Below are 57,671 nucleotides of genomic sequence, written 5' to 3'. Positions count from 1 at the left end.
TCTCAACTTCGTATCGTAAAAGGACGTGCCAGGCTGAATCGCGCCTTGCTGATAGCCGGTTAATACAGTTGCACCTTTCACGGCTGACCCCATCGTATAGGAAGTCGTGATATTTCCTAAAGCAAAGTCCTCAATGGAGGATTTCCCTGTTTTCGGATCCTTTTCATATTTCTTTCCTGCCATCGTCAAAACTTCCCCCGTATCAGGGTCCATCATGACGACAAAGGCTCTATCCAAAAACTTGGTGTTACCCATTTTTTTCTTGGCGATCAACTGCTTTTCAATGATTTTTTCTGTTGCCAGCTGTAAGTCCATATCAACCGTCAAGATAAGGTCTTTTCCACGCTGCCCTTCAGAGATCACTTCGGAGTCGACGACATTTCCTGATTTATCAGTCACATTCCTTACTTTCGCTTTCTGCCCTTGGAGGATATCTTCGTATTGCAGCTCTATATAACTCTTCCCTACACGATCATTCCGACTGTAGTCACGGGCTAAGTAATAGTTGAGACTTTCACTAGGCAAGCCTTCTTCAGAAGAAGAAACTTTGCCCAATACAGATTTAAGTGTTTTATTATACGTATAAAAACGATCCCAATCTGTTGATATATCCACCCCTGGGAGGGAATCAAGGTTTTCACTGACCCTGGCGAATTCTTCTTTCGTTACTTTCTTGTTTTTTACAATCTGTGGCGTAAGGGCATATCCGCTGGCAAACTCCCTGTATATCGCGAGGGTTTCCATATCCTTGTCGGATAGTTTTATTTCATCCTCTGTTATCCGGTCGAGCTGAATCTTATACAGGTCACTCTCTTCCAGCTCACCCTCTTCGACTTTCTTTCTTTCTTTAGTGGTAACCTTTTTTTCAGCCAACTCCGGATTATTCAATATCCAAAAATCCTTCATATCGCGTTCAGTCACTTTGTCCGTATCTTTTTCGATCAACTTTGCGAGTTTCTCGGCGGTTTCCACCATATCTGCTGTCTTCGTACCTTGCTGTCGTGTATATGTAATTGCATCCAGTGGTTGGTTGTCGACCATCAGCTTCAAGTTCCGGTCATACATTTTCCCGCGGGGCACCGAATTATTCACGGTCACTTCCTCTGTTCTTTCAATTTCACGCCGGTAATCATCACCATACACAATCTGTACAACACCTAAGCGTAAAATGAGAGCGGAAAACAAAACAAACACTAAAAAGAAAAGAATATTCAATCTGAAAGGTACATGCGTCTTTTTCTTTTTCTTTTTATTCACACTAAGCCACACATCCTTTATACATAGTCATAATGGTCCTATACCATTCTATAGAACATTTATATTTTTTTCTACCTTAGTGTGCTAGAAATATTAAACAACTGGCGAACTTCCGAAAAAACGTGACTTGCGCCTCATATTTGTGATGTCACGTCATTGAAAAGGGGCCCTTTTAGGCCCCTTTCTCAATCTTGGTCGTTGATATCGATCTTCCGTACAAACCAATAAATCATGGTATGTCCTGCACCGACGATTAACAGATAAATCGGCAGCACCTGCTTTAGGTCGAAAAACAGGACGGACAAAATGAACCCTAATATGGATACAATCCTTCCAAGATGGACGAATAACTCCCTGACGACGATATATTCAATCCTCATTTCCGCAGCTTTCCATGCGCGGCCTATGATGTCATAGGTTAACGAAATATACGGGACCAGCAGGATCGGATAAGCGGTTGCAACAATTGCCCCATATATGAGAAGCTTTCCGAAAGTGACATCAAAAGCGATCAGCAAGACCCCTGCATACAAGAGGATCCCCCCTACAAGTATCGCTTTTTTTCGCATCGGTTGTTTTATATACCGCGAAGCGAGATAATACGCAACGAAGGCTATCGCGGAATTTAACAAACCATAGCTCCCTAAGGCAAGTTCACTATCCGTCTGAATGAAAACGATAATGGAAATGATGAACATGAAGGTACCCTCGCGTAGCCCTTGAAAAAAATGGGCGCGAGTGATCAACTGCCAATTCCGATTATGTTTACGTTCTTTCAATATCCGGAGGAAATAGTACTTCCCATGCGCAGGACGCCTTTTTAACGAAAAACTGAGCAGCACGGCAACGGAAAACAAGAGCAATGATAATCCGAATACAATGGAATATCCCGTGAATTTTTCAAGCCTCGAAATGATGAACCCTGACAGAATCGGACCAATCATTCCTCCTAGGGATGACAAAATCCCTAAAAAACCATTGAAGAAGTCCCTCGTTTCCGGCTCCGTAATCTCGAAAGTCAATACATTAAACGCCAGCCAATAAAACCCATACCCTATCCCGATCATTGCACCAAGAAGCCAAATGAAATCCGTGGCACGAGTCCCGACCAAAAGGACAGATAAATAAAACAAGGCCAAAAAGATAACACCAAGACGCAAAACAATGATTCGATCCACTTTTTTCGCCAACCTGCCAGCAAAGACAAAGGTTAGCGGCTGAAAAAGCACCACGGTTAGATTATATACGGCAATATCAACAATTTGACCGGATTGTTTCCACAAGTACACATTAACGAATGTATTGGATAAAGCAATACTCAGGCTGTACAGGCCGCCGATAAACAAAAGGAGATGTAAATCCTTCTTCCCTCCCGCTTCACCCAACACTCTCTCTAAAATACCCATTGTTTTAACTCTCCTTTAAATTCCACTCTAGTGTTTGAAAGATCAAGGGGATTTATGTAAAAAAAAGCAAGAAAACTTCGATTGGCTAGACTGGGGGCGGTGACAGAGAAGTGTGTGTGAGTTTCTGCCGTTTACTGGTGGAGTTTGGTGCTCATACTCGCGCACTTCAATTTTTGGGGCACCTCATGATTGCGCAGTTTGCACTCGTGAGTTTTGCACTTTCACTCGCGATTTCAGCTCCTTTACTCGCGAATGCCGCGATTCAGTTAGGAGAAACAGCAAAAAGACAGGATCCCATAAAAGGGAGTCCTGTCTTTTTTACTTGTTATTGATTATTTTGCAGCGCTATAACGTTTTGATACTTCATCCCAGTTTACAACATTCCAGAAAGAATTGATGTATTCAGGACGACGGTTTTGGTAGTTCAGGTAGTAAGCATGCTCCCAAACGTCCAATCCAAGAAGTGGCGTTTTGCCTTCTGATAATGGATTGTCTTGGTTCGGAGTGCTTGTTACTTCCAACTCACCATTGTTGACGGCAAGCCAAGCCCAGCCAGATCCAAACCGAGTAGTAGCCGCTTTTGCGAATTCTTCTTTAAAGCTGTCGAAGCTGCCGAATTTAGATGTGATTGCGTCTGCTAGTTCACCAGTCGGTTGTCCGCCACCGTTTGGTGAAAGGATTTCCCAGAATAATGTGTGGTTAGCATGTCCGCCGCCGTTGTTGCGTACAGCTGTACGAGCAGCTTCTGGTACTGCATCCAGGTTAGCGACAATTTCTTCAACGCTTTTGCTTAGAAGCTCTTGGTTGCCTTCTAGAGCATTGTTCAAGTTTGTCACATATGTGTTGTGATGCTTCGTGTGGTGAATGTTCATTGTTTCTTTGTCGATGTGTGGTTCCAATGCATCATATGCGTACGGTAATTGTGGAAGTTCAAAAGCCATAATAAAATTCCTCCCTATGTAAGCTGTTTTTTTTTGAGGGCTTCAGTTCTCGAAGGATACATGAAGCTCGCTAGCATTAGAGTATCAAATTTTTGTAAACCTTTCAAACCTTATGCCTCGTTTTGCGATTTAATTTCCTATGAGTATACCACGAATAAAAAATAACCAATCATCAATAGTTGAATGATGCCTTTCGTAATTACACTGCTAATAAAACCAACGACAGAGCCGAGGCCGATTTTGGATGCAGTAACCGGATCTTGTTTATGGACAATGATTTCTGCCAGAAAGGCACCGATGAAGGGGCCGATCAAGATGCCGAGGAATGGGATGACGAACGGTCCGACCAAAAGTCCGATGGTACTGCCCCATACGCCCGCTTTCGTGCCGCCGTATTTTTTGACACCAACCATGTTTGCAATGTAATCCGCTGCGAACAATAAGATGACGAATAAAATTTGGACCGTCCAGAAAAACCAGCCAAACGGTGCAAAGGAATAAAACAGACCATAAAGCACGATTCCGCCGAATATGAATAAAACGCTTGGAATGATCGGAAATATCAGACCGACGAAGCCCATTATGAACATGAGGACAATAATTATCCAAAAAAGTGTATCCACCATCAAAACGCCCTTTCTCTTTTCATTTATGATTGCCTCTACCTCTCCATAATTGCCTCTTTATGGGTAGTTGAAACCAATGACTCATCATACAGGTTGTTTTATTTTCCCCATATAGTTAAAATTGGTTAGGAATCTTATAAAGTTAGGTGCTGAAAACATTGAACATATTCAAACAACTTTGGGTGAGCCTATATTCCCCTAAAGATATCGCTTCCTTTCAAAACCAAGGTATCGGCAAGACGATTTTATACGTATTTTTTGTAAGTCTCATTGCCTTTCTTCCCTCAGCCTTTTACTTCGGTACAATGATGGTTGATGGGATAGATGCCATGCACGAAACAATATCGGAAGACTTACCGGCATTCAAGATCCAAAATGGCACATTGACGACAGATAATGATGAACCATTTAGCTTGAATAAGAATGGTTATCAAATTTTCGTGGATGGAACCGGTACGATGACCCCGGAAGATGTGGCTGAAAAAGCTGATGAGGCTGTGGCCCTTTTAAAATCCGATTTGGTGTTCGTATCTGGAGGCAATGTGCAATCGTCTCCATATTCTCTTCTCGAAGGAGATAACGAGGAAATATCGTCTTGGCTCGATTCCGTCGAATCTGTACTGCCAATTATCCTTCCGTTGCTGCTCCTTATATTATACCTGTTTACAGCTAGTGGAGTCTTCATTAAAGTAACGATCCTTGCTGCTTTCGGTCTTCTTTTCAAGAATGCCCTTGGCCGGACGCTTTCATATAGGCATCTTTGGAGAATTGGTGCATACAGTATTACGCTTTCGACCATTTTCTTCACCGTCATGGATTCATTTCAAGCAACGGTTCCATTTGCCTCATTCATCAGCTGGTTCGTCACATTGATGATGCTTTATTTATCGATTAAAGAAACATCTGCCAAATCCTCCTTGGAATGACCAAAAAAACACAAAGACCAAGTCGCTAAGGGCTATCGGATCTTTGTGTTTTTTTTCCATGTGACTGCAGTCATCATTTTTCATATCTCCTTAATTCGACAAAAAACTCAGCAAGTTTTTCCTATACTGATGGTTGAATTAGATTTTAAGAGGTGATAAATGTGAAAACAAGTTATCTTGATTTGCAGTGGTTGTCACTCATCATGGAGGCAAGAGAGATAGGCCTGTCTCCAAAGGAAATCAGCGTCTTTCTTGGCACCTGCTCAAAAAATCGAGAAGGTACCCAAACGAAAAAAAATAATTGACGATTTCGAAAATGCCCATTTTTAGGCATATTCCTAGTCCCTTTCAAGTATATATAGTGTAAAGACAAGCTTGGGAGGGTGGAAAATTGAAAAGGCTACTGATTTTTGTATCATTTTGCTTCACATTATTCATTATTTATTTCGACCTGACAACTGGCACCCTGCCGACTTCACCCCCACCGGCTGCTAAAGTCCAGCCTGCCGTCCCGGCAAGTCAGCAGCAATCTGCCCCGAGTGCAGCTTTTAAAGAAATTACGATGAAGCCTGGTGATACTTTACTCTCCATTGTCGAAACGGAAAATAGCGGAGACAATCAGCCGATTGAAACGATCATATCTGACTTCCAAAGCTTGAATGAAGGCATGAAGCCTGAAAATATGCAGATTGGCAAAACATATAAGATTCCTGTTTATAAATAGCCGGAAACTGGGTGGGTCTTCGTGTTTTCAAGCGCTCTCGATAACTACGTAAAAACCCAGGAATAGCATAATCTTCTTATTGAAAAAAGATATTGCAGCCTATTTCCTTGTCAAGCGGTAAGTAGATTGATACAATATTTTAGAGAAACAAATGAAAAATCAAAACTGATTTTTTCCTAAAGGAGAGAATTCCACTTGAGTGAAATTATACATCGTACCAAGACGCGGCCAATTAAAGTCGGAAACTTAACAATTGGCGGCAATAATGAAGTTATCGTACAAAGCATGACAACTACTAAAACACATGATGTTGAAGCAACTGTTGCAGAAATCCTTCGTCTTGAGGAAGCGGGATGCCAAGTCGTGCGAGTCGCCTGTCCTGACGAAAGAGCTGCAGATGCAATTCCTGAAATAAAAAAACGGATAAACATCCCACTTGTAGTCGATATTCATTTTGATTATAAGCTGGCATTAAAGGCAATTGAAGGCGGAGCGGATAAAATCAGGATCAATCCTGGTAACATCGGTCGCCGCGAAAAGGTTGAAGCAGTCGTTAAAGCTGCCAAAGCGAAAGGCATCCCAATCCGCATCGGTGTAAATGCCGGTTCGCTTGAGAAGAAGATACTCGATAAGTATGGATATCCAACGGCAGACGGTATGGTCGAAAGCGCCTTGCACCATATCAAGATCCTTGAAGATCTCGATTTCCATGACATCATTGTGTCCATGAAGGCCTCTGATGTGAATTTGGCCATCGAAGCATATGAAAAAGCTTCGAAAGCATTCGATTACCCGTTACATTTGGGAATTACCGAATCGGGTACATTGTTCTCCGGAACGGTAAAAAGTGCTGCCGGACTAGGTGCCATCTTAAGCCAAGGCATCGGAAGCACGATGCGTGTCTCCTTAAGCGCCGATCCGGTCGAAGAGGTGAAAGTCGCTCGGGAGCTTCTGAAAGTATTCGGACTTGCTTCCAACATGGCCACTTTAATTTCCTGCCCGACTTGCGGTCGCATCGAAATCGACTTAATCTCCATCGCGAATGAGGTCGAGGAGTACATCCAGACGATCAAAGCTCCAATCAAGGTATCTGTGCTTGGTTGTGCGGTAAACGGTCCTGGAGAGGCACGTGAGGCTGATATCGGCATAGCCGGTGCACGTGGTGAAGGCTTGCTGTTCAGGAAAGGGCAAATTGTAAGGAAAGTGCCTGAAGAAACGATGGTCGAGGAACTGAAAAAGGAAATTGACAAAATCGCTGAAGAGTATTATGAAAAACAAAGAGCGGAAGCTGCCGCGGCAGCTTTATTGAATAAATAAGACAAAAACCCCGATTCTTAGCATCGGGGTTTTTTGCGTCTTATTTAAAAGAACGGCAGGATGAATATGCCTACGATGATGGACAGAGCCCCAATGCCTATCGCCCATGTTCCCAAGTTCGATCCTCGGCTTCTGGCCACTATCCCTACGATGATGCCGGCAATTCCTAACAGAAAAGGCATCATGAATAGCGATAATATGGAAATGATCAAGGCTATGACACCAATGGTTTTCCCCCTTGATGCCACTTCCCCAGAATCAACAGCCCCGACTACAGACCCATCTTTATATGATCTGCTTCTTTGAGGCAATGTTGAGATCTCGGCTGACGTTTCTTCATGATACCGATTATCGGCATTGAACACGGGCCCCCGATTTTCATACCTTCGATCATCTGCAGGCTCAGCTTCATTATAATACCGCTCATGATGCGGATCATCGACATTCGTTGTCTCACTGCCCTCTTTGCCCAATCGTATTTCATCGTCAATACTGGAGTATTGATCTTTCTCCATCCTTGCATCCCTCACTTTCGTTTATAGGAGCAGTTATAGTATGTGTTAAAGCTTCGGAATCCATCGTGATAATGGTTTCTTGTCTTGGAAATAAATAAGCGAATTTACCAATGCTTTGATTGTATATGTTACACTATTACAAGTACTTTTAAGATGAGGAGAGATTTCCCATGAAAAAACGATTTGGCATCGACATAGACGGGACTGTCACAAGACCCGATTCCATGGTCCCCTTTTTAAATAAAGCTTTCCAATTGAATTTAGCTTATGAAGATATTACCGAGTATGACTTATTCCCATTCGTTAACGTTCCAAAGGAAGATTTCACCAAATGGTTCATCGAGACGGAGCCTCTCATTTATGCCGAGTCTTTATTGGCTGAAGGAGCAAAGGATGTATTGGAAAAATGGACAACACAAGCCGACCTCTATTTCATCAGTGCCAGGAGCAACCGTTTATTCGATGTAACTAAGGATTGGTTCACAACGAACGAGGTCCTCTATAACCATATTGAGCTTGTAGGTTCACATGATAAAGTCGCTGCAGCGAAGAAATTCGCAGTCGATCTGTTTTTAGAAGATAAGCACGATAATGCGGTAGCCATATCGGAAGAATGCAAAATTCCGGTGATTTTATTCAATACCCCTTACAACCAAGACCCTGTACCTGAAAGCGTCATTCGGGTCAACAATTGGCAAGAGGCCTCTTATTGGGTGGCCCAATGGTTGGCAGAAAAGCCCGTTTCCATTAAATAAACGAAAAAAACCCATTGACTAAAAGTCAATGGGTTTTTTCAGGCCTCTACAGATATACGGCATGCGGGGCAGCGTCCGTATATTTCAAATTTATGACCCGAGACATCGTAGTCCTTGAGGCTATCCTCCAGCTCCTGCATCGGGCACACTTCGATTTCTTTCGTTTTACCGCAATTCAGGCAGATGAAATGATGGTGGTGGGAAGCATGGCCGCATGTAAAGCGGAAGTGCTTTTCCCCTTCCAGCTCAGTCGTTTCAAATATCCCCAATTCAACGAATAATGAAAGGTTCCGGTAAATCGTATCGAAGCTTAATCCAGGATAGTCTTGTTTCATATTCTCCAACACATCTTTTGCCGTTAAATATTTATCGCTGGTCGAGAAAAGCTGAAGCATCTCTTCCCTCTTTCCAGTATGTTTAAATCCTTTATCTTTTAGTAATTGCATAGCAGTCGTTACGTTCACGAAACATCACCCCATCTATCGATTTTTCCACTTATCAAACAAAATTGACAAGATGAGAATAAGCACAGCGATTATTACAATGGTGCCGCCAGGAGCGAGGTCAAGGCTGTATGATAAAAATAAACCAACTACGACGGAAACTTCGCCGAATAAGATCGAGAACCCAATCATTTGCTTAAAGCCCTTGGCAAAGCGGAGACTAGCTGCTACCGGCAGCGTCATGAGCGAAGAAACGAGCAATATGCCAATGATTTTCATGGAAGCGGCGATGACCAAGGCTACCATCACAATAAAAATGAAATGAATGGATTTGTAAGGGATTCCGGAAGCTTTGGCATGTTCTTCATCAAATGATAACTGAAATAACTCCTTATACAATAGGGTAAGGGTCAAGACGACGACTATCCCCACTGCCAAGATGACATACAAGTCCGCCCGACTGACTGCGCTGACGCTTCCGAATAAATACCCGAACAAATCCGTATTGAAGCCATCTGCAATGGATATGAAAATGACACTAAGACCCATGCCGCCAGACATGATGATCGGGATTGCAAGCTCTTGGTAATGCTTGTATACCCCTCTTAATTTTTCAATGAATAATGATCCGCCAACAGAAAAGGCCATCCCCATATAGAGGGGATTCAATCCCGCCATCGACAGAAAACTCTTTTGAAGCAATAAACTGAACGCTATGCCAGCAAGCGCTACATGACTGAGCGCATCAGAAATCATCGACATTCGTCTTACCACAACAAAAACGCCCACTAATGGCGCAATTGCTCCGATGATGATTCCCGTCAAGAATGCGTTTTGCAAAAATTCGAATTGCAATATCCCCGATATCATTGGCCTATCCTCCAAAACTTTTTAATGATCATGATGTAAAAACTGGACGCCATGTCCATAAATCGATGAAAGCTCACCTTCATCCAACTCATTATATTCACAAGCATCCCCATGAAAATGAAGCTTTTTATTCAAACAGGCTACATGTGTGACTTTATCGGTGACGGTACCGACGTCATGAGTTACCAAAATCAAGGTAATTCCTAACTTTTTGTTCAGCATCTCAAGCATTTCATAAAATTGGTGGACATTTTTTGAATCAACTCCGACTGTGGGCTCATCCAAAATCATCAATTCCGGCTCACTGACTAGCGAGCGGGCAATGAAGACCCTCTGTTGCTGCCCTCCGGACAATTCACCGATATTGCGGTTCTGATATTCAAGCATGTCAACGGATTCGAGGGCATTCTTTACCAGGCGCTTGTCTTCTTTGCTTGCAAACTTGAATAGTCCAATTTTTTTGGTCAGCCCGCTCTGAACCACTTCGAATACAGTTGCAGGGAATCCAGAGTTAAAGGAATTCGCCTTTTGTGAAACGAACCCGACCCGTTGCCAAGCTTTAAAGCGTCGTATGTCTTCCCCGAATATTTCTATATTACCTTTTTGGAGTTTGAACAGTCCGAGCAGCAGCTTCAAAAGCGTTGACTTACCTGATCCATTTGGTCCGACGATTGCCAAGAAAGCCCCTTTCGGAATTTCAAGCGAAACATGTTCGAGCACCAGATCTTTCGTATATTTGTATGATATATCTTCTATTTTAACTATTGGGTTTCCTACATTATCCAAGATATCACCTATTTTTTAAGAATCATTACGATTAACAATCGTTAGTATAAAACAAAGAAGTGCGAATGTAAAGAATCCTGACCTCCTAAGGGGCACATAAGCCCTGAACTGCCAAAAATCGTTAGCTGAATTCAGTACCTGCCATTCAAATCGAAGTTTCATGTTCACATACGCCTTCCTCCTTCATATGTTTTAAAAAAGGAGGAGATCGTTTGAAATTATTCGAAATGATGGTCAATCATAAAATCAACAATATTCGCCCCGATGAACTGCTTTCCCTTGCCAGGCAGCATAAGGTTGCTCTTACGCAAAAACAAGCACAGGATATCACTGCGCTTCTAGCAGGTAAAAATATTAACATTTTCGATATCCGGCAAAGGCAAACCGTATTGGGACAAATCACAAAAGTCGCCGGAGCAAGCACGGCCAGGGAAATAGAATCCCTATTCAACAACCTTACTTCCACTTTTTAAAAGGTCTTGGCCAATTTTCCGGCAGTCTTTGAAAAGTCATACTTAAACAAATGCAAAATGAAAGGACGATTCATCCTTTATTGGATGAATCGTCCCTTTATACGTTAGAATATTATTGGAGTCTGATCTTTTCCAGTAATTCTTCGTCAAATTGTTTGTTCTTAAACATATCGATTTCATATTTATAAGGTGGCTTTTTATCTTTCTTGTCTTCCCCTACATAAGGCGTTTCCAGTATTTTAGGAACAGCGCCTAACTGTGGATGATGGACAATCTCATTTAACGCCTTAAATCCGATATGACCGAATCCAATGTTTTCATGGCGGTCCTTGCGCATGCCGCGTTCATTTTTACTATCGTTGATATGAAGGACTTTAATGCGGTCAATACCAACCAATTTATCAAATTCATTTAGGACACCATCGAAATCTTCAATGATATTATACCCGGCATCATGAGTATGGCAAGTATCGAAACATACCGATAATTTTTCGTTATGGGTTACACCATCGATGATCATCGCCAGCTCCTCGAATGACCTGCCACATTCAGTCCCTTTACCAGCCATCGTTTCAAGCGCGATTTGAACTTTATCGTCGGCAGTTAGCACTTCATTCAAGCCTTCAATGATCCGTTTAATTCCCATTTCACTACCAGCACCAACGTGCGCACCTGGGTGAAGGACGATTTGCCTTGAACCAATCGCTTCGGTCCGGTCGATTTCGCTGCGTAGGAAGTTGACTCCAAGCTCGTATGTGGCTGGATTGGTCGTATTTGCTATGTTGATGATATATGGGGCATGGACGACGATGTCAGTCATGCCATTCGCCTCCATATGCAATCTTCCAGCCTCGATATTTAAATCCTCGATTTTTTTACGTCTTGTATTTTGAGGGGCTCCCGTATAGATCATGAATGTGTTGGAGCCATACGAAACCGCTTCTTGACTCGCAGCAAGAAGCATATTTTTCCCGCTCATTGAAACATGCGATCCAATCTTCAGCATCTGATTTCTCCCCTATTTCTTTCTCTGTATACGACGTTCGCGTTTTTTGAAGTTTTCCACATCACGTTGGATTTTCTTCTTGTAACCCGGCTTGACTTTAGTAGGCTTCTTGACGTGCCTGCTCGCTTTAACATCGATATCAGATTTTTGTTTTTTACGGTTTTTCCGTTTATTACGTTCGTCTATATCAACCCAATCCCCGTTCTGGATATCTGCATCACGAAATTCAATGCCCATTTTTTCCAGACGATTCAGCGAATCTTCATCTGAAGTATCATAAAGGGTTGCGGCAATGCCTGAATATCCTGCACGAGCTGTCCTTCCTGTCCTATGGATGTAAAAATCAAGATCTGTAGGCAATTCATAGTTAATGATATGACTGACACCTTCGATATCGATTCCACGGGAAGCCAAATCTGTCGCAACGATGAATTGATACTCAAGATCATTGATTTGCTTCATCATTTTTTTCCGCTCACGAGGCGTTAAATCCCCATGAATACGACCGACATTCAGCCCTTTTTCGATCAAGGAATTAGCCACATGATCGGCCATTTTCTTTGTGTTCGTGAATACGATCGCCAAATAAGGATTATAACGAACGATGATATCATGAAGCAGCTGCTCTCTGTTACGGTGGCGAAGCGGTACCAAAACGTGCTCGATCTTCGCGGCGGTCGCCTGCTTCGGATTAACTTGAACATACTTCGGATTTTCCATATATTTATTCAAAAACGGCTTCAATTTTTCCGGGATGGTTGCCGAGAAGACAAGCATTTGGATTTTTTCAGCCATACGCGACGCGAATAGATCGACATCTTCCAGGAATCCCATGTCCAGCATAAGGTCCGCTTCATCGACTACAAGCATTTTTGCCGTATAAACCTGAAGCGCCTGAGCCTCGACCAAATCCTTGATTCGGCCTGGCGTTCCTATTACAAGCTGTGGCTGTGTTTTCAATTTATCAATCATCCGCTGCTTATCCGTACCACCTATAAAACAACGAACAGAAATCTGCTCATCCTCAGGGAAATGGTCGGCAATTTTCAAAGCTTCTTTGTAGATTTGGTTCGCTAACTCACGGGTTGGTGCGGAAATAATCGCTTGAACTTCATTTTTACTAGCATCAAGCCTGTTCATAATCGGCAGCAAATAGGAATGTGTCTTTCCTGTACCTGTCTGCGACTGTCCAATTAAGCTACTTCCCTTTAAAAGCGACGGAAGCACGCGTTCTTGAATTTCCGTCGGCTTATCGAACCCTAAAGTACGAACCGCATCTAGAATGTAGCTTTTCAAATTAAATCGTTCAAATTGGTTTTGTTTCATCAGAAAACTCCTTTATTCTTGTCAGTCATTAGACATGTCCTGTTATTATAATAAATTTCACACGAAAAGCGCAAGCACCTTGGTCAGTGCTGGACCTGGATTACACAAAAAGCGCAAGCACCTTGGTCAGCTCACGTATGAAAATAGGGATTGACCCAAAAGGCGGTTTTTGCCTTATGAGGGCGATCATCTTTTTCACAGTGAGCTAGGTGCTGGAGCTGGATTACAATATATTGCGCAAGCGCTGAGGCTAGTTCTCTTAAAATGGACTCTTGCAAACGAAAAGCCCCTGTCCTGGTCATAGCGTATCCCCCGCAGACATGGAGCTAAAAGACTACCGTTACCATCTTACCTTCTTTCCGGTCACTTCACAACAGCACAGTCACTCTTTCCTCAAACCTTTTTTGCCGAGTTGCATAATTTATAGAGAGAAATACATCAGCTCATAAAATCAGAGGAGGTGAAACCTATGTTCCAAGATAGAAATCGTCAACCCGGACCCGGTTTTGGGCCACCCCGTGGTCGGAGGATGCAGCAGCCTCCCACACCATATAGACAGCAGATGCAGATGCCTCAAGCTTTCCAGCCGATGCGGCAGCCAATTGGACCAAACGGACCACAGGCACAGCCAGGGCCAAATGGTTTCAGGGCACCATTCGGCCAGCAGCAGCGGCAGGATATGCCACCGGCAAAAAAGGAAGGATTGCTGTCGAAGATACTTGGCAAGTCCAAACAAAAGGCAGCTCCTCCTAACTTATTCGCACCCGCCGCTTCCAGTAACCAAAGTTCATCGAGAAGCAGCGGTGGGGGGATTTTGGAAACATTAAAAAACCCGGATTCCTTGAACAATATGTTAGCTAACACGCAAAAGGTGCTTCAGGCAGCCGAACAATTCACCCCCATGGTGCAACAATACGGACCCGTGATTAAAAACTTGCCGTCCATGTGGAAATTATTCCGGAGCATATCGTCATCTGGAGATACCGAGAACGGGGCAACATCCGTTGTTGGCGAAACTGAGTCAGTGACACAAACAAACGTTGCGGAAACGCCAAAGCCGAATCAAAAGGAGACACCGCCTGAGGCTGCGCCCACCTCACGGATTCGTCCTGCGGGCAGAAGGGAAAGATCATCCGGACCCAAGCTTTATATATGAATTCCAAAAAAAATAACCAGTAACTGATTTTAAAGAAATAGGATGTTTTGTAATATCATCTATGGTCTTATATAATAGAAAGGTATAAAGAGTAAGAGTTTCTTGCCTTTGAAGGAGGACACATAGATGAAAGTGATTAAAATATCCCCGCGCGGCTATTGTTATGGCGTCGTTGATGCCATGGTCATCGCCCGAAATGCGGCTTTAGATAAAACATTGCCACGTCCCATCTACATTTTGGGGATGATTGTCCATAACAAACATGTTACCGATGCATTTGAAGAAGAAGGAATCATCACATTGGACGGCAGCAACCGCAACGATATCATCGAGCAAGTGGATGGCGGAACCGTCATTTTTACGGCTCACGGCGTTTCCCCTGAAATCAGGAGGATCGCTAAAGAAAAAGGACTGGTGACCCTTGATGCAACATGTCCCGATGTTACGGCCACCCATGACTTGATTCGTGAAAAAGAAGCGGAAGGCTATCAAATCATCTATATTGGCAAGAAAGGCCATCCGGAGCCAGAGGGCGCAGTCGGAGTCGCTCCCGATGTCGTCCACCTCGTTCAAAAAGATGAAGATGTCGACGCGTTGACTTTGAATAGTGATAAGATCATCGTGACCAACCAAACGACGATGAGCCAATGGGATGTTCTGGATATCATGGATAAGGTGAAGGGAAAATTCCCCCATGCCGAAGTTCATAAGGAAATTTGTTTAGCGACACAGGTACGTCAAGAAGCCGTCGCCCAGCAAGCTGGCGAAGCTGATGTTTTAATTGTCGTTGGTGATCCGAAGAGTAATAACTCAAACCGCTTGGCACAGGTTTCAGAGGAAATCGCAACCACGACCGCCTATCGAATCGCTGATATTTCAGAGCTGAACCTTGAATGGCTGAAAGATGCCAAAACGGTTGCTGTCACTTCCGGGGCATCCACACCTACCCCGATTACAAAAGAGGTCATAACATTCCTGGAAAAGTATGAACCGAACGATGAATCGACCTGGGATACCGAAAAGAAAACGCCATTGCATAAAATCTTACCTAAAATTAAAGTGAAGAAATAAACAAAAAAAAGACAGCCGCAATGGCTGCCTTTTTTTGTTTCAGATGAAACGGAAAGGATCGGTATTCAACTTGGATGGAATGAATTCGACATCGAAGTTCCGCTCGCGACACATTTTTTCAAGTATCAGGGCAACGCCTTTTTTCATCACTTTTTCAACATTATGGCCAGGGTCGACAATATTCAAGCCGAGCATCATCGCGTCATGAGCCGTATGATAATACATATCGCCTGTAACATACACATCCGCACCCTTGAATTTAGCAGTCGTAACGTATTTATTGCCGTCTCCGCCAAGTACAGCGACTTTTTTAATAGGGCTTTGCAAATCACCAACGACCCTTACCCTATCAACATCGAGCGTCACTTTCACATGTTCGGAAAACTGTTCAAGTGTCATTTCTTCAGCTAGGACACCGATCTTCCCTAATCCAAGCGTTTCACCCTGATTCTCAAGTTGATATATGTCGTAAGCGACCTCCTCATATGGGTGGGCCTTCATCATCGCAGCCAGCACTTTCTTTTCGATACTCTCCGGGAATACCGTTTCGATCCGCATTTCGGCTACATCTTCAAGTTTACCTTTAGAGCCGATGACCGGTTCACTGCCTTCGCCGGGCAAAAAGCGGCCTGTGCCTTCCGACGAAAACGAACAATGGCTGTAATTTCCGATCGCTCCTGCACCCGCCCTACCTAGTGCGTCCCTCACGTTTTGTTCATCGGCCTTTGGAACATACACGACCATTTTCTTTAAGGTCGTCTCATAAGTCGGCACAAGCACTTGTGTGTCCTGTAATTGAAGCGCCTCGGCAAGTAAATCGTTCACACCCCCGTTTGCGACATCCAAATTGGTATGTGCAGCATAAACGGCGATGTCATGTTTGATCAGTTTTTCGATGATACGCCCACCGGCAGTCATCGTATCGATTCGTTTTAATGGCCGGTATATAAGCGGATGATGGGCGATGATTAATTCAACCCCCTGTTCGATCGCTTCGTCCACGACCTCTTCCAACACATCAAGGGCAATCATGACTTTCTTAACAGGCTTGTTGAGCTGGCCGACATGAATCCCGATCGGATCTCCCTCCATGGCAAATTGCTTTGGGGAGAATTGTTCGAACAGTTCAATGATTTGGGTACCGTTTACCGTCTTCACCTTTTTAGCACCTCCTCAATTATCGATATTTGCGCTTGTAGGTCATTGCGCTTCTTTTCCAGTCCGCTGCGTCCGCTTTCATCCAACTGCTCGATGATTCTATGCAAATGTTTTTTCTCCAGCTGCCATTTCTTGACGAAAGTGCTACTGAATTCATTTGTTAAATATGGTCCGAACATGAGGCCCTTTTGCTTGTTTACGCGATATGGGCGAAGCGGGTCCCCTTTTTCGGCCATTAAAATTTCGTAGATTTTTCCATCTTCTTCTAGAATTTCTTCGCCACTTAGCTCCCAGCCGTTATCGATCAGCCAGTTACGCACATGTGATGCCCCGACATTCGGCTGAAGAATAAGCCTTTTTACCGTGCCTAGTTTTTCTTTGCCGCTTTCCAATATGCTTGAAATCAACGTCCCTCCCATGCCGCAAATCGTAATGCATGTCGCTTCATCGGGATTCAAAACTTCCAGTCCGTCTCCTTTACGCACCTCTATCTTAGCCTCAAGCCCCGTCATTGCCACTTGCTTTCGTGCGGACTGATAGGGACCTTCCACGACCTCTCCGGCAATGGCACGGTCACACAGGCCGTTACTTACTGCATAGCAAGGCAAATAAGCATGGTCAGAACCGATATCGGCCAAGATGCTTCCTTTAGGAATATGTATGGCAACTCGTTCCAATCTCATTGATAGTCTTTCATGATTCATATTCATCAACTCTCTTAATTCAAATAATGTCTTACAAATAATTCGTTTCCCATTCAATTATAACAAGTTCCATGAAAAAATTACAGAAAGAGAAAAACCGCTTTCTGGCACTGGACAAAAGGAAGCCTTCCATTACGATGCTTCTATTTTAAAAACAAAAAAACCGACCCAAAACCTCGCCTTCCAACGATTTCCTGAGTCAGCTTTCGTACATTATTTCAATCCATGAATATATTTGGCCATGGCGTCAATGTTCTGTTCTTCTACCAAGCCTGCTGGCATCGCACCACGTCCATTCGTGATCACTTCTTTCACCTCGTCTACCGACAGATGGTCACCAACGCCTTTAAGAGCTGGTCCGACACCGCCCTGATAGGCATTGCCGTGACATGAGATGCAGTTCTGTTTATAGATGTCCTCAGGTGAAGCAGAGGCACTATCTGATTCTTCAGTCTTTGCGCCGCCGTCTTTTTCCTTGGCAAGATCTTTGGCATCACCCAAACCTTTAAACGAAAGTAAAAACATAAGTCCAATACCAAAAACCATGATAATAATAAAAGGTATTACTGGATTGCGATTCATAGTCGTTCCTCCCCTATGTAGAACCTAAACTTACCATATTTAATATTATATACAAACAGCTATATATTATTTTACTTGAAAAGAGTTTCAAGTAAAACCCCAAAAATAGAAGATATTATATAATTTCTTAAAATTGTCAAAATTCCATGTATATTTCCAATCATTTTTCCTTTTACTTACATATATTTCATAATACCCTACATTCTTCATTCAAAACCACTGAAACCCGCTTGAATTCAGATTAGCAAAAGGGAAAGAGCGACAACAATCCCCAAGCCTCCCGCAATCGAGAAATGAAGCAGCTTCAGTTTAATCCCGAGTAATATCCACAATCCGCAATTAAGAAACAGGAACATATAAAGGATACCCGCTTTTCCAGGTGCTATGAAATCAGCCAGGCTGACCGTCAAAAGAAGCAAGGATAGTGCCATTCCCATCAATGATATCTGATATATGAGCTTCCTGCCGCTAAAGCGGCGAACCATAATTCCAAAGATTATGATTGAAATAGTTGTCAGAAGCATTTGCATTCTTATGGGTATTTCAGTAAAATAATTCAAAAATACAATAAATGCAAAAAGCGCTCCAATCCACAGCATGGAAAGGAGATCTTTTTTACCTTTTCGGATTTCATTTTGGTGAGATGGCGGCCGTTCGCCTTCACAGTATAATGCCAGCAGGTAATTACAATATTGTTCCGGAAGCATTCGACTTTCCTTCCAGGCATTGATTTCTTGAATGATTATTTTCTTTCTCGTCTCATCCATGGTTTTCACATCCTCATGATTCTGATCTTTTTAACGGCTTTAAGCTTTTACATCAGTATAGATTGGCAAAAAAAAAAAGCCGCTCCCGAACGCTGGGCATTCAAAGAGGGCTCTGTGAAGGGCATGAACTTATATTTATTCCAAGAAATCTTTCAGGCGCTTACTGCGGCTAGGGTGTCTTAGCTTACGCAATGCCTTCGCTTCGATTTGGCGGATACGCTCGCGGGTAACTCCAAACACCTTACCTACCTCTTCAAGCGTCCGTGTACGGCCATCATCAAGTCCGAAGCGCAGTCTTAACACGTTTTCCTCACGATCGGTCAGTGTGTCCAATACGTCTTCAAGCTGTTCCTTCAAAAGTTCATATGCTGCATGCTCGGACGGGGAAGTCGCATCCTGATCTTCAATGAAATCACCTAAATGTGAATCATCTTCTTCACCTATTGGCGTTTCCAATGAAACAGGCTCCTGAGCAATTTTCAAGATTTCACGAACTTTTTCAGGCGTCAAATCCATATCCTCAGCAATTTCTTCCGGAGAAGGTTCACGTCCCAAATCCTGAAGCAGCTGCCTTTGGACACGGATCAATTTGTTAATGGTTTCCACCATATGCACCGGTATCCGTATCGTTCTTGCTTGGTCGGCAATGGCACGGGTGATGGCTTGGCGAATCCACCATGTAGCATACGTACTGAACTTGAATCCTTTACGGTAATCGAATTTTTCGACCGCTTTGATAAGACCCATATTCCCTTCCTGAATCAAGTCAAGGAAAAGCATGCCGCGTCCTACATAACGTTTGGCAATAGAGACAACCAGACGGAGGTTAGCTTCCGCCAAACGGCGTTTCGCTTCTTCATCTCCATCTTCAATTCGCGTAGCCAAGGAGATTTCCTCTTCAGCGGATAATAGGTCGACCCGGCCAATTTCCTTCAAGTACATCCGGACTGGGTCGTTAATCTTAACACCAGGAGGAACACTTAAATCATTCAGATCAAATTCTTCTTCCTTTGCGAGTTTCTTCTCATCTGGATCATCTTCATCATCGTCCTCCTCACCATCCGTGAGAATTTCGACGCCGTTTTCTCCTAACACCTCATAGAACTCATCCATTTGATCGGAATCCAACTCAAAACCGCCAATCATTTCAGCGATTTTTTCTAAAGTCAAAGAGCCTCGTTTTTTACCTAGCTCTAATAATTTTTCTTTCACCTGCTCAAGGCTAAACTCATTATCAACTTGTTTGGAACGTGCTGGTTTTTCAGCCATTAGTTCCCCTCCTTCCAGGACTTACACCTAAAACAACTACAACATTTTACGCAATTTAATGATTTCCATGGCTATCTGTGCAGCAGTGACATAATCACTTCGTCTGACTGCTTCTTTTTCTTCAACTTGTTTTTCTTTTATCTTTAACAACTTTTCATATTTCAACACTTGATTTATACAATCGGTCAGTTCTTTATCGGTAACTTCCTCATTCACTGACATCATTTCTATTTCCGAAACGATCCTTCTCAAGTTTGGATCCGGTAAATATGTTAGGAAAAAGCTTGTATCCGGCTCGTGTCCATCTTCATAGAACGCATATAAATAGGTGATGATTGCCTGATGTTCATCTACATGAAAGAGCGTTTGCCCAAGCAAATGCTGAATCTTGAAACTCATGTCCCTGCTTTTAAGCATATGGGCAATCAACATCGTTTCAGCATTATGGTGAGCAGGCTTTAACTTATGCTCATATTGCAGGGCCATTTTCTTTTGGGCTGCAGGCTGCGGCAGTGTCCCCTTCTTTCGTTCCGTAAAGAACACTTGCCGCTGCTGTTGTTCCAACGCATCCAATGACAGGGAAAACTCAGAGGATATTTGCCTGAGATAATGATCCCTCTCCACCGCATTGGGCAATCGCGATATTTCCTTAAGGACTTCTTCGATATATTGAATTCGATCTCCTTCATTATTTACATTTTTACCTCGACGCAAATAATGCATCTTGAATGCCATGTAGGTTAAACTGGCCCCTATTACTTCAGAAACAAAGCTTTTTTCACCGAATTCCTTTATGTAGTCATCGGGGTCCAGGTTATCAGGCATGAGCGCGACCTTCACTGAAAAGTCGTGGTCCTGTAACATATTGACTGCACGATTGGCAGCATTCAAACCCGCAGAGTCCGAATCGTAGCAGATAAGTATCTGGTCGGTATTCCTTTTTAACAGCTGGATATGCTGCTCCGTCAGGGCAGTTCCCATAGTTGCGACCGAGTTCTCCACCCCTGCACGTACAGCTGAAATGCAATCGGCGAAGCCCTCAAAAATAACGACTTGTTCTTTCTTTCGTATATGTGGTCTTGCTTGATGAAAATTATATAAAGTTTTGCTTTTATTAAAGATTGGCGTTTCGGGACTATTCAAATATTTGGGCTCATCGGTCCCCATCGCTCTCCCTGAAAACGCAATCGTATTTCCTTGATGATCCATAATCGGGAACATGACTCTATTTCTGAAACGGTCAAAATATGACTCGTCTTTATCCCTGTAAATAATAAGCCCTGCCTGCTCCATATATTCCGCTGGAAACCCACGTTTCAACAGAAACTTGGAAACGAAGTCCCATGAATCGAGCGAATAGCCAATTTGGAACTTTTCAATCGTCTCTTCGGTAAACCCGCGTTCAATCAGATATTCGAGTGCTTCCTGCCCTTCCTTCGTATTAACGAGGAGATGATGGTAGAACTTCCGCAGCAGGTCATGGGCTTCAACCATTTGCTGCGATCCGGCAGGCATGTTGGCACGCTTGGAATCCTTATTAACCTCAACATCTAAAGGAACATTTCCTTTTTCAGCCAATACTTTTGCAGACTCCACAAAATTGTAGCCTTCTTTGTCCATTAAAAAGGTGAAAATGTTGCCGCCTGCCCCGCATCCGAAACAGTGAAAGATTTGTTTATCCGGTGAAACGGAAAACGAAGGCGAGTTTTCACCGTGGAAAGGACAAAGACCAAAGTAATTGCGGCCTTGCTTCTTCAGCTGGACATATTCCCCAATTAAATCAACAATGTCCACAGCTTCGCGAATTTGATTAATCTTTTCATCTTCTATACGGCCATTTATCATTTTTCCACCTTGCCATATTGGTGATAGTTTCTAATTCGATACAGATTTCTATTTCCCTGCAAAGTTCGACAAAATTTTCAAAAGTTTCTTTGTAAAACATAGGCGATCTTCCTTCGTGAATGGTTTCGGCCCTTTCGTATGCTTACCCTGCCTGCGGAGTTTCGCCGACTGATAACGCATATCCAGGAGCATGAAAATATTCTCGTCCGTGTATTCCTTTCCCCTTGGAGAAAGAACATAAACACCTTTAGGTAGCAGGGTCCCAGCCAATCCAATATCTGCAGTAACGACAATATCACCCTTTTTTACTGCGTTTACTATATAAAGATCCGCCGCTTCCTTGTCTGCATCGACATATACCCATTTTCCTTCAGGGTCATTCATCATATTCTTATATGATGCAACGAAACAGACATCGATATCGTGCAATCGTGCAGAATGGAGGATCTCGTCTTTCACCGGGCATGCATCGGCATCGACGTGTATGGTAGGTTTATCATTCATACCTTTTAATTCTACATCTTTCTGCATAATCCTTTTTCTCCCCTAAACTTTATGAAGATATCGTGATTATTCCGCATCAGTTCAGAGTAACTTCTCTAAAAGAACCAACAGTATTCCTCAAGGAATATCCACTTGTTTACGTGAAAGTGCCGCTTTTTACGTTCATGCAAAACCGGCGCAATGTAAATTATACGGAACATGTCGAATTATTTTTATGATGAAAACCTTGACATCTCATTAACCTTTAGTTTATTCCTTATTAATTAAGTCTAAACCTTAAGATTACTTTTTTCTCACAATTTTTTATTATAGTCTATTTGATTGGAAGATGCCAGCATTTAAATTACGTTAATGTTTACATGCCAATCGAAGGATATGCATTCAGGAACGGAAAGGTTCTATATGTATTTTTATTCTATTTTTGTTCACGATTCCCTAAAACGAATGTAGCATTAAAATGTGAGCCGACACTACAAGTGTCCAGCTCACATTTTGGTTTCGAGATTTATCAATCAACGATGTTGATTTTGCAGGATATTGATGATTAAATTGGCTGTTTCTTCCACAGCCTTATTGGTCACATCAATGATTGGACAGTTCAACCTTGATATGATTTTATCAAAGTATGTCAACTCTTCCTTTATGCGTTCCACATTTGCATAAATGGCATGATCATTGAGCCCTAGTGACTTCAACCGCTCTTTGCGAATATGGTTCAGCTTCTCCGGACTGATCTTTAAACCGATACATTTTTCAGGAGGAACCAGGAATAATTCTTCTGGCGGCTCCACCTCAGGCACTAATGGCACATTCGCCACCTTATAGCGCTTGTGGGCTAAATATTGTGATAGAGGCGTTTTGGAAGTGCGCGATACACCGACAAGAACGATGTCTGCTCGCAAAATGCCCCGGGGATCTCGACCATCATCATATTTCACGGCAAATTCAATCGCTTCCACCCGCTTGAAATAATCATCATCCAGCTTCCTGACAAGACCAGGTTCATTGAGAGGTCCTTTTGGCGCCCTATCCTGGAGAATGTCCATGAGAGGTCCTAAAATGTCATGAGCAGACAGGTTTTCCCGTTCGACTTGTGCCTTCATATAAGCCCTGATAGCTGGTTTCACAAGGGTATAGGCAATGATCGCCCCATCTAACTTAGCTAGTGAAATCACTTCGTCAACGTTTTGTTCGTCTTCAATATACGGTATTCGCTTAATGGAAAAAGCCGAACCAGCGAACTGGCTTGCAGCTGCTTTGGTAACCAATTCAGCCGTTTCCCCTACTGAATCCGATACAACATATATAATAGAACCCTTCTTAATCTCCGTCATCCCTTTGCAAGCCTCCTAATAGCCTTCATCAGCCAAAGCTACGAATGCTTTGGTTATATTGGTTTTTGTAATTCTTCCAATTACTTCATAGCCTTTATCTGTGTCTTTGACGACCGGTAATGAATCGATTTGTTTATCTATCAATTTTTTGGCAACATCTATCAGAAGGTCTTCTTTGGAACACATCGTAATATTGGGCATCCTGGTCATGATGATATTGACTGGAATGGAATTAAGCTCCTGTTTACCAATACTGGCACGCAACAAGTCCTTTCTGGATAAGACACCGACAAGCAAAGCATGCTTATCGACGACAAACATGGTCCCGACATCTTCTAAAAACATCATGACGATCGCATCATATACGGAGATGCCTTCATCAACAACGACAGGGATCGATTGGTAATCTCGTACATAAAGATGGTTTAGGCTGTCCGTCAAAAGCTGTGTACCCGACCTGCCTGTATAAAAGTATCCGACACGCGGCCTGGCATCAAGGAAACCTGCCATCGTTAATATCGCTAGGTCTGGACGTAATGTAGCCCTAGTGAGATGCAATCTATCTGCAATATGTTCTCCAGTGATCGGTCCGTTTTCTTTAACAATTTGCAAAATATGTTCCTGACGCTTATTTAATTGGATAATAATCACCACCCCACTGCGTTTCGCAGAGCAAAGTACAAAAGGTATTCATTTAATAAGTATATACTATATAAAGGCATGTTTGTCGTATTTTTATCTTTAGGCAACTCAGAAACCCCAATACTACAGGGAATCCGATTGCCAGACATCCCGTTCCATCATGAAAGGATGATTTTATTCATCGCCGCGAAACTTGCGACCCACTCACTGATTTCCTTCATAAGCGATAATCGGTTATAGCGTAGCGCTTCATCCTCGGCCATGACCATCGTATTTTCGAAATACGCCTCTATTTCGCTTTGCAGGGAGACAAGCAGTTCAAACCGCTCATTCTCACTTTTGGAATTCGTATATTTCATCGCTGCCTGCTGATACTTTTCATAAAGTGCTTTTTCCTGATCATTATCAAAAGCGTTTGGATCGACCGTCACTTTATTCTCACACTTTACGGCAATGTTCATGACCCGGCTTAAAGCCTCCATGCTTTCTTTAAAGCCCGCTTCGTCTTTTTTCGCATCCAGGACGCGCGCGCGCTCCACGATGGAATGGATAGATCCGATTTCCCCGAACAGAACGGCATCAATCAAATCGTAGCGAATCTGTTTTTCTTGCAGGAGATGCTTGATTCTTGCTTTGAAGAAAGTGAACATATCCGCTTTAACTTCCTCTACATCTCGTTTTAAGATGTTCTTTGCTTCAAGACCTTTAAGGCCTAAAGCAATTAGCTCCTCTAAAGAGATATTCCATTTCTTCTCGGCGAGAATCTGAACGACGCCACTCGCCTGCCTTCTTAAAGCATATGGGTCCTGCGACCCTGTCGGAATGACGCCGATAGCGAAGAAAGATGCCAGCGTATCGATTTTTTCCGCTAAACTTACGATCGCTCCAATCACTGAAGGAGGTACATCGTCATCCGCATGTCTTGGCATATAGTGTTCGTTGATGGCTGCGGCCACTTCTTTGCGTTCTCCTTTTAGGAGCGCGTATTTTTCCCCCATATACCCTTGCAATTCCGGGAATTCATATACCATATGGCTCACCAAATCGAACTTGGCAATTTCAGCTGCACGTAGGGCCATTACTTTTTCTTCGCTTAAATTCAAAGCGTCCGCAAGTATTCCGGCCACCGTCTTGACCCGGGCAGTTTTCTCGGCCAATGTACCGATTTCTTCATGATAAACGATGCTATCAAGCTTTTTCAAAGCATCAGCAATATCTTTTTTCTGATCTTCTTTATAGAAAAATGCTGCATCGGATAGACGGGCACGCAAAACTTTTTCATTTCCTTTGGAAACCTTATCCAAGTGCTTTGCATCTCCGTTACGCACCGTTACAAAGAACGGTAGTAATTTGCCTTCTTCGCCCTTGACAGGGAAATAGCGCTGATGCTCCTTCATCGAAGTGATCAATACCTCTGCAGGAAGCTCCAGGAATTCTTCTTCAAACTGGCCAAATAAGGCTGTTGGATACTCGACCAAATTATTGACTTCTTCAAGCAATTCTTCATCGACTGGGATGATCCAGCCTTTTTCTTGCTCAAGCGTTTTAATTTGATCTAAGATGACTTGTCGGCGTTTATCAGGGGCCGCCATTACAAATTGTTCTGCTAACGCTGCTTCGTATTGCGACGGATTTTCTATGGTTGCGTTATTACCCAAGAAACGATGCCCTTTCGTTACACGGCCGGTTTTCACGTCAGCGATCGAAAATGGCACAACATCATGACCGAATAAGGCAATCAGCCACTTAATCGGACGGACGAAGCGGAGTTCTTGATCCGCCCAACGCATGTTTTTCGGAAACGTCATCCCGCTGATGATGTCCTGTAGCTCAGACAAAAGCTGTACAGTTTGCTTGCCCTGAATGAATTTATTTACATGAGCATATTCAACACCCTTAAGTTCCTTGAAATAAATATCCTCGGCAGTCATTCCGTGACCCTTGACGAAGCCTAACGCCGCCTTAGACCAGTTGCCTTCGCTGTCTAAAGCGATTTTCTTGGCAGGTCCTTTTGCTTCTTCTTCAATATCCTTTTGCGATTCTTCCACGTCTTTAACCAATATGGCCAAACGTCTTGGTGTGGAAAAAGCTGTAACCGTTCCGAATTCAATCGCTTTTTCCGTTAACCATTTCTGCACTTTTTCTGACAGCTGATTCATCGACGCTGTCACGAATCGGGCTGGCAGCTCTTCCAAACCAATTTCCAATAACAAATCACGCTTGCTCATTTGTATTCTCCCCTTTCAGTTTCAGAATCGGGAAGCCTAATTTTTCCCGCTCTTCATAGAAGGTTTTGGCAACCTTACGCGCTAAGTTACGACACCGGGCAATGTATCCAGTTCTTTCCGTCACCGAGATGGCCCCTTTTGCATCCAAAAGGTTAAAGGTATGGGAACATTTCAAAACATAATCGTAGGCTGGATGTACAAGCCCTGCTTCCATTTGGCGATGCGCTTCCTTTTCATACATGGTGAAAAGTTGAAACAGCATATCAAGGTCGGACGTTTCAAACGTATATTTTGAATGCTCATATTCCGGCTGTCCAAAAATATCGCGGACTGTGAATCCTTCTGTCCATTCAAGGTCAAATACGTTTTCCTTATCTTGAATATAAGAGGCGAGACGTTCGATGCCGTATGTAATTTCCACGGAAACCGGCTTGCACTCAAGGCCGCCCACTTGTTGGAAATAGGTGAATTGAGTGATTTCCATTCCATCAAGCCAAACTTCCCAACCAAGGCCTGCACATCCTAGTGATGGGTTTTCCCAATTATCCTCGACGAAGCGAATGTCATGCTCAAGCGGATTGATGCCTAAAGCCCGCAGAGAATCCAAATATAACTCTTGGATGTTGTCGGGTGAAGGCTTCATGATCACCTGGAATTGATGATGCTGATATAGACGATTAGGATTCTCGCCATAACGGCCGTCTGCCGGACGACGGGATGGCTCGACATAAGCAACGCTCCACGGCTCAGGGCCAATCGCTCTCAGGAACGTGTATGGGCTCATCGTGCCTGCCCCTTTCTCCACATCATAAGCATTCATTAATATGCAGCCCTGTTTTGACCAATGCTGTTGCAGCGTTAAAATCATATTTTGAATATTCATCGTACACCTCCATATTATTTAAAACGGTTCTTTAAAAATTCAGGTCCGCAGTTCATTCACAGTTTTTTTGCAAACAAAAAACTCCCGTCCCTATGCGTTATGCATAGGGACGAGAGTTTACCCGCGGTTCCACCCTAATTGCCGTCATATAACGGCCTCTTTTCAAAGCAACATGCTCCGGAAACGCCCTTCCCTGTCAATCCATAACCCGGCTTCCACCACCCCGGGTTCGCTTTATATGGAGAAAAAACAGGTACTCTTTTCCATCAACGCACTCTTCTATTTTAATGATTAGAATTTTATACAAACTATCAAGGAATGTCAATAGGCCAGTTCCTAAAACATATCTTTCATCGTATCGATCTGTTTCAGGAACTTTTTCGATTTCAAATGGAGGCCGGAATATTCCTCATAATAAGCATCGATGATTTTTTGCAATTCCTTTTTCGTTTCCGGCTTGACGGAAATGTTTCCGAGCCTGGATAAATCCAAGTAATAAAAAATTCGCAGCAATTTGACAGCTGCCGGTGAAATTTTGTAATGATAAGGATCTTTGCCTAGACAGCGGTGACAAATGAACCCCGCTTCCCGAAGCGAAAAGGAGAATTCCCCTTCCGTTTCACCACAAACCGCACATTGATTCAGCACCGGATTAATCCCATTCACCGGCAGCATCTTCATTTCAAAAATGAATTTCAAAACCTCTGCGTCATATTCCTCGTTTATGTAATGCAAGGTTTGCGAAAGCAATTCATACAAATATGGATTCGGCTTTTTATCCTCAATGCTTTTATCAAGTAATTCAACAATATATGAAGCATAAGCAGTGGCAAAAAGATCCTCCCTTATGAAACGGAGTGAGTCGACCATTTCGCCTTGCTGAAGACTTCCGAGTCCGGTTGATGTGGTTACAAGAAAATACCCGGAGCAAAAAAGCTGGGTGACGGCAGATAGCCTGCTGTTAGGCTTACTTGCCCCTCTAGCCATAACGCCAATTTTTCCTAGCTCGCGGGTATAAATAGTAATGATTTTATTATTTTCACCATATGCCGTTCGCCTTATGACAATGCCTTCACATTTTTGGAGCACATCGAGACACCACCCACACTCGCCAAGGCTAATCTATGAAATGGGAAAATCAAATTCTGCTAGCTCTTCTTTCAAAACCAAGGGTCTTTCCTGTCTTTCGACTTCTATCTCCTTAAACAGCAAGTAGGTGTCCACATTACCTGTTTCACTAAATAATTCCCAGGTAAAATCCAACATATAAAGCCCACCTTTCATTTTTAACTAGCAATATGAATATCCGACCATATGATTAGCTTGACCGTTTTCCAAACTTTCATGAAGCGTAAATTTTGTTAATTAATACTCGCTCTCATTAAAACCATAATCGCGAAGCTGGCTGGCTTTATTGCGCCAGTCTTTCTGTACCTTGACCCACAGTTCCAAAAATACCTTCGAGCCCAATAGGTTTTCGATGTCCACGCGCGCACGGCTTCCGACTTCTTTAAGCATCTTCCCTTGCTTTCCGATGACGATGCCTTTTTGGGAATCACGCTCGACGACGATCGTCGCCATCACATTAATGGTATCACTGTTATCCATCTTTTTGATGGAATCGATGACAACGGCCACTGAATGCGGAATTTCTTCACGTGTGAGGTGCAGAACCTTTTCGCGGACCAACTCTGAAATGATGAAACGCTCCGGATGGTCGGTCACTTGGTCAGCAGGATAAAACTGGGGACCTTCAGGCAAGTGTTCCTTAATTTGTTGAAGCAGTGTATCGACGTTATTCCCTTCAAGCGCAGAAATCGGAACAACTGCCGCGAAAGGGTAAAGCTGTTGATATTTTTCGATAATCGGCAGCAGCTCATCCGGATGCATTGCATCGATTTTGTTAACAACAAGGAAAACAGGCGTTTTTACTGTTTGAAGTTTTTCAATGATGAACTCGTCACCACGGCCATATCCTTCGGTCGCATTGATCATGAAGAGAATCAAGTCTACCTCTTTCAATGTGTTCGTTGCCACTTTCATCATGAAATCACCAAGCTTATGCTTTGGTTTATGAATGCCCGGTGTATCGATGAAGATCATTTGTGAATCGTTTTGCGTAAGGACACCTTGTACTTTATTTCTGGTCGTCTGAGGTTTATCACTCATGATGGCAATTTTTTGCCCGATGACGCGGTTCAAGAACGTACTCTTTCCGACGTTGGGACGGCCAATTATTGAAATGAAGCCAGATTTGTAGCCTTTTTCTTGTGTATCCTGAAATAATTTATCCATTTAAATCCTCCGGTGAAAAAGCTCCTGGAAGCAATTCCTGTACTGTTAATTCTTTAATATCTCCGTGCAAATTCGTCAAAACGACTGGCATATCCTTATCACACAGTTCCGATATTACTTGCCTGCACGCTCCGCATGGGGCTACAGGGCCGTCAGTATCCGCAACGACCGCCAGTTTGGTGAATGCTTTATCATTATGGGCATAAGCACTGAATAAAGCCGTCCTCTCGGCACAATTACACATGCTATATGCGGCATTTTCTATATTGCAACCATGATACACCTTGCCATCGACGGTTAAAAGGGCCGCACCCACTTTAAATTTGGAATATGGCACATATGCTTTTTCCCTTGCTGTTTTAGCTTCCTCAATCAATTCTTTCGTATTCAATTCTCATCTTCCTTTCAAATTGAGTGCTACGCTTGCCCTACAGGCCAAACTTAGGCAAAAAAATAATCAATCCAACTATGATAGAAAATATAGCATATATGAATACAGCTCCGGCTGCAATATCTTTTGCCTGCTTGGCTAACGGATGGATTTGATCTGTAACCAGGTCCACTACCCTTTCAATCGCTGAATTGATTAACTCCAATGTAATCGTTCCCGCTATCGCTGCCAATATGAAGAGCCATTCCATTCCATTCAAGGAGAAATACCAGCCAAAGAATACGACGATTGCCGCTAACGCAAAGTGAATCTTGATGTTGCGCTCCGTTCGAACTGCCTCCATAATTCCCTGACAGGCAAAAGAAAAACTTTTTAATAAAGGATGCTTTTTATTATCCCTCTCTTGAAAGCCCATATTCTTCCAAGATCTCCTTTTGTTTAGTGAACATCACTTTTTCCTCTTCATCATTCATGTGATCGAATCCCAATAAATGAAGGAAGCCATGAAGCGCTAAAAACCCTAACTCACGGTCGAAAGAATGCCCATATTCTTCAGCCTGTTCTTTTGTGCGCTCAATGGATATGATGATATCGCCTAGCATGCGAGGCACCCCTGCCCCGACGATTTCCATTTCACCTTCACCCATTTCTTCAAGTGCAAAGGAAATGACATCCGTAGCGGCATCTTTATGACGATATTCCTTATTGATTTCCCGGATTCGCTCATTGTCTACAAATGTGACGGACAACTCGGTATTGTCTTCAAGCTTTTCTTTTTTTGCCGCAAATTGCAGAATGCTTGCAACAAGCTGCTGAGCTTCTTCGGTCACTTCGTTCGTTTCATCCATTAAATCAATCTCTAAAATCATTCTTTCACCTTCTGTCCTAATTTATCCGGCTCCGGATATTCAATCCTGGAGTGGAAGATACCATTCAGCGATTCACAGAGCGAATGCTTCACGATACTTAATTCTCTCATAGTAATGTCGCATTCATCAAATTGACCATCAGAAATCCTTTCCTGAATGATGAAACTTACCAGTTCTTCTATCTTGTCCGGAGTTGGATGCTGCATTGACCTAACTGCAGCTTCCACACTGTCGGCGATGCCAATGACCGCCACTTCCTTCATGAATGCCTTTGGTCCAGGGTAACGGTAGGCGTCCTCAAGCGTAGCATCATCCTCTTTTTTTGCCTTATAATAGAAAAATTTCAGCAAAGTGGTTCCGTGATGCTGCTCTGCAATATCGACGATTTCTTTAGGGAATTTATGACTGCGCAGCATTTCCCCGCCATCCACGGCATGGGCAATGATGATATCCCTGCTCGTTTCGGGCTGAAGCCGGTCATGCGGATTATCACTGTTCATCTGATTTTCAATGAAAAAATGCGGCATCTTCGTTTTGCCGATATCATGATAATAACTGCCAACCCTTGCCAGCAGTCCATTTGAACCGATGGCCTCGCAAGCGGATTCCGCCAGGTTGGCGACCATCACACTGTGATGATATGTTCCTGGAGCTTCGATCAGTATCTTCCTCAGTAAAGGATGATTCGGGTTTGCAAGCTCGATCAGTTTCATCGAAGATAAAATCCCGAAGCCTGACTCGAAAAATGGCAGCAGGCCCATCGTCAAAACGGCCGAGCCGACACCGGAACCAATTGCCGCAAGAGCATAATACAAATACTCCATTCTAGTATAATGGCTGTCCATGATAAAGATAAGCGAAAATACAAAAGCCATATTCATTAAAGACAATACCAGCCCTGCCACCAGCACCTTTGATTTGAAGTTGAGCCTCGATAAGACGAGGATGGCCGTCAAGCCACCGAAAATGATAAACAGTCCCATCGAGATATCGAGATTACCAGGCGTATCTCCATTGAATATGATCGTTCCATAAGAACCTAACAAAATGATCATCGCCACTGCTAGCTTATCATTCAATAAGATCTTGATTAGCATCGCAGACATGGCAACCGGGAAAAGGTATTCCAAATTCGAATTTTTCATGTCTGCCACGATGCTGATCGTTTTCATGGTGGCCATTGAAAGGATAAAGACGAGACTGAAAATCAATAGCTGATTGTATTTGTTATCCTTTTTGGAAATCGAAAAAGTGAAAAAGTAGTAAAACACGGTAAAAGTCAGAATGATGAAGAGCAGCAGTCCGATATATGGATAAATGGTCGACTCTTTATTTAAAAATCCGGCCAATTCAAGCTGCCGATAAACATCCCTATCCACTAACTGATTTTCCTCTACGATGATCTGCCCTTGGAGGATTCGGATCGGCTCCACGCTTTCAATCGCTTTCCTCCGCTGTTCCTCCGTTTTATCCTTATCGAAAAACACATTTTGGATAATCGCCGTGCGCGCCAGGGAATTAGAGGCTTTTTTCATATCACTGCTGATACTCATATAGCCCAGTTCCTCTACAACCTTTTTCTTTGCATTTTCGACGTCACTCGCTGCTATCCTGGAGCTCATCACATTGTTCACGGCAGTGATGGTGGAGTCCCTCGCAATTTCCAACTCATCTTCATCGGCCTTAACTAGAGCAAGGAAGACGGATTCCTCAATATTTTTATTGACTTCATCGGTCAATTTTTCTTTTAAAATGGATACCTTTTGTGCATCAGTCTTCAAGGGATCCTTTTTATTATCCTTCCCTTCGTCTTTTTTATCATCATTATCAGGGTCCGTTTCTTTATTGACCTCGATCGCGGTATCGAAAATGGATGAAACCAGATCGACTTTATTTTTGGCATATTCTTTTTTTAACGAATATACATCCGCCACCTGTTTTGAAATTTCTTCTTTTTCTTGTTCCGTCTTATAGGTATCTTCCACCGTCTTGGTTGAACGGATCGTTTGTTCCGATGGCTTAAAAAGCTCCACCTGCACTCTTTCCGGTTTAACGTTGGAAAACATCAACCCATAAGCAAACACACCAAGGATGATGAACAATAACACTTGAAAAAAGCGATGGACCAACAGCCCCTTTAGTTTGGTGAAGAATTTCTGGATACGATTCAAGGAAGGTCCTCCTAAGAAATTTGATGGTTATTATTCTAGATATGTAAAATCATAACAGTTTTTATGTAATTTTTCATCTGTGTATTAATAAAATGTAAGGCTTCCTTCACTCCAATTCCACTTTTTTCTGAAAAAGCGGGACATTTGGGCACACCACGAAAAATCCGCCGATTGAAACTGGCGGATTCTTTCTTATACCTTTGCCTGCTCGTAAGCGGTAATGATTTTGGCAACTAGCGGATGTCGCACTACATCGCTTTGTTCAAAATAAACGAAGGAAAGCCCTTTGACATTCTTCAAAATTTCCTCTACCCGTACCAAACCTGACTTCATTCCCTTTGGTAGGTCAATCTGGGTGCGATCCCCCGTAATGACCATCTTCGAGCCGAAACCAAGACGGGTCAGGAACATTTTCATTTGGGCCTCCGTCGTATTTTGGGCTTCATCCAAAATGACAAAGGCATCCTCAAGCGTACGGCCCCTCATGTAAGCCAGGGGAGCGATTTCGATTGTCCCTCGCTCTATCATCCTCTGGGTCTGTTCCATCCCAAGGAGATCATGGAGAGCGTCATACAGCGGCCGTAGATATGGGTCTACCTTTTCCTTCAGGTCGCCTGGGAGAAAACCAAGGCTTTCGCCAGCTTCCACGGCAGGCCGTGTCAGGATGATTCTCTTAACTTGTCCATTTTTTAAGGCACTGATTGCCATCACTACAGCGAGATACGTCTTCCCTGTCCCGGCGGGTCCAATCCCAAAGACGAGGTCTCGTTTTTTTATCGCTTGGATATAGTATCTTTGCCCAATCGTTTTGACCTTAATCGATTTTCCCTTAGCCGTTTTGGCTATTTCTTCATCATACAATTCACCGAAATACTCAAGGGTACCTTTTCTAGCCAATTCAATGGCATAGAGCACATCTCTAGAACTGATTGCAATTCCTTTTCTGATCACTGTCAAAAGAGCCTTCAGAATTTCCTGCCCCATCGTTATCCGCTCGATTTCGCCGGCAACGCTGACGGCTTCACCGCGGGTAATGATGGAAATGCCCAGCTCCTCTTCAAGCACTTTTACATTTGAATCTCCATTGCCCAATAAAGCCATCGCTTCATTAGGTGATTCGATTTCCAGCTTAATTACTTTCACATCATCTGCCATTCGTTAGTCTCCTTGAATGATTGGCTGTCCAATCGCTATATCTTCAATAACTTGGTAATGTATAGACAATTTAACTTTACCATTCTCCATGCTTTCGTGCAAAATTTTTTCTTCGACGATTTCATCTTCCTCATCCAAATGCTTGTTCAATTCCGCTTTAGCCATTTTTCTTCCCTCTTTCACCGCTTCTTCCCGCGTATAACTCCGGACGATATCCTCCTTGCTCCTTAAGGTCACCTGTTTATAGGAGATGGGGAGTTCCCATTGCAGAAAGTGAAAGGGCCTGATTGTCGTTTCCTTTTCCTGCTTGTTATATCCCGGGTCCCCAAATCCCCAAACAGGCAGGGAAAAGTCCCCCATTTTCAAGTAATGCTTATTCGTTTCATTTCCGTTTAAGACGGAAAATTTCGTTTTCATCGGAATTTTCACTTCCGCATTGTACCAGGTTTTCCCTTTGATAACGCCTTGGGCCGATACGATTTCCTGCTTATCTTCTTTGCCTATTAAGCCTGAGACGAGAAGCTGTCCCTTTCCGACATAATCATTCACATTTACTTTAGATTGTCCTTTTTCAACGAACATATGAGCGATGATCGCCTTTTTCGAGGCCACCAAATTTTGTGGTGATGTTTTTTCGATTTCCTTCGGCTGCCGTTTTTCAACGACCCGAAAATGGTACGTCGTTCCCTTGAGCTCGACCCCGACCCACGTCAATGCACCGATCCGATCGGAAAGCTTGCGCTGAATCGTATCCACGTCATCAACAAAAAATTGGACCTTGCCGATCTTCACGCCCATCTTGTCCAATTCTTTGCGGATGGCATGCTCGGTTGCCGGCTTCGCATCCTTCACCTCGATGCCCCACACCATATTGGAAAGTACAAAAATGCATAGCAGGAACGCAATGAGACCCACTAGAAACCCGCTGTTATTCATCACCCTTTTCATTAGGAAAGGGACACCCTTTCCCTGCATGAACTTCACTTTACAATCGCTTTTACGCATAACCTGACGCAGTTTCGGGATATCCCTGAAATCCATATGGAAGATCAGGGTTTCGCTGCCGACGCGCTTCACATCCCAGATATGAAGCCCCCTTCGTGTCAGCATATTGATCAGCCGTTCTGCACCTTTTCCACGAGCCTTCACTTTAACATAGCCTGTATAATAGTTTGTCCATTGGTTTTTCATGGAGACCTCCCGGGATCATTCATTAATAAAATAAACCTTGTCAATCTTGCCTTCGAGCATGATTTCTTCGGGTAAGATCGTTTTTATGACAAAGGAGCTTCCCTTTATCAGCAGCTGACCATTTTTCAGCATCAAGCGTACCTCACTGTCAGAAAAGGCCAATAAGCCACGATGGTTTTCTATATAAATATGTAATTGTCCAATCATGGTAATTCGCGGCAGGTCCATCATGACATCTTGTGGAAGGTCCATTGTTTTGGTCATAAGCTGTTTCACTTTTTTTCCCCAATTGCGAGCCATAAAAAAGAACCCCCTTTCATCTCAATGTATGAGGTGAAAGGGGGTTCTAGCACAAAATTATTTGGGAACGAACGTCTATTTTTTCATGAATCCATCACGGCGAAAAAAACTCGATGACCGATTATCTTCTAGACCTTTGCAGACTCCGCTTAGCCCTCGGCGGTCCAAGCACTTCTGACATGATGATGCCATCAATCAACTGCTTTTTCCCGAAAGAAGGCCCTTTGTGATAAACGGAACTTCTATTATCAGATATGGCAGAGATGGTGATGCTATCAGCCTTCGCCTTTTGATATAAACGTTCTTGATCGTACTTCTGCTGAAGCCTCCTAAGCTCAGCAATCCTCTTATTCGCTTCGCTCTTCGTCTCATCGATTATTTCGGCAGCCTGAGGTGCCTGTTGTCCGACTTTGCGGACAGGTGCGGGGGCAGGGCCTTGCTGCTGATTCCCCTGCATATCACCTTGAAGCTCCCGCATGACCTCCTGCCATTTCTTTTTAGGAGGACCGTTAGGGGCTTCATTTTCCTGAAGCTTCTTTTTTCTTCCTAACATGGACGATACAATACCGATCAAGATAATGATTAGGAATGGGTTCCCGAGAAAGAAATCAATGATATCTCCCATTTAAAGACCTCCCTTCCCTAACCTAGTTATGATGGTTGTTATTGTTGTTATCTTTTGGATTTTCGGAAATTTTGCTGATCGAGCCACGCATATCCGTATCAGCCGTTATATTTTGGATGTTCATATAATCCATCACACCTAGGTTTCCGCTTTTCAGTGCATCGGCCATCGCCAACGGAACTTCAGCTTCGGATTGGACAACCTTCGCACGCATTTCCTGAACACGGGCAACCATTTCCTGTTCAAGGGCAACAGCCATCGCACGGCGTTCTTCGGCCTTCGCCTGGGCTATTTTCTTATCGGCTTCGGCTTGGTCCGTTTGTAAAATGGCTCCGATGTTTTTCCCGATATCCACTTCAGCGATATCAATGGAAAGAATTTCGAATGCCGTTCCAGAATCCAACCCTTTTGATAAAACCGTCCGTGAAATCAAATCGGGATGTTCCAGGACATCCGTGTGCATTTTAGAAGCACCGATCGTCGAGACGATCCCTTCCCCTACACGGGCAATGATCGTCTCTTCACCAGCACCACCGACTAGACGTTCTATATTGGCCCGGACCGTGATCCTTGCCTTCGCTTTCACTTCAATCCCGTTCATCGCCACACCAGAGATGAATGGAGTTTCAATCACTTTCGGGTTAACGCTCATCTGAACGGCTTGCAATACATCACGACCAGCAAGGTCAATGGCTGCTCCCCGTTCGAAAGGCAACGTGATATTAGCACGTTCTGCAGCAATCAATGCATTCACGACCCGATCGACATTCCCCCCTGCAAGGTAATGGCTCTCCAATTGATTCGTTGAAACACTGATTCCAGCTTTATGGGCCTTGATAAGTGGATTTACGACTCTGCTTGGTATAACCCGGCGAAGTCTCATCCCCACTAATGTAAATATGCTAATTTTGACTCCTGCCGCCAAAGCGGAAATCCAGAGCATTACTGGTACGAATGTGAAAAATACCGACAATACGATGATGGCAGCAATCACTGCCAGTACAATAATAACCGTTCCTGATGTTATCACGTAAGAATTCATCCTTCCTGTGTCCTTTAATTTTTTAGTTCGAATCCGGAATGTCCCGGACGACTACTCTAGATCCTTCAACCTTAACGATGATGAGTGACGAATCTTTCGAAATGAAGCTTCCTTCGGTCACGACATCCACTCTTTCATCGTTGATCAAAGCAGTTCCTGAAGGCCGTAAATCTGTAAGCGCCTTCCCTTTTACACCTAATAAATCGAATCGATTCGGATTGCTAACATAGCCTTGCTCCGTTTTTGTTGCATCGGTTAAAATCATTTTTTTGAAAAATTTCATTTGTTTTCCAAACACCTTTACAAGTAGGATGAATGCCAAAATGGATACGGTGACCGCAATAAGCAGGGATATCGTCATATGGACCGGATCATCTGTAGCGAGGAATAAACTCCCCACAATTGCCGTCAATCCGAACAGGCCAATAATTCCCCCTGGGATGAAAAATTCCGCCAGCACGAGAATGACCCCGATGATGAACATCGCCAACGATTCGTACCCCGTTATGCCTGCGACCAGATGTCCATAAAAGAACAATACAAGACTGGAAACTCCAATGACTCCCGGAATGCCAAAGCCAGGCGAAAACAATTCAATCACAATCCCGATGCCCGCAATCGTCAATAAGATTGGGACGACAATCGGATTGGTCAAGAAACGGGCAAGTTTTTCAGGAAAGCTTTCTTCGATCGTTCGGATTTCTGCATCCTCAACTCCAAGTTTGCTGTACAGCTCCGCTTTTCCCGAGACTATGCCTTCACTGTAGCCAGCCTTTCTAGCTTGTTCTGCCGTAAATGTGAGCAGCTTCCCTTTTCCAGCGCCATATTCGGGAAGGTCTATGTCCTCATCAGCCATCGCCTGCGCAAATTTCGGATCGCGTCCATTTTGCTCGGCAGCCGTCTTCATTGCCGCCAACCAATATGATTGTGCTTTCTTGCTAGCAGCGTTCCCCGTTGAATCAATCACGGCTGCTGAACCCATCGTAGCACTTGGGACCATATAGATTTCATCTGCACTCAGGGCGATATAGGCACCCGCAGACAAAGCCCGATTATTGACATAGGCAACGGTTTTAACAGAAGTATCCGATAGCAACTTGGCTATCTCCCCCGCTGCATCGACAGCACCGCCAGGAGTGTTCACCTCGAAAATGACAAGGTCTGCATCAGCTGCTTCAGCAGTGTTCAGCGCGCGCTCCAAAAAAGCCGAAAGTCCCTTTTCCACCGTTTCTTCAATCGGAACATGATAAACGATTTTCTCTTTTGCAGAAACCGCAGGGTCCCCAAGAGATGACATGGTGAACAGCAATCCTAATAAGAATACAGATATACAACGCCAAATTTTCAGACAGAGCCCCCCTTTTCCGTATTAAACGCTGTTAACCCCGCCAATTCCCGGCAGGATCCTTACCAGTCGAATTTCTGTCTGCAACCAAATGCGGAATAAGGATACACGTACCCACCCTTTACTCTGTTCTTTAGTTATTACGTATGTATATGAAAAAGGTTTCAAAAAAACAAATAAAATTGTAAATGAAGATACTCATCCTCCGTTACAATAATATACGCATAAACATCGTGAAATACACAAAAACCACAGGCAATTGCCTGCGGTTAGGTTTCGAGTTTTAAGTTTCGAGTTCAAGATAGGTGCTGTAGTACTAATTTGTTAACTAGAGAACCATCTGCTTTACCTTTAACTTTAGGCATTAAAGCTCCCATAACTCTCCCCATATCTGCTTTGGATGTTGCATTGACTTCTTTGATCGTCTCTTTGACGATGTTGGAAATCTCTTCTTCTGAAAGTTGCTCAGGCATATATGCCTCTACGTATACTAGTTCGGTGCGGACTTTATCCACGAGATCGGAACGACCTGCGTTTTCAAACTCCTGGAGGGAGTCTTTGCGTTGTTTTAATTCGCGAGAGAGCACTGTCAATTCTTCATTATCTGTTAAATCTTGTCTCAGCTTAAGAGCTTCGTTTTGGATAGAAGCTTTCAGCATACGAATAACAGATAGTTTGTCCTTTTCCTTGTTCTTCATCGCTTGTTTCATATCATTATTTAAACGCTCGAGAAGACTCATCTTTCCACCCTCTCTTAGAATTTACGTTTTCTTGCAGCTTCAGACTTTTTCTTACGTTTCACGCTTGGTTTTTCATAAAATTCACGCTTCCTAGCTTCCTGAAGCGATCCTGCTTTAGATACAGTACGTTTGAAACGACGAAGAGCATCTTCAAGCGATTCGTTTTTACGAACGACGGTTTTAGACATCTCTTTCCCTCCCTCCGAAAACAACACACTAACTCAAGTTGTCAACATGTTATACATGTACTAAACAATTATAATATATCATCTTAATCAGGTCAACCAATATAATCAAACTTATTTTGATTATTTCCATGTTCTCTTCAGGATTTTTCGCTAAACGTTAAATCCACTAAAAAAGTAACCCTTTTTAAAGCATGTCTCCCCATAATCGTCCATAAGCTTAATGAGAGGTGAAAATCATGTATGAGCTATTTTTATTCCTATTATTTATTGGGATATTTCTTGCAGGAATGTCAGTTTTGCGAATCGGCCTGTTCAATCTGTCAGGTGCCGCATTAAAGACATTCCTCTCAAAGGTAACGGATAAGCCTTGGAAAGGTTTTATCGCCGGAACCGTATTTACCGGCATCCTGCAGAGCAGCTCGGCAGTCATGGTCATGACGGTAGGCCTCGTTTCTGCTGGAAGTTTAACGTTCCCGCAAACAATCGGGATTATTCTTGGAACGAATATCGGCTCCACTCTCACGGCAGAGTTCATGAGCTTCACTTTAGATCAATGGATCATCCCCGGCGTCATTTGCGGAGCACTCCTATGCTTCATGCCAAGCGTATTATCGAGAAGCTTAGGGTTGTCACTCATCGGCATCTCAGCCATCTTTGCGGCGATGGGCGGGTTCAAAGCGCTTTCGACACCGATTGCCGCCTACCCATCCATCCAAACCCTCATCCATTACATAGAAGCGCATATGAGTTATGCCCTATTAGCGGGAATCGCGTTAACGGCACTCATCCACTCCAGTTCTGTAACCATCGGGATAGCCATGAGCTTTTTGATGAATGGGGAACTATCCGTCTATTCCGCCATCGTCATTATGCTCGGTTCCAATATAGGCACATGCATCACCGGATACATGGCCAGCATCGGTTCCGGCAGACAAGCTGCTTTTACTGCCTATGCCCATATTTGGCTTAATGTCCTCGGAGTTGCCGCTTTCCTTCCCTTTGTCGATATCCTGGAACGAACGGCTGCCTTTTTCACTGAAAACAAAGCGACACAACTCGCACACGCAAGCGTCATTTTCAACATCTTGACTTCGCTGGCAGTCTTGCCAGTCGCACGGCAATTCTCCACCCTCATTCTTTGGGTGCATAGGGCTCATATAAAAAAATAAAGGGCTTTTTTAAAAGACATTGGCTTTGGGAACAATTTCAGCGGTTTGCTCGTGAGTTTCGATTTACTCCTTAAGGTTCCGCGCTTTCGCGTAATTAAGGAACTAGTACTTATGCATTTTCATGACTCTCACTCAGATTTGCTGGTTTACTCGCGAGTTTAAATACTCTAGTCACGAGTTTAGTGTTTTTTTAATATCTTACAGTGGAGAGCTTTATCTTGGACAAGAATAAAACAAGCGCAGTCAGACGTGGTGGAAAAAGGGCAATAAAAAAAAGCGGAGAAAAAATATTCTCCGCCTTTTTAAAAATCAATAATCAGAATCAGCCGTTAAGCCTTTTACGATAGAGACACCGGCACTGGCACCAATTCTTGTTGCTCCTGCTTCCATTACATTCTGAGCGTCAGTCGTGTTACGGACTCCGCCAGATGCTTTGACACCGATATCAGGTCCAACCGTTTTTCTCATTAGGGCGATGTCTTCGACAGTTGCTCCTCCAGTCGAGAAACCAGTTGAAGTTTTCACATAATCCGTTCCCGCTTTTACAGCCAATTCGCAAGCGCGGACTTTTTCTTCCTCAGTCAATAATGAGGTTTCTATGATCACTTTTGATAGGGCCTTACCAGTGGATGCCGCCACTACAGCACGGATATCCCGCTCTACCAATTCATCATCCTTGTCCTTCAATGCCCCGATGTTGATGACCATATCGACTTCATGAGCGCCATTGGAGATGGCGTCTTTCGTTTCGAACGCTTTCGTTTCCGTGGTGGTTGCACCTAGAGGGAACCCGATAACCGTACACACTTTCACTTCTGAACCTTCCAATAGTTCGCTTGCATATTTCACCCATGTCGGATTCACGCAAACGGAAGCAAAATTATACTCGCGCGCTTCTTCGCATAATACCTTTATTTGTTCTTTCGTTGCATCTGCTTTTAATAACGTGTGGTCAATTAAACCTGCTACATTTTGTGACATTTTATTATCCTCCTCAAAACATACTGTTACTAGTTGTACGTACCTCTCATAATACCATAGTTTGGCCAATTTGACGATATATATAGTCTTTACCCGAATGGTCAAAGAAAACACATAAAATCGGGGATTAAAAAAAGACAGCGTAATCCGCTGTCTTACAAATTTGATGCTTGCTGCAACGGAAAATCTTTCACAACCGTCACAAACTGACCTTCACTATGAGGATAGCCAGACTTGGTAATCTTCACTTTTACGATTTCGCCGACCATTTCCTCGGTAGCCGGGAAGACGATTTTCATGTAATTATCGGAATAACCTTCATAAAGGCCATTTTCCAACTTCGTTTCAGGAATGACTTCAAGGACATCCCCCTCGAAACGGGAAGCATACTCTTTTGCCAGCTGATCCGACAAAGCGATAAGACGGTGGACGCGTTCGTTTTTGACCTCTTCATCCACTTGATCTTCCATTCGTGCAGCCGGTGTACCTGTACGTTTTGAATAAGGGAAAACATGAAGCTCGGAGAATTTATATTTTTCGATAAAGGTATACGTCTCCATGAATTCTTCTTCCGTTTCACCCGGGAAGCCAACAATGACATCTGATGTAACAGCAAGGCCAGGAAGTGCAATTTTCAATTTTTCAATGCGATCGCCAAAGAAATCCATCGTATATTTACGTCTCATTCGTTTTAGGACCGTATCGGACCCCGATTGGATCGGAATATGCAAATGACGCACCACTTTCTTGGAGTTCGTCAGCACTTCGATGATTTCATCGGTGATTTGGCTTGCTTCAATGGACGAAATGCGGATGCGCTTGAGCCCATCGACTTGTTCCAAGTCACGAAGAAGCATGGCCAAGTTATAGTCCTTCAAGTCATCACCATATCCACCTGTGTGAATCCCGGTCAAAACCAGCTCTTTATATCCTGCCTCGACAAGCTGTTTGGCTTGGTGTACGACTTCCTTTGGATCGCGGGAACGCATCAAGCCACGCGCCCAAGGAATGATGCAGAAAGTGCAGAAGTTATTGCAGCCTTCCTGAATCTTTAGCGAAGCGCGGGTGCGATCTGTAAAAGCGGGTACATCCAGTTCTTCGTAAACGCGGTTTTTCATGATGTTGCCGACTGCATTGATCGGTTCACGCTCTTCCTTGAACTGCTCGATGTAATCTAAAAGTTTGACCCTGTCCTGTGTTCCAACGACAATATCAACACCTGGTATGGCCATGATCTCTGCTGGTGAAGTCTGGGCATAGCACCCGGTTACCGCAATGACGGCATTTGGGTTTTTACGAATGGCACGACGGATAACCTGGCGACTTTTCTTATCGCCCGTGTTAGTCACCGTGCATGTGTTGATGACGTAGACATCTGATGCATGTTCGAACTCAACACGATCATATCCTCCCGTTTTGAATAATTGCCAAATAGCTTCTGTTTCATAATGATTCACTTTACAGCCTAATGTATGGAAAGCGACCGTTGCCATTTTTCATCACCTCAATAGTTCTACATGATAAGAAACAGCGGAAAGTGCATATAAAGGTGCTGTTTCAGTTCGTAATATTCTCGGTCCAAGGCCGCAGGCTACAAAGCCGGCAGCGGACAGTTTTTCAATTTCCTTATCTGCTAGGCCACCTTCAGGACCAAATACGAAAAAAATCGATTGTCCTGCGGTGATATCTTTCAAAACGGAGGCAAGGACTGATGTTTCCCCCCGTTTTGCTTCTTCTTCAAAAGCGATTAATTTATGATCGAAACCGGCAGCGTACCCAGCTAATTGATCTGCCGTCATCGGTTCCTTGATGGCAGGGACGACCGTTCGATGAGATTGCTCAGCTGCCTCTTTTGCTATTTTCTGGAGCCTGTCCACTTTCTTTTCTACCTTTTTGTGGTCCCATTTTACCACCGAACGAGCAGCAATAAAAGGGATAAATTCAGCGGCACCCAGCTCCGTACCCTTCTGAACGATATATTCCAACTTATCCCCTTTAGGCAGACCGCTCGCTATTACCACCCTCACAGGAAGTTCCTTTTCTTCATTCTTCCATTCAATGACAGTTCCTATTACGGCATCATCCGTCAATTCGGAAATTTCCGTGACAGCAGCCATACCGTTTCCCTTCACGGTAATGATTCGTTCTCCCGGCGCCATTCTCATCACCCTGGCGATATGATGAAAGTCATCTCCTGAAATCGTCACCGTGTTTTCCTTGATGTCTCCGTCGTTAAGAAAATATCGTTGCACACCGACACCTACTTCTTTTAGTCTAAAAAACCTTATAGCCATTACCAAGAAAACAAGTTATGCAAAGATTCAAGCTAAAAAAAGGTACCCTGATTATCCGAATAGCCGATAATCAGAGTAACTTTTCTAATTAATCATTCCTTTTGGCGATTATGGCCACCCAATCTTCCATCAAGACCGTTTCCTCAATCGTGAATCCAGATGCCTCGATCGCGTCCTTCACATCTTGCTTTTTCGGCTGAATGATCCCAGATGCTATGAAATATCCACCTGGCTTAACCACTTTCGCTACATCATCGGTAAAGCGCATGATTACTTCGGCAAGGATATTGGCCACGACGACATCGGCTTGTTCATCCACACCATCCAACAAGTTGCCTTGTGAAACAGACACTCTATCTTGAACGTTATTAAGCTCCACATTTTGGGTAGCGGATTGTACAGCCACTTCATCCAAATCAAGGGATTGGATTCGTTTTGCATCCAATAATGCAGCAGCAATGCTCAATACGCCAGAACCGGTTCCAACATCAACGACTAAATCACCAGGTTTTACTGTACGTTCCAGCGCCTGGATGCACATGACCGTCGTCGGGTGTGTGCCTGTTCCGAAGGCCATGCCTGGATCAAGTTCAATGATCAGTTCGTCGCTGCTTACAGGAGTATAATCCTCCCATGTAGGAACGATGGTAAAACGCTCGGAAATCTTTACGGGATTATAATATTTTTTCCAAGCGGTTGCCCACTCTTCTTCATTCACTTCACTGATTGAAACGATATTCTTCCCAAGGTCAATATCAAAAAGAAGGAGATTATTAATTGATTCCTTAATGGCATCAACGGTTTCACCAAGGAAGCTGTTTACGGGCAAGTACGCCTTAATCAATACACCTTCATCCGGATAATCGTCTGGGTTCAAGTGATAGATTTCGCCAAAAACATTTTCACGTTCCTTGACTAATTCTAGAGGATCCTCAATGACAACACCGCTGGCACCCGCCTCATGGAGAATATTCGAAACAGGTTCAACCGCTTCATTCGTTGTTTGGATTGCAAATTCAGACCACTTCATAATCTACCAACTCCCAATTTCTTCTTTTACTTTAATTCACCTATCTTTAAAAGCGCGCTTCACTTTTGAGAAAAAACCGTCCTCTTGTTCATCTATACCTGGTTGACCGCTGATATCACTGAACTCACGAAGCAGGTCCTTTTGTTTTTCCGTCAATTTTTTAGGTGTGACCACCAATACGACAACATGCTGGTCTCCTTGACCATATCCCCTGACATTCGGGACACCTTTGCCTTTTAAACGGAAACGCGTGCTTGTTTGTGTACCGGCAGGAATCTTCAGCTTCACTTTTCCGTGAAGCGTCGGAACTTCTATTTCATCGCCTAATGCTGCCTGGGCAAACGTGACCGGCATTTCACAATAAATGTCATCGCCATCCCGCTCGAAGAATTCATGGCTGCGCACATGGAAGACGACATATAGATCGCCAGCTGGGCCACCATTGATTCCAGGTTCCCCTTGACCGGTTACACGCAGCTGCTGGCCATCATCAATTCCGGCCGGCACCTTGACTTGGATCTTTTTGCGTTTTTGAACTTTTCCATCGCCGCCACATGTTGAACATTTGTGTGGAATGATTTTCCCTGTTCCTTGGCAATGGTGACATGCTCTCCGGTTCACAATCCTCCCGAACGCCGTGTTTTGCTCTACATTCAATTGACCGGTTCCTTGGCAATGTGAACAGTTTTCCACTTTAGTCCCTGGTTTGGCGCCCGAGCCTTTACATGTATCACAGTCCTCTTCACGCGGAATTTCAATTTCGGTATCTTTTCCGAAGGCCGCCTCTTCAAACGAAAGCGTCATCGTATACTGTAAATCTGCTCCTTGACGCGGTGCATTAGGGTCTCTCCTGCGTCCGCCGCCGCCGAAAAAACTACTGAAAATGTCTTCAAAGCCGCCGAAACCGCCGAAGTCCTGACCGCCAAATCCTTGGTTCGGATCAGTATGACCGAATTGATCATAATGGGCCTTTTTTTGTTCGTCACTCAATACTTCGTAAGCTTCCTTAATTTCCTTGAACTTATCCGCAGCATCGTCCGCTTTATTAATATCAGGGTGATATTGTTTGGAGAGCTTGCGATACGCTTTTTTGATTTCATCCTTTGAAGCACTCTTCGAAAGGCCTAACACTTCATAATAATCACGTTTACTCATATCTAAAATCCACTCCCGATTCGATTCACATAAAGGTAATATTATCACTGAACAAAGCTAATAATCAACTAGAAAAGTGCAAACGGCTTTGACACTTTTTTGCAAATGCTATCGCCAGCCCCGATTTGCACACGATTTTTTTCGATAATCGCATGTTTCCCCAAGCGACGGGTATGATTCATTATAAAAAAGCCAAAGTCAAGATAACCTGACTTTGACTTTTCTACAATGACAGGCCGAAAACACTGCCATATATATCAGCGTCCCGGATGGGTCACTTTTTATTTTTTCTCTTCTTCGTTAACTTCTGTGTATTCTGCATCAACGACATTATCGTCTTTTGCACCGGCTTCGCCTGCACCAGCTTCACCAGCTTGTTGGGCTTTTGCCGCTTCTTCATAAAGCTTCATTGTCAAGGCCTGAACGATTTCGTTCAATGCGTCCTTTTTCACGCGGATTTCTTCAAGCTCATTTTTCTCGATTGCAGCTTTCAGTTCATCCTTCGCTTCGTTAGCTTTCGTCACTTCCGCTTCGTCCACTTTTCCTTCTAGGTCTTTAAGCGTTTTTTCCGTTTGGAAGACTAATTGATCCGCTTCATTGCGAAGCTCCACTTCTTCCTTACGTTGCTTATCGCTATCAGCATTTTCTTCCGCTTCGCGTACCATGCGATCGATTTCTTCATCAGAAAGACCTGAAGATGATTTGATCGTGATTGCTTGTTCTTTGTTTGTGCCAAGATCTTTCGCACGAACGTTTACGATACCATTTTTATCGATGTCAAATGTAACTTCAACTTGTGGAACTCCACGTGGTGCCGGTGGAATGTCACTCAATTGGAAACGACCAAGCGTTTTGTTATCTGCTGACATTGGGCGCTCACCTTGAAGAACGTGGATATCAACAGCCGTTTGGTTATCAGCCGCAGTTGAGAATACTTGTGATTTACTTGTTGGAATCGTTGTATTACGGTCGATCAATTTCGTGAATACTCCGCCCATCGTTTCAATTCCAAGTGAAAGTGGAGTTACGTCAAGAAGAACGACGTCTTTAACATCTCCTGTTAATACGCCACCTTGGATTGCAGCACCCATGGCCACTACTTCATCAGGGTTTACGCCTTTGCTTGGTTCTTGACCGATTTCCTTTTTGATTGCTTCTACAACTGCTGGAATACGAGTAGATCCACCAACAAGGATGACTTTATCGATTTCAGAAGCTGATAGGCCTGCATCTTTCATCGCTTGACGAGTAGGTCCCATTGTGCGTTCGACAAGGCTTGAAGAAAGCTCATCGAATTTAGCTCTAGTCAATGTTACATCCAAGTGAAGCGGGCCAGCATCCCCAGCCGTGATGAATGGCAATGAAATTTGTGTGGAAGTTACACCGGAAAGATCTTTTTTCGCTTTTTCAGCTGCATCTTTCAAACGTTGAACGGCCATTTTGTCTTTGGAAAGATCGATTCCATTTTCCTTTTTGAATGCTTCCACTAAGTAATCGATGATCACTTGGTCGAAATCATCTCCACCTAGACGGTTGTCACCAGCAGTGGATTTAACTTCGAATACACCGTCGCCAAGTTCCATGACTGATACGTCAAATGTTCCGCCACCAAGGTCGAAAACAAGGATCGTTTGATCTTCTTCCGTTTTATCCAAACCGTAAGCAAGCGCTGCCGCTGTCGGTTCGTTGATGATACGTTCCACTTCAAGACCGGCAATTTGTCCAGCATCCTTAGTCGCTTGACGTTCTGCATCGTTGAAGTAAGCAGGTACAGTGATGACCGCTTTCGTAACCTTTTCGCCTAGATACTCTTCAGCGTAGGATTTCAAGTATTGAAGAATGATTGCTGAAACTTCCTGAGGGGAGTATTCTTTTCCTTCAATTACTTCTTTATGGTTCGTACCCATATGACGCTTAATGGAGATGATCGTGTTCGGGTTTGTGATGGCTTGACGTTTTGCCACTTCCCCTACTTGTCTTTCTCCATTTTTGAATGCCACTACGGATGGAGTTGTACGGTTTCCTTCTGGATTCGGGATTACTTTTGGTTCCCCGCCTTCAAGTACAGATACACAAGAGTTTGTTGTACCTAAGTCAATACCAATAATCTTGCTCATAGTTTCACTACCTCCCAAAAATTATATGTAATATTCTTATTCGTTCACTTTCACCATTGCAGGGCGAATCACTCGATCCTTAAGGAGATATCCTTTTTGGAATTCCTCAACGACAATGTTAGACCCGAAGTTTTCATCTTGAACTTGCATGACCGCTTGATGCAAACGCGGATCGAATTCTTCACCGACCGAGCTGATCGGCTCGATGCCTTCTTTGGCCAATGCATCTGTAATCGTTTTGTAAACCATTTCCATGCCCGAAAGCAGGGATTTCGTTTGTTCATTTTCCGCTTCGATTTTTGTAGCTCTTTCAAAATTATCAAGAGCTTCCACTAAATCGCCAGCAATACTTTGAACTCTATATTTTTGAGCCGCCTCCATATCAAGCTTGGCACGGCGTCTTGAATTATCAAAATCAGCCTGCAGACGAAGATAACGGTTATCCATTTCTTCGATTTTTGCCTGGAGCTCGGCAATCTTTTGCTGAGCCAATTGAAGCTCATCCTTTTCAACCGAATCCTGGTTTTGCTCCGCTGGAATTTCTTCTTCAGCGAAAACCGCTTCTGCTGCGTTTTCTTCGATTGTTTCATTTTCCAATGTTTGTTCTTCGTTTTTATTTTCTGTCACAATCTCACCTCCCTAAAAGGGTTATACAATTTATGCTAAAGTATTATGCCAGGCAGCGGGATTATGACCCTCCGCCACCTTAACAATATTACCTTTGCTCCTATTTTTGATACAGTTTTGTCATCAGGGTCGTCAAATCCCTCGAGAAAAACGAAAGCAAGCTGATCACCCTCGAATATTCCATCCTCGTTGGACCCAATATGGCTAATGTGCCGACTTGCTCCTGGCCGATTGAGTAGGTTGCCGTTATCAAACTGCAGTCATCGAGCACCGTGTTTTGGTTTTCACGGCCAATCCTGACGTGGATGCCTGTTGGATTTTGGGTAATGAGTTCATAAAACCCTTGTTCCTGTTCAATCATTGATAAAAGTGTGCTTACTTTAGCAATATCATGAAACTCCGGCTGCCTCAGCATATTCGTTTTCCCGCCGAAAAATATTTTTTCGGGTTTTGTATCTGTCAGGGTATCCGCCAGGACCGAAACCATCGATCCATAGTTTTGGATATGGCGGCTCAACAGAACGGCCACTTCCTTATAGATTTTATCTTTCAGGTCTGTTAGCGGAACATCGACCAAACGGGCATTCAATATGTTCACCATCTTTTCGATTTCGTTGATATCGAAAGAAGGAGGTAAGGAAATCATTCGATTTTCCACATGACCTGTATCGGTAATGATGATCGCAATGGCTGTCTCAGGGCTCAAGGGAATGATCTGGATTTTTTTGAGCTTATGTTCATTCACTTTCGGCCCGAGTACAATCGCCGTATAATTCGTCAGTTCTGATAGAATTTTTGCTGACTTCTGAACGATCTTTTCCAGTTCATAAATTCGTTCTACAAAAACGGACTTCAATAATTTCATTTCATTCTTTTTCGGAGCTTGAGGAGAAAGTAAATGATCTACATAATATCTATACCCTTTTTCAGAAGGAATCCGCCCGGAAGATGTATGGGTTTTTTCTAAAAACCCCATTTCTTCAAGATCAGACATTTCGTTTCGGATTGTGGCAGAGCTGAACGTAATTTCATCTTTCTTCGACAAGCTTCGTGACCCGACTGGCTGGGCAGAATGGATAAAATCCTCGATAATCACTTGTAGAATCAATAATTGACGATCAGTTAGCATGTTTGATCACCTCTGTTAGCACTCTGTCTCTCTGAGTGCTAATATACTAATAAATTATCAAATGCAGCCTATGATGTCAATAAAGAAAACCCGCAATTCATCGTGAAAATATTAAAGGATTTCTTTCATTCAAAATCGATGACACCTAAAAATGATTGGAAGACTTCGTTTCCAAGCAGCTTCCCCTTCTCGGTCAAGCGGACGAAGCCGTCCTCGACCAGTAAAAGACCCTTTGCCGCTTCTTCCTCAAGCGGTTTCCGGAAAATCTCTGTCATTTCAGCAGAAAATTTATTCTTGAAGTTTACCAATGAAACGCCTTCCGTTTTTCGGAGCCCCAAAAACATCTCCTCTTCCATTTGTTCATGAAGCGGGACAGGATGTTCCTCCAATACAGGCAGCTGGTTCGCCATCAATGGTGTGATATATTTCTTCACCGGGCCATGATTGGCCACCCTTTTTCCTCCAGTATAACCATGAGCGCCAGCACCAATCCCATAATACTCCACATTATCCCAATAAGTCAGGTTGTGTCGGCTTTCAAAACCCGCTTTGGCAAAATTACTTATTTCATATTGATGGATACCATGCTTCTCCATCTCTTCCATGAGCCTCTCATACATTGACGCCTCGAGCTCCTGCGGCGGCAGATTTAATTTTCCCCTGCGCATCTGATTGTAAAAAACCGTCTTCGGCTCAACGATCAATGAGTAGCTGGAATAGTGCGGCAATTGAAGGGCAAGGGCTTTATCAAGCGTATCCTGAAAATCGGCCATCGTTTGACCAGGCAGTCCGTAAATCAAGTCGATGCTAATATTCGTAAAGCCGACCTCTTGAGCCAACTGAATCGTTTCATACACCTCGGAAGCCCGGTGAGTCCGGCCAATCCGTTTTAATAACTCATCATTGAAGCTTTGCACGCCAAAGCTAAGTCTATTGACACCTGAATCGTATAGAATCTCAAGTTTTTCTCTCGAAAGGTCCCCTGGATTAGCCTCGAAAGTATACTCTGCTTTTTTGGAGTCAAATGGCAAGGTTTCGTTGATTGCTTCACATAGGTATGCGAGCTGTTTTTCATTAAGCGAGGTCGGTGTCCCTCCACCGACGAAAACCGTGTCCAATTCCGTTGTCGGGTACTTGGAAAGCTGCATCACCATTTCTCTTTTCATCATCTGTAAATATTCGTCGACCGGCTGACCTTGCAGGAATACTTTATTAAAATCACAATAATGACAAATATGTTCACAGAACGGTATATGGAGATAGGCGCTTTTAATCATCGTGTTCACAACCTTTAATCGAATGAGTCGATAGAAAAAGAGGCTAGATTTCCTCTACCCTCTTTTCCCTTCTATCGTTTTATTTTCTTTATTTCTTCGGTGTCGTATCATCCATTTTCAAAACAGCCATGAAAGCTTCTTGCGGCACTTCAACGGATCCTACCTGTTTCATCCGCTTTTTACCTTCTTTCTGTTTTTCGAGCAACTTACGTTTACGGGAAATATCGCCGCCGTAACATTTAGCCAATACGTTTTTGCGCATTGCACTAATCGAGGAACGGGCTACGATTTTCTGTCCGATAGCTGCTTGGATCGGCACTTCGAATTGTTGTCTTGGAATCAATTTCTTCAACTTCTCCACAATGACTTTACCGCGTTCATAGGCAAAATCCTTATGAACGATAAAGCTCAATGCATCGACGGTTTCGCCATTAAGCAAGATGTCCATCTTCACAAGCTTGGACGGTTGATAGCCGATTAACTCATAATCGAAAGAAGCATAGCCCCTAGTATTCGATTTCAATTGATCGAAGAAATCATACACGATCTCCGATAATGGTATTTCATAATGAATGCTCACACGCGTTTCATCGATATATTCCATATCAATGAAGTTTCCGCGTTTATTTTGACAAATTTCCATGATTGTTCCGACAAATTCCGTCGGTGCCATCATTGTCGCTTTTACATACGGCTCCTCGACTCGTTCAATCTTTTGTGCGTCAGGCATATTGGATGGGTTATCCACCTTTAGAACTGCACCGTCTGTTTGAACCACATCATATATAACGCTCGGCGCCGTAGTAATCAAATCAATTTTGAATTCACGTTCAATCCGCTCCTGGATGATTTCCATATGAAGAAGTCCAAGGAACCCGCAGCGGAAGCCAAAGCCCAATGCTTGCGATGATTCCGCTTCGAACTGAAGCGCTGAATCGTTCAATTCCAACTTTTCCAAAGCATCCCGAAGATCATTGAATTTCGATGCGTCAATTGGGTATAACCCGCAATACACCATCGGATTCATCTTACGGTAACCTGGAAGCGGTTCTGTCGCGCTATTCACGGCACTTGTAATCGTATCACCAACAGTCGTATCACCTACGTTTTTAATGGCTGCCGTAAGGAAACCTACATCACCGACGTTCAGTTCACCCAAAAGCTGGGTCTTAGGGTTGAAGACACCCAATTCGGTAACATCGAATTCCTTGCCTGTGGACATCATTTTGATTTTGTCGCCCACTTTTATCGAACCTTCGACAACGCGGATATAAGCAACGACTCCGCGGTATGCATCAAACAGTGAATCGAAAATCAGCGCCTTGAAAGGGGCGTCCGGATCTCCCTGTGGTGCTGGAACCAGTTCAACCACCTGCTCCAAAATCTCCTCGATTCCAATTCCCGCTTTAGCCGAAGCCAGAACGGCATCAGAAGCATCCAAGCCGATTACTTCTTCAATTTCTCCACGAACCCTCTCCGGGTCGGCACTTGGCAAGTCGATCTTATTGATGACCGGAATGATTTCCAGATTGTTATCCAAAGCCAAATACACATTTGCCAGCGTTTGGGCTTCAATGCCCTGAGCCGCATCGACAACAAGAACAGCACCTTCACACGCGGCAAGGCTTCTTGAAACCTCATACGTGAAATCGACATGTCCAGGTGTATCAATAAGATGGAAAATATACTCTTCGCCATCTTTCGCATTATATTTCAATTGGATTGCATTCAGCTTAATCGTTATTCCACGCTCGCGCTCTAAATCCATGGAATCCAACAATTGACTCTTCATTTCACGTTGAGTCATGGCGTTCGTTTTTTCAATGATGCGATCCGCCAATGTAGATTTACCATGATCAATATGAGCGATGATGGAAAAGTTACGGATCTTCGATTGTCTTTTTAATTTTTCTTCTCTATTCATGACGTTCACTCCCACTAGTCGACACAATACACTATTTTTTATTATATCAATAGAAAATGCAAGATTCAACAGAATAGTTACAAAAGAAGCATCATTGTAAGGCAAACCATAAAAAAAAGGCATACAAAAGGGGTTCGGAATTTGAAAATCCCGAACCCCTTTTGATATGCTCACTCAACTAAATCATATCTATAAGCGCCTGAAAGGCACCTGAGATGGTGTCACCAAGCGTTTTACCGATCGAGGAGAAAAAATTGAAAGCTTTCATCTCTTCAAGCTTTTCTTTTTTCGTCTCCAAATCATGACTTGTTACCTTTTCGCCAAGAATATCCGCTTCCATTTCCCCTTGGTCCGATTGGTTTATCATGAATGCACTATTCAAGGACGGGTCTTCGTACCCCTTCATTTTCTTCATCCCATCGTTCGCCTGCTGCATCCCAATCAGAACGCCTAAAAATAATACGAGTACAATTCCTGTACATTTCAACCAAAATCGAACCATGATGGAGCTCTCCTTTCCAATTACTGCGCTTCTGATTCCCCGGACGTTTTATCCACAGCCTTGGCATCCCAATAAAGCTCGCTGAAAACATCGGTGAAGGCATCGACAGTTAAATACATTTCCTCGAAGGTATTATCGACTCCGCCAATTTCAATGAGCATGGCATTGCCGGATAAATCCTGATTATATATACCATTATGGGTAGTACCACCCTGTTTCATAAGTCCTCGGGAAAGGCCAGGGTATTTTTTTTCCAGCGCGATATGAAGTTTATTCGCAAGCGCGGCATTTTTTTCATAGTTCGGATTATTACCGCCAATCACGAAGGCGATTTTTGCAAATTGCTTGCCGTTAATCGTAATGGTCGTATCTTTTTTGCGTTTTGAATCACGGTGTATATCAACGAGATATTCCAAATCCTTGTTAGTGGCCAACGCCGTCTGAACAGATTTACGAGATTCTTGATAGGATTTATTGTAATTCAAGCCTTTGTTATTCAAATTGCCCATGATATCGGTTTTATCGAGTGAGGAACCAATTCCTTTATCAGCGAGATCTTCGACCATTCGTTCCCCAAGTTTCGTTATATTGATTTGAGAGTGATAGGCTAGATTCGGATTGGTCACACCCTTTAAGTAAGGAAGATACGATTCCCTGTTGTGGCTATGATAAATCTCGACCACTTTGCGCCCATTGGTCGTTTGATTAGGCTTGCTGACATCCCCTTTTTCCGGTTCTTCGATCTCATCCAGGTTTTGCAGCGATGCATCTCTTTCTTCATTCAATACGTCCACGGGCGGCGACGATTCATACGGCATATTCGTATAATTCGTTCCTTCACCAGCCACGAGAATTTCATTATCAAAAATCGAGAATCCAGGAAGCTCCCGGCCAAGCAAACTCCGCGGATCTTCCAATGATATGTTGGTTGAAACTTTTATCAATTGATCCGTAATCACCGATTCTTGTTTGCCCTCCGGCAATGCGTTAAAAAAATATTGATTTTCATTGGCCATCATCGCGAACAGCATTTTCCCTGAAAATTGATTGGCTACGGTATGTACCGAATTAGAAGATATCCGATACTCCGGTCTCAAGGAAGTCATGACCCCACTGATTGAAAAAACAAAAAGAAGCAAGGCGAGAATACCTAGAAAAGTTTTTATTATTGTTGAACCGTGAACAGCTGTTATGATTCCTGGGGAATTTCTTCTTTTCATCCTTCCACCCTCTCTATAGCTTGTCTATTAATACGTATGACTTTGCTAGAAAGGGTAGAACACCATTTTTGGGCACAAAAATGATTCAGCGGGTGTAGTATCCCGTATTATCTTGATTGATTGATTCATGCAGTGCTGCATTCAACCCATTCGCGATCAGATTGGCCATATCCTCAATGAAAACATCGACTTCTTTCGGTGTAACCATTAAATTTTGACCGAGCGGTGATAGCACTTCATAGATCAATTTCCGTTTCTCGTCATCAGGAAGGACCCCTATCATCCCGAGGAAGGTTTGGCGTTCCTTTTCCCCTGGCATGTCCTCATCGGTCAGCTTTGTACGCTTGCCAAAACTAAATCCTGCAGGTGCCAATGAACGTGAAGGTCTGTCCCCTTCATTCAATTCCTTGCCAAAGTGCTTCAAAATATAATCGATCGTATCACTGGCAATGGATACGGCATCGACGACCGTCGGAATCCCTATCGCTATGACGGGAACTCCCAATGTATCCTGGCTCAGCTCTTTTCGTTTATTCCCGACACCAGAACCTGGATGTATGCCGGTATCGGTGATTTGGATCGTAGAATTAACACGGTCGATCGAGCGGGCAGCCAAGGCATCCACGACAATCAGGAAATCCGGTTTACTTTTCTCGATGACCCCTTTTATGATGTCACTCGTCTCGATTCCCGTAATCCCCATTACACCTGGGGAAATTGCACTGACTGGCCGGTACCCTTCTTTCACGGACTCAGGCTGCAACTCGAACAAATGCCTCGTGACGACAAGATTCTCAATGACTGCAGGTCCCAGAGCATCAGGAGTTACATTCCAATTACCAAGCCCAACGACTAAGCAGCTGCTTTCCTTCGTGATTTTATTCCGTTTCAGGAAGTAAGCCAGTTCATTGGCAAATACTTTCTCCACCCGTTGCTGCGTATCCGTATCCTGTTGGCGGATCCCCTGAACCTCGATGGTCAAATAGCTGCCTTGTTTTTTGCCAATCTCCTTTTCCCCTGCAGCCGTGACCTCCACCAAGGATACCTTCAAGTCATCCACTTCTTTTTCCTTAATGATGACCCCTTCGATATGGGATACATCCACTTCCTCAATGACACCTTTATGTTCAAGGGCAATTTCCTTTGCTTCGATTGCCAAATCCGTCCTAATTCCGTATCCACTAAGGTCCAAATGATTTTCCATAGCGCCCTCCTGCTGTTAGAATTGTAATCCAATCTAGTAATTTCCATAGTCTCTCTTAAACATTCTGTCGTTTTTGCTTTTTTATTATTCATTTTTTTGGTACAATGAAATATGACGAGATGAATTTATTCCTGAAATTATAATTCCTTTTCGATTCTCAATCTGAAGTATTGCATATTCATGAGCAGTCTGATAGAATATCACTTGTGCTATTTGATATGGATTTGAAAAGTCGAGTTCATATAATCTCGATTTCTTTATAGGAGGTGAACGGAATGCCAAACATTAAATCTGCTATTAAACGTGTGAAAACCAACGACAAAAAACGCGTACAAAACATTACAGTTCGATCTACTATGCGTACTACAGTGAAAAACGCTGAAGTTGCATTAGCTGGTGAAAACGTTGAAGCTGCTAAAGAAGCTCTATTAACAGCTGCTGTGAAATTAGACAAAGCTGCATCTAAAGGATTAATCCATAAAAATGCGGCAGCCCGTAAAAAATCTCGTTTAGCGAAAAGACTTAACGCTCTTAACGCATAATGACAAAAAATTAAACGATCCATCCGGATCGTTTTTTTTGTGCCTATTTTTAGAATGAAAAATAAGGTTGCTTCGCTTTCGAATCATCTCATTTTGAACCACTTTTGTTTTCATTTGAACATCCTTACCTCTCTAGTTTTTTCTTTACGAACAATATTCTTTTCCCCCTTTCCGTTTAATCACCCCGTTCCTACATTTGATTGAACGAATAAAGTACCAACCATCCAACAAGGTAGAAAATGATCGACCAAAGCAAAGTTCTGTTCCTCCAATACTTTAGGCACTCACAGATCTAATTTAGTTTTCATCCAAAGTGAATGCAACAGGCTTAGTACAGTAGTCCAAAACGATAGGTAATCAAGATTCCATCTTCGTATTCACGCTGAGTGGAATGAAACGGTCTAAGGTACAAGTTACCCGCGTATTTAGCCATTTTAATCGCGAGCTCGGGTTTTGCATCGAATTTGAGGCCGCTTGTCGTAAACTTTGCGCTTTTCCCACGCAATTGGTGTCGCTTTTCACATACTTTTCGTACCATTACTCGCCGACAATCTGGATTCCATCTGTTCACCCAAAGTGGAATGAAACGAAAGGCGCGGCACTCCTGCGGGAAATGCGTGTCTACGTTACACCCTGCAGGCTAAAAGCCGAGGGATTCACGTACCGTCTCTGGA

At 43.4% G+C, this 57,671-nt stretch carries 59 protein-coding genes and 1 other annotated feature (1 of these 60 running past the window's edge); of the genes, 10 read left to right on the top strand and 49 right to left on the bottom strand.

Annotation, left to right across the window (positions count from 1 at the left end):
- The 4 genes from ASU00_RS01815 to ASU00_RS01795 form a co-directional block, all read right to left on the bottom strand.
- A protein-coding gene (locus ASU00_RS01815) for a peptidoglycan D,D-transpeptidase FtsI family protein (RefSeq protein WP_057911727.1) crosses the window boundary here: on the bottom strand, positions 1–1,257 show its 5' portion. It extends 918 nt beyond the left edge of the window; 1,257 of the gene's 2,175 nt are visible here — the first part of the coding sequence; its start codon is at positions 1,255–1,257; its stop codon lies off the left edge, out of view.
- A 185-nt stretch (positions 1,258–1,442) separates the two neighbouring features.
- A complete protein-coding gene (locus ASU00_RS01810; protein ID WP_057911726.1) occupies positions 1,443–2,663 on the bottom strand; it encodes an MFS transporter in 1,221 nt (406 codons plus the stop codon).
- 332 nt (positions 2,664–2,995) lie between these two features.
- Entirely contained in the window at positions 2,996–3,604 is a 609-nt protein-coding gene (gene sodA, locus ASU00_RS01800; protein WP_057911724.1) for a superoxide dismutase SodA, read from the bottom strand.
- 137 nt (positions 3,605–3,741) lie between these two features.
- Positions 3,742–4,227, bottom strand: coding sequence for a DUF456 domain-containing protein (locus tag ASU00_RS01795; protein ID WP_057911839.1), 486 nt, complete (start codon positions 4,225–4,227; stop codon positions 3,742–3,744).
- A gap of 161 nt (positions 4,228–4,388) precedes the next feature.
- On the opposite strand from ASU00_RS01795, the gene ASU00_RS01790 reads away from it, so the two are divergent.
- The 4 genes from ASU00_RS01790 to ispG all read left to right on the top strand — a co-directional run bounded on the left by ASU00_RS01790 (position 4,389) and on the right by ispG (position 7,197).
- The gene (locus tag ASU00_RS01790) at positions 4,389–5,156 is read left to right on the top strand and encodes a DUF1189 domain-containing protein (RefSeq protein ID WP_057911723.1); all 768 of its coding nucleotides are present in this window, start codon (positions 4,389–4,391) and stop codon (positions 5,154–5,156) included.
- A 152-nt stretch (positions 5,157–5,308) separates the two neighbouring features.
- On the top strand, positions 5,309–5,461 hold the full coding sequence (locus ASU00_RS24950) for an anti-repressor SinI family protein (protein WP_152983660.1): 153 nt from the start codon (positions 5,309–5,311) through the stop codon (positions 5,459–5,461).
- 86 nt (positions 5,462–5,547) lie between these two features.
- Positions 5,548–5,880: a hypothetical protein gene (locus ASU00_RS01785; protein WP_057911722.1), complete on the top strand. Its 333-nt coding sequence runs from the start codon at positions 5,548–5,550 to the stop codon at positions 5,878–5,880.
- A 204-nt stretch (positions 5,881–6,084) separates the two neighbouring features.
- Entirely contained in the window at positions 6,085–7,197 is a 1,113-nt protein-coding gene (gene ispG, locus ASU00_RS01780; protein ID WP_201786258.1) for a flavodoxin-dependent (E)-4-hydroxy-3-methylbut-2-enyl-diphosphate synthase, read from the top strand.
- A 44-nt stretch (positions 7,198–7,241) separates the two neighbouring features.
- On the opposite strand, the gene ASU00_RS25870 is transcribed toward ispG, so the two are convergent.
- Positions 7,242–7,712 carry a DUF308 domain-containing protein gene (locus ASU00_RS25870; protein WP_201786255.1) on the bottom strand — a complete coding sequence of 157 codons (471 nt, stop codon included), beginning with the start codon at positions 7,710–7,712 and terminating at the stop codon, positions 7,242–7,244.
- Between the two features lie 170 nt (positions 7,713–7,882).
- Here ASU00_RS25870 and ASU00_RS01770 point away from each other — a divergent pair, with 170 nt between their 5' ends.
- Entirely contained in the window at positions 7,883–8,467 is a 585-nt protein-coding gene (locus tag ASU00_RS01770) for a 5' nucleotidase, NT5C type (protein WP_057911720.1), read from the top strand.
- Positions 8,468–8,505: 38 nt separating this feature from the next.
- Here the strand turns inward: ASU00_RS01770 and ASU00_RS01765 are convergent, their stop codons facing one another.
- The 3 genes from ASU00_RS01765 to ASU00_RS01755 are packed head-to-tail and all read right to left on the bottom strand — an operon-like array spanning position 8,506 to position 10,566.
- Positions 8,506–8,931, bottom strand: coding sequence for a Fur family transcriptional regulator (locus ASU00_RS01765; RefSeq protein ID WP_057911719.1), 426 nt, complete (start codon positions 8,929–8,931; stop codon positions 8,506–8,508).
- Positions 8,932–8,946: 15 nt separating this feature from the next.
- Entirely contained in the window at positions 8,947–9,780 is an 834-nt protein-coding gene (locus ASU00_RS01760) for a metal ABC transporter permease (RefSeq protein WP_057911718.1), read from the bottom strand.
- A gap of 21 nt (positions 9,781–9,801) precedes the next feature.
- Positions 9,802–10,566 (bottom strand): metal ABC transporter ATP-binding protein, encoded by a 765-nt coding sequence (locus ASU00_RS01755; RefSeq protein ID WP_057911717.1) that lies wholly within the window; start codon positions 10,564–10,566, stop codon positions 9,802–9,804.
- A 212-nt stretch (positions 10,567–10,778) separates the two neighbouring features.
- On the opposite strand from ASU00_RS01755, the gene ASU00_RS01750 reads away from it, so the two are divergent.
- On the top strand, positions 10,779–11,039 hold the full coding sequence (locus ASU00_RS01750) for a DUF2624 family protein (protein WP_057911716.1): 261 nt from the start codon (positions 10,779–10,781) through the stop codon (positions 11,037–11,039).
- Between the two features lie 112 nt (positions 11,040–11,151).
- On the opposite strand, the gene ASU00_RS01745 is transcribed toward ASU00_RS01750, so the two are convergent.
- Together ASU00_RS01745 and ASU00_RS01740 are read right to left on the bottom strand one after the other, a co-directional pair.
- On the bottom strand, positions 11,152–12,045 hold the full coding sequence (locus ASU00_RS01745) for a deoxyribonuclease IV (RefSeq protein ID WP_057911715.1): 894 nt from the start codon (positions 12,043–12,045) through the stop codon (positions 11,152–11,154).
- 12 nt (positions 12,046–12,057) lie between these two features.
- On the bottom strand, positions 12,058–13,371 hold the full coding sequence (locus ASU00_RS01740; RefSeq protein ID WP_057911714.1) for a DEAD/DEAH box helicase: 1,314 nt from the start codon (positions 13,369–13,371) through the stop codon (positions 12,058–12,060).
- 469 nt (positions 13,372–13,840) lie between these two features.
- Here ASU00_RS01740 and vrrA point away from each other — a divergent pair, with 469 nt between their 5' ends.
- Both vrrA and ASU00_RS01730 read left to right on the top strand, forming a co-directional pair.
- Positions 13,841–14,527, top strand: a complete 687-nt coding sequence (gene vrrA / locus ASU00_RS01735; RefSeq protein ID WP_057911713.1) for a VrrA/YqfQ family protein — start codon at positions 13,841–13,843, stop codon at positions 14,525–14,527.
- A 126-nt stretch (positions 14,528–14,653) separates the two neighbouring features.
- The gene (locus ASU00_RS01730; RefSeq protein ID WP_057911712.1) at positions 14,654–15,598 is read left to right on the top strand and encodes a 4-hydroxy-3-methylbut-2-enyl diphosphate reductase; all 945 of its coding nucleotides are present in this window, start codon (positions 14,654–14,656) and stop codon (positions 15,596–15,598) included.
- A 39-nt stretch (positions 15,599–15,637) separates the two neighbouring features.
- Here the strand turns inward: ASU00_RS01730 and ASU00_RS01725 are convergent, their stop codons facing one another.
- The 26 genes from ASU00_RS01725 to rpsU form a co-directional block, all read right to left on the bottom strand.
- Positions 15,638–16,756 carry a Nif3-like dinuclear metal center hexameric protein gene (locus tag ASU00_RS01725; RefSeq protein ID WP_057911711.1) on the bottom strand — a complete coding sequence of 373 codons (1,119 nt, stop codon included), beginning with the start codon at positions 16,754–16,756 and terminating at the stop codon, positions 15,638–15,640.
- Positions 16,753–17,460 carry a tRNA (adenine(22)-N(1))-methyltransferase gene (locus tag ASU00_RS01720; protein WP_057911710.1) on the bottom strand — a complete coding sequence of 236 codons (708 nt, stop codon included), beginning with the start codon at positions 17,458–17,460 and terminating at the stop codon, positions 16,753–16,755. The genes ASU00_RS01725 and ASU00_RS01720 overlap by 4 nt, the downstream gene beginning before the upstream one ends.
- Positions 17,461–17,673: 213 nt before the next feature.
- Entirely contained in the window at positions 17,674–18,042 is a 369-nt protein-coding gene (cccA, locus tag ASU00_RS01715) for a cytochrome c550 (RefSeq protein WP_057911709.1), read from the bottom strand.
- 236 nt (positions 18,043–18,278) lie between these two features.
- Entirely contained in the window at positions 18,279–18,809 is a 531-nt protein-coding gene (locus ASU00_RS01710) for a hypothetical protein (protein WP_057911708.1), read from the bottom strand.
- A gap of 135 nt (positions 18,810–18,944) precedes the next feature.
- Positions 18,945–20,078, bottom strand: a complete 1,134-nt coding sequence (gene rpoD / locus ASU00_RS01705) for an RNA polymerase sigma factor RpoD (protein ID WP_057911707.1) — start codon at positions 20,076–20,078, stop codon at positions 18,945–18,947.
- A 36-nt stretch (positions 20,079–20,114) separates the two neighbouring features.
- Positions 20,115–21,920, bottom strand: coding sequence for a DNA primase (dnaG, locus tag ASU00_RS01700; RefSeq protein ID WP_152983668.1), 1,806 nt, complete (start codon positions 21,918–21,920; stop codon positions 20,115–20,117).
- A gap of 51 nt (positions 21,921–21,971) precedes the next feature.
- Entirely contained in the window at positions 21,972–22,427 is a 456-nt protein-coding gene (locus ASU00_RS01695) for a YaiI/YqxD family protein (protein ID WP_057911838.1), read from the bottom strand.
- Positions 22,428–22,939: 512 nt separating this feature from the next.
- Positions 22,940–23,761, bottom strand: coding sequence for a pyruvate, water dikinase regulatory protein (locus ASU00_RS01690; RefSeq protein WP_201786254.1), 822 nt, complete (start codon positions 23,759–23,761; stop codon positions 22,940–22,942).
- A 15-nt stretch (positions 23,762–23,776) separates the two neighbouring features.
- Positions 23,777–24,415 carry a helix-turn-helix transcriptional regulator gene (locus ASU00_RS01685; protein ID WP_057911705.1) on the bottom strand — a complete coding sequence of 213 codons (639 nt, stop codon included), beginning with the start codon at positions 24,413–24,415 and terminating at the stop codon, positions 23,777–23,779.
- Positions 24,416–24,561: 146 nt separating this feature from the next.
- A complete protein-coding gene (glyS, locus tag ASU00_RS01680) occupies positions 24,562–26,631 on the bottom strand; it encodes a glycine--tRNA ligase subunit beta (RefSeq protein ID WP_057911704.1) in 2,070 nt (689 codons plus the stop codon).
- Positions 26,618–27,514 (bottom strand): glycine--tRNA ligase subunit alpha, encoded by an 897-nt coding sequence (glyQ, locus tag ASU00_RS01675; protein ID WP_057911703.1) that lies wholly within the window; start codon positions 27,512–27,514, stop codon positions 26,618–26,620. The genes glyS and glyQ overlap by 14 nt, the downstream gene beginning before the upstream one ends.
- Before the next feature lie 102 nt (positions 27,515–27,616).
- Positions 27,617–27,793 (bottom strand) — a binding site (T-box leader).
- Positions 27,794–27,850: 57 nt separating this feature from the next.
- The gene (recO, locus tag ASU00_RS01670) at positions 27,851–28,603 is read right to left on the bottom strand and encodes a DNA repair protein RecO (RefSeq protein ID WP_057911702.1); all 753 of its coding nucleotides are present in this window, start codon (positions 28,601–28,603) and stop codon (positions 27,851–27,853) included.
- Positions 28,604–28,636: 33 nt separating this feature from the next.
- A complete protein-coding gene (locus ASU00_RS24280) occupies positions 28,637–28,780 on the bottom strand; it encodes a YqzL family protein (protein WP_082630107.1) in 144 nt (47 codons plus the stop codon).
- A 99-nt stretch (positions 28,781–28,879) separates the two neighbouring features.
- On the bottom strand, positions 28,880–29,809 hold the full coding sequence (gene era, locus ASU00_RS01665; RefSeq protein WP_057911701.1) for a GTPase Era: 930 nt from the start codon (positions 29,807–29,809) through the stop codon (positions 28,880–28,882).
- Positions 29,802–30,200 carry a cytidine deaminase gene (locus ASU00_RS01660; protein WP_057911700.1) on the bottom strand — a complete coding sequence of 133 codons (399 nt, stop codon included), beginning with the start codon at positions 30,198–30,200 and terminating at the stop codon, positions 29,802–29,804. Before ASU00_RS01660 ends, era begins: the two co-directional genes overlap by 8 nt.
- 37 nt (positions 30,201–30,237) lie before the next feature.
- The gene (locus ASU00_RS01655; protein WP_057911699.1) at positions 30,238–30,615 is read right to left on the bottom strand and encodes a diacylglycerol kinase family protein; all 378 of its coding nucleotides are present in this window, start codon (positions 30,613–30,615) and stop codon (positions 30,238–30,240) included.
- Complete coding sequence (gene ybeY, locus ASU00_RS01650; RefSeq protein WP_057911698.1) at positions 30,593–31,069, bottom strand: rRNA maturation RNase YbeY; 477 nt, start codon at positions 31,067–31,069, stop codon at positions 30,593–30,595. Before ybeY ends, ASU00_RS01655 begins: the two co-directional genes overlap by 23 nt.
- Positions 31,066–33,240, bottom strand: coding sequence for an HD family phosphohydrolase (locus ASU00_RS01645; RefSeq protein ID WP_057911697.1), 2,175 nt, complete (start codon positions 33,238–33,240; stop codon positions 31,066–31,068). Before ASU00_RS01645 ends, ybeY begins: the two co-directional genes overlap by 4 nt.
- A 192-nt stretch (positions 33,241–33,432) precedes the next feature.
- Entirely contained in the window at positions 33,433–34,395 is a 963-nt protein-coding gene (locus tag ASU00_RS01640; protein ID WP_057911696.1) for a PhoH family protein, read from the bottom strand.
- A 3-nt stretch (positions 34,396–34,398) separates the two neighbouring features.
- On the bottom strand, positions 34,399–35,586 hold the full coding sequence (gene yqfD, locus ASU00_RS01635) for a sporulation protein YqfD (RefSeq protein WP_057911695.1): 1,188 nt from the start codon (positions 35,584–35,586) through the stop codon (positions 34,399–34,401).
- A gap of 15 nt (positions 35,587–35,601) precedes the next feature.
- Complete coding sequence (yqfC, locus tag ASU00_RS01630; protein WP_057911694.1) at positions 35,602–35,886, bottom strand: sporulation protein YqfC; 285 nt, start codon at positions 35,884–35,886, stop codon at positions 35,602–35,604.
- Between the two features lie 121 nt (positions 35,887–36,007).
- The gene (locus ASU00_RS01625) at positions 36,008–36,511 is read right to left on the bottom strand and encodes a hypothetical protein (RefSeq protein ID WP_057911693.1); all 504 of its coding nucleotides are present in this window, start codon (positions 36,509–36,511) and stop codon (positions 36,008–36,010) included.
- A gap of 22 nt (positions 36,512–36,533) precedes the next feature.
- On the bottom strand, positions 36,534–37,520 hold the full coding sequence (gene floA, locus ASU00_RS01620) for a flotillin-like protein FloA (protein WP_413783502.1): 987 nt from the start codon (positions 37,518–37,520) through the stop codon (positions 36,534–36,536).
- A 55-nt stretch (positions 37,521–37,575) separates the two neighbouring features.
- Complete coding sequence (locus tag ASU00_RS01615) at positions 37,576–38,850, bottom strand: NfeD family protein (protein WP_082630105.1); 1,275 nt, start codon at positions 38,848–38,850, stop codon at positions 37,576–37,578.
- Positions 38,851–39,194: 344 nt separating this feature from the next.
- Positions 39,195–39,638: a GatB/YqeY domain-containing protein gene (locus ASU00_RS01610; RefSeq protein ID WP_057911690.1), complete on the bottom strand. Its 444-nt coding sequence runs from the start codon at positions 39,636–39,638 to the stop codon at positions 39,195–39,197.
- 14 nt (positions 39,639–39,652) lie between these two features.
- Positions 39,653–39,826, bottom strand: coding sequence for a 30S ribosomal protein S21 (gene rpsU, locus ASU00_RS01605; RefSeq protein ID WP_028391853.1), 174 nt, complete (start codon positions 39,824–39,826; stop codon positions 39,653–39,655).
- A gap of 236 nt (positions 39,827–40,062) precedes the next feature.
- Between rpsU and ASU00_RS01600 the strand changes: the two genes are divergently transcribed.
- The gene (locus tag ASU00_RS01600; protein WP_057911689.1) at positions 40,063–40,995 is read left to right on the top strand and encodes a Na/Pi symporter; all 933 of its coding nucleotides are present in this window, start codon (positions 40,063–40,065) and stop codon (positions 40,993–40,995) included.
- A gap of 309 nt (positions 40,996–41,304) precedes the next feature.
- On the opposite strand, the gene deoC is transcribed toward ASU00_RS01600, so the two are convergent.
- The 13 genes from deoC to gpr all read right to left on the bottom strand — a co-directional run bounded on the left by deoC (position 41,305) and on the right by gpr (position 56,455).
- Positions 41,305–41,976, bottom strand: coding sequence for a deoxyribose-phosphate aldolase (gene deoC / locus ASU00_RS01595; RefSeq protein WP_057911688.1), 672 nt, complete (start codon positions 41,974–41,976; stop codon positions 41,305–41,307).
- Between the two features lie 155 nt (positions 41,977–42,131).
- A complete protein-coding gene (gene mtaB / locus ASU00_RS01590) occupies positions 42,132–43,469 on the bottom strand; it encodes a tRNA (N(6)-L-threonylcarbamoyladenosine(37)-C(2))-methylthiotransferase MtaB (protein WP_057911687.1) in 1,338 nt (445 codons plus the stop codon).
- A gap of 6 nt (positions 43,470–43,475) precedes the next feature.
- Positions 43,476–44,228 (bottom strand): 16S rRNA (uracil(1498)-N(3))-methyltransferase, encoded by a 753-nt coding sequence (locus ASU00_RS01585; protein WP_057911686.1) that lies wholly within the window; start codon positions 44,226–44,228, stop codon positions 43,476–43,478.
- Positions 44,229–44,358: 130 nt separating this feature from the next.
- On the bottom strand, positions 44,359–45,300 hold the full coding sequence (gene prmA, locus ASU00_RS01580) for a 50S ribosomal protein L11 methyltransferase (protein WP_057911685.1): 942 nt from the start codon (positions 45,298–45,300) through the stop codon (positions 44,359–44,361).
- Positions 45,301–45,336: 36 nt separating this feature from the next.
- Positions 45,337–46,455, bottom strand: coding sequence for a molecular chaperone DnaJ (gene dnaJ / locus ASU00_RS01575; RefSeq protein WP_057911684.1), 1,119 nt, complete (start codon positions 46,453–46,455; stop codon positions 45,337–45,339).
- Positions 46,456–46,736: 281 nt separating this feature from the next.
- Positions 46,737–48,572, bottom strand: coding sequence for a molecular chaperone DnaK (gene dnaK, locus ASU00_RS01570; protein ID WP_057911683.1), 1,836 nt, complete (start codon positions 48,570–48,572; stop codon positions 46,737–46,739).
- 36 nt (positions 48,573–48,608) lie between these two features.
- Positions 48,609–49,199 carry a nucleotide exchange factor GrpE gene (gene grpE / locus ASU00_RS01565; RefSeq protein WP_057911682.1) on the bottom strand — a complete coding sequence of 197 codons (591 nt, stop codon included), beginning with the start codon at positions 49,197–49,199 and terminating at the stop codon, positions 48,609–48,611.
- A 100-nt stretch (positions 49,200–49,299) separates the two neighbouring features.
- On the bottom strand, positions 49,300–50,328 hold the full coding sequence (hrcA, locus tag ASU00_RS01560; RefSeq protein ID WP_057911681.1) for a heat-inducible transcriptional repressor HrcA: 1,029 nt from the start codon (positions 50,326–50,328) through the stop codon (positions 49,300–49,302).
- 125 nt (positions 50,329–50,453) lie between these two features.
- On the bottom strand, positions 50,454–51,605 hold the full coding sequence (hemW, locus tag ASU00_RS01555; RefSeq protein WP_057911680.1) for a radical SAM family heme chaperone HemW: 1,152 nt from the start codon (positions 51,603–51,605) through the stop codon (positions 50,454–50,456).
- Between the two features lie 88 nt (positions 51,606–51,693).
- On the bottom strand, positions 51,694–53,529 hold the full coding sequence (gene lepA / locus ASU00_RS01550; RefSeq protein WP_057911679.1) for a translation elongation factor 4: 1,836 nt from the start codon (positions 53,527–53,529) through the stop codon (positions 51,694–51,696).
- Between the two features lie 178 nt (positions 53,530–53,707).
- Entirely contained in the window at positions 53,708–54,031 is a 324-nt protein-coding gene (locus ASU00_RS01545) for a YqxA family protein (RefSeq protein ID WP_057911678.1), read from the bottom strand.
- 20 nt (positions 54,032–54,051) lie between these two features.
- The gene (spoIIP, locus tag ASU00_RS01540) at positions 54,052–55,251 is read right to left on the bottom strand and encodes a stage II sporulation protein P (RefSeq protein WP_057911677.1); all 1,200 of its coding nucleotides are present in this window, start codon (positions 55,249–55,251) and stop codon (positions 54,052–54,054) included.
- An 85-nt stretch (positions 55,252–55,336) separates the two neighbouring features.
- Positions 55,337–56,455: a GPR endopeptidase gene (gene gpr, locus ASU00_RS01535; protein WP_057911676.1), complete on the bottom strand. Its 1,119-nt coding sequence runs from the start codon at positions 56,453–56,455 to the stop codon at positions 55,337–55,339.
- Between the two features lie 275 nt (positions 56,456–56,730).
- Here gpr and rpsT point away from each other — a divergent pair, with 275 nt between their 5' ends.
- The gene (gene rpsT, locus ASU00_RS01530; protein WP_057911675.1) at positions 56,731–56,997 is read left to right on the top strand and encodes a 30S ribosomal protein S20; all 267 of its coding nucleotides are present in this window, start codon (positions 56,731–56,733) and stop codon (positions 56,995–56,997) included.
- Positions 56,998–57,671: the final 674 nt, after the last annotated feature.

It is taken from the genome of Peribacillus muralis (genome assembly GCF_001439925.1).
GTDB lineage: Bacteria > Bacillota > Bacilli > Bacillales > DSM-1321 > Peribacillus > Peribacillus muralis.
This window is presented reverse-complemented; position numbering and strand designations above follow the sequence as displayed.

Coding starts and splice junctions, on each gene's coding strand:
- sodA (WP_057911724.1), bottom strand. CDS start 3,604: ATGGCTTTTGAACTTCCACAATTACCGTACGCATATGATGCATTGGAA.
- hrcA (WP_057911681.1), bottom strand. CDS start 50,328: ATGCTAACTGATCGTCAATTATTGATTCTACAAGTGATTATCGAGGAT.
- yqfD (WP_057911695.1), bottom strand. CDS start 35,586: ATGAAAAACCAATGGACAAACTATTATACAGGCTATGTTAAAGTGAAG.
- dnaJ (WP_057911684.1), bottom strand. CDS start 46,455: ATGAGTAAACGTGATTATTATGAAGTGTTAGGCCTTTCGAAGAGTGCT.
- spoIIP (WP_057911677.1), bottom strand. CDS start 55,251: ATGAAAAGAAGAAATTCCCCAGGAATCATAACAGCTGTTCACGGTTCA.
- glyS (WP_057911704.1), bottom strand. CDS start 26,631: ATGAGCAAGCGTGATTTGTTATTGGAAATTGGTTTGGAAGAGCTGCCA.
- ASU00_RS01625 (WP_057911693.1), bottom strand. CDS start 36,511: ATGGGAGATATCATTGATTTCTTTCTCGGGAACCCATTCCTAATCATT.
- ASU00_RS01740 (WP_057911714.1), bottom strand. CDS start 13,371: ATGAAACAAAACCAATTTGAACGATTTAATTTGAAAAGCTACATTCTA.
- ASU00_RS01730 (WP_057911712.1), top strand. CDS start 14,654: ATGAAAGTGATTAAAATATCCCCGCGCGGCTATTGTTATGGCGTCGTT.
- ASU00_RS01690 (WP_201786254.1), bottom strand. CDS start 23,761: ATGACGGAGATTAAGAAGGGTTCTATTATATATGTTGTATCGGATTCA.
- ASU00_RS01810 (WP_057911726.1), bottom strand. CDS start 2,663: ATGGGTATTTTAGAGAGAGTGTTGGGTGAAGCGGGAGGGAAGAAGGAT.
- yqfC (WP_057911694.1), bottom strand. CDS start 35,886: ATGGCTCGCAATTGGGGAAAAAAAGTGAAACAGCTTATGACCAAAACA.
- era (WP_057911701.1), bottom strand. CDS start 29,809: ATGGATAAATTATTTCAGGATACACAAGAAAAAGGCTACAAATCTGGC.
- ybeY (WP_057911698.1), bottom strand. CDS start 31,069: ATGATTTTAGAGATTGATTTAATGGATGAAACGAACGAAGTGACCGAA.
- deoC (WP_057911688.1), bottom strand. CDS start 41,976: ATGTCACAAAATGTAGCAGGTTTAATTGACCACACGTTATTAAAAGCA.
- lepA (WP_057911679.1), bottom strand. CDS start 53,529: ATGAATAGAGAAGAAAAATTAAAAAGACAATCGAAGATCCGTAACTTT.
- ASU00_RS01745 (WP_057911715.1), bottom strand. CDS start 12,045: ATGCTGAAGATTGGATCGCATGTTTCAATGAGCGGGAAAAATATGCTT.
- prmA (WP_057911685.1), bottom strand. CDS start 45,300: ATGAAGTGGTCTGAATTTGCAATCCAAACAACGAATGAAGCGGTTGAA.
- ASU00_RS01770 (WP_057911720.1), top strand. CDS start 7,883: ATGAAAAAACGATTTGGCATCGACATAGACGGGACTGTCACAAGACCC.
- rpsT (WP_057911675.1), top strand. CDS start 56,731: ATGCCAAACATTAAATCTGCTATTAAACGTGTGAAAACCAACGACAAA.
- ASU00_RS01640 (WP_057911696.1), bottom strand. CDS start 34,395: ATGGCAGATGATGTGAAAGTAATTAAGCTGGAAATCGAATCACCTAAT.
- gpr (WP_057911676.1), bottom strand. CDS start 56,455: ATGGAAAATCATTTGGACCTTAGTGGATACGGAATTAGGACGGATTTG.
- ASU00_RS01600 (WP_057911689.1), top strand. CDS start 40,063: ATGTATGAGCTATTTTTATTCCTATTATTTATTGGGATATTTCTTGCA.
- hemW (WP_057911680.1), bottom strand. CDS start 51,605: ATGATTAAAAGCGCCTATCTCCATATACCGTTCTGTGAACATATTTGT.
- ASU00_RS25870 (WP_201786255.1), bottom strand. CDS start 7,712: ATGGAGAAAGATCAATACTCCAGTATTGACGATGAAATACGATTGGGC.
- ASU00_RS01710 (WP_057911708.1), bottom strand. CDS start 18,809: ATGGATGAGACGAGAAAGAAAATAATCATTCAAGAAATCAATGCCTGG.
- ASU00_RS24280 (WP_082630107.1), bottom strand. CDS start 28,780: ATGTTGGATTTTACCTGGGAATTATTTAGTGAAACAGGTAATGTGGAC.
- ASU00_RS01695 (WP_057911838.1), bottom strand. CDS start 22,427: ATGAATGATAAACCTACCATACACGTCGATGCCGATGCATGCCCGGTG.
- rpsU (WP_028391853.1), bottom strand. CDS start 39,826: ATGTCTAAAACCGTCGTTCGTAAAAACGAATCGCTTGAAGATGCTCTT.
- ASU00_RS01610 (WP_057911690.1), bottom strand. CDS start 39,638: ATGAGTCTTCTCGAGCGTTTAAATAATGATATGAAACAAGCGATGAAG.
- mtaB (WP_057911687.1), bottom strand. CDS start 43,469: ATGGCAACGGTCGCTTTCCATACATTAGGCTGTAAAGTGAATCATTAT.
- ASU00_RS01655 (WP_057911699.1), bottom strand. CDS start 30,615: ATGGGCTTTCAAGAGAGGGATAATAAAAAGCATCCTTTATTAAAAAGT.
- cccA (WP_057911709.1), bottom strand. CDS start 18,042: ATGAATCGCAATCCAGTAATACCTTTTATTATTATCATGGTTTTTGGT.
- vrrA (WP_057911713.1), top strand. CDS start 13,841: ATGTTCCAAGATAGAAATCGTCAACCCGGACCCGGTTTTGGGCCACCC.
- ASU00_RS01720 (WP_057911710.1), bottom strand. CDS start 17,460: ATGAATCATGAAAGACTATCAATGAGATTGGAACGAGTTGCCATACAT.
- glyQ (WP_057911703.1), bottom strand. CDS start 27,514: ATGAATATTCAAAATATGATTTTAACGCTGCAACAGCATTGGTCAAAA.
- dnaK (WP_057911683.1), bottom strand. CDS start 48,572: ATGAGCAAGATTATTGGTATTGACTTAGGTACAACAAACTCTTGTGTA.
- ASU00_RS01545 (WP_057911678.1), bottom strand. CDS start 54,031: ATGGTTCGATTTTGGTTGAAATGTACAGGAATTGTACTCGTATTATTT.
- ASU00_RS01615 (WP_082630105.1), bottom strand. CDS start 38,850: ATGTCATCTCTTGGGGACCCTGCGGTTTCTGCAAAAGAGAAAATCGTT.
- rpoD (WP_057911707.1), bottom strand. CDS start 20,078: ATGGCTGAAAAACCAGCACGTTCCAAACAAGTTGATAATGAGTTTAGC.
- ASU00_RS01760 (WP_057911718.1), bottom strand. CDS start 9,780: ATGATATCGGGGATATTGCAATTCGAATTTTTGCAAAACGCATTCTTG.